This window comes from Stenotrophomonas sp. ZAC14A_NAIMI4_1 (genome assembly GCF_003086915.1).
Taxonomy (GTDB): domain Bacteria; phylum Pseudomonadota; class Gammaproteobacteria; order Xanthomonadales; family Xanthomonadaceae; genus Stenotrophomonas.
Genome location: NZ_CP026002.1, coordinates 4052244 through 4108634, shown reverse-complemented (window position 1 = coordinate 4108634; position 56391 = coordinate 4052244). Strand labels below are relative to the sequence as shown.

Below are 56391 nucleotides of genomic sequence, written 5' to 3'. Positions count from 1 at the left end.
AGGCAGTTCCGGGCGCGACGGGCGCGCCAAGCTCAGGGGGAAAGAAAGAAGAGGGGTATCAGCGGCGTGGGGTGAACAGCCGCATCAGCGCCAGCACGGCCACTGCGCCGACCACTGCGCCGAGGAAACCGACCGGCTCGCCGGGCGAATACCAGCCCATGTACTGGCCGAACCAGCCGGCCACCAGTGCGCCGACGATGCCGAGCACGATGGTCAGCAGGCAGCCCATGCGGTTGTTGCCGGGCATGAAGAAACGCCCGAGCAGGCCGACGAAGAAACCGACCAGCAGGATGTACAGCCAGCTGCTGCTGCCGAACAGACCATTCATGTGCATGCGTTCCGCTTGGGGTGGACGCAGCCTAGCAAGGCCAGGCTGCGTCCGTCACGGGTGTGCGATCAGCAGCAGCCGTGGTCGCCGTGGCGGGTGCCGCTGTCGGCTGCCACCGGCGAGCCGCTGGTCTCGCCGCGCAGGCTGGCGGCGTAGTGCTCGCTGATGACCTTGGACACGCAGGCGGTGACCTTCTTGCCCATCGGGATGTGCAGGAACTCGTTCGGGCCGTGCGCGTTGGAGTGCGGGCCGAGTACGCCGGTGATCATGAACTGCGCGCCCGGGAACTTCTCGCCCAGCATGCCCATGAACGGGATCGAGCCGCCTTCACCCATGTACATCGCCGGCTTGCCGAAGAAGGCCTGGCTGGCATCGTCGATGGCCTGGGTCAGCCACGGTGCCATGGCCGGGGCGTTCCAGCCGGTGGAGGCCTTTTCCAGGTCCAGGGTGACCTGGGCGCCGTTCGGCGGATCGCGCAGCAGCGCTTCCTTCAGCAGTTCGCCGCAGGTCTTGCCGTCGGCGGTCGGCGGCAGGCGCAGCGACAGCTTCACCGAGGTCTGCGGGCGCAGCACGTTGCCGGCCGATTCCAGCGGCGGCATGCCGCCCACGCCGGTGACCGAGAGCGCCGGGCGCCAGGTGCGGTTGAGCACCAGCTCGGTCAGGTCCTCGTTCATCGGGCGCAGGCCGTCGACCATCGGGAACTTCTCGAAGATCTCGGTATCGACCACTTCAGCGGCGCGCTTGGCCTGGGCGAGGCGCTCGGCCGGGATCTCCACGTTCATGCCGTCGATCAGGATGCGGCCGGTGTCCTGGTCCTCGATGCGCGACAGGATCTGGCGCAGCAGGCGAAAGCTGGACGGGATGACGCCGGAAGCATCGCCGGAATGCACGCCTTCGTTGAGCACCTTGACGGTGAAGTTGCCGCCGGTCAGGCCGCGCAGCGAGGTGGTGCACCACAGCTGGTCGTAGTTGGCGCAGCCCGAATCCAGGCAGACCACCAGCGACGGCTTGCCGATGCGGTCGGCCAGGTGGTCGACGTAGGCGGGCAGGTCGTAGCTGCCGGATTCTTCACAGGCTTCGATCAGCACCACGCAGCGGGCGTGCGGCAGGCCCTGGGCCTGCAGGGCCAGCACCGCGGCCAGCGAACCGAAGATGGCGTAACCGTCGTCGGCGCCGCCGCGGCCATACAGCTTGTCGCCGCGCAGGACCGGGATCCACGGGCCCAGGTCCTCGTCCCAGCCGGTCATTTCCGGCTGCTTGTCCAGGTGCCCGTAGAGCAGGATGGTGTCGTCGCCGGTCTCGGCGCCGGTGGCCGGAATTTCCAGGAGAATCAGCGGCGTGCGGCCTTCCAGGCGGACCACCTCGACCTTCAGGCCGGGCAGTTCCTGGGCCTTGGCCCAGTTTTCCATCAGGGTGACCGCCTGTTCCATGTAGCCGTTCTGCACCCAGTTGGCGTCGAACATCGGCGACTTGTTGGGGATGCGGATGTAGTCGACCAACTGCGGGACGATCTCGCTGTCCCACTTGTCATTGACGAATTGGCCGAGCTTGGCGCTGTCCATCTGAAACTCCGGTTGCATGGGCGTGTGATGCGGCCATTCTACGCCTGTGCCGGGGGTAGGGTTTTTCCTACAGCACGTCGGGTATTTGGCTGGCTTTTAGAAATTCCGGAAACCGATAGTCTGTGTGCATGTGGTGACGGACACTGTTTCGACCGACGGGATTGCCGGTCGGGACGGCCAGAACCACAAGGAGATACACGTCGTGCCTTGGTCAGTCGTGTTCAGGGTGTTGGTACTGGGGATGTGGATGGTGGGGGCGCAAGCCGCCGAGCCGATCGACATCAACCGGGCCGATGCCCAGGCGCTGCAGCAGGGATTGACGATGGTCGGGGCCGTAAAGGCAGCGGCAATCGTCGAGCACCGGCGCAGACACGGCCCATTTCATCGCGTCGAGGACCTGACGCAGGTGAAGGGGATAGGGACAGCAATCGTCGAACGGAATCGACAGCGGATCACCGTCGGCAACACGATGTTGCCAGCGGATCCGGTACCCGGATCGGTACCGGTGCGCTCCGTACCCAGGCGTTGACAGCAGGATCGTCGGGACCGGCAGGAGGCTGGTTCATCGGACACGGACAGGAAGGACGTGCCCACCGACCGTCGCAGGGATGCGGCACCAATCACCAGGATGGTGGCATCACAGACCTGTGGAAGGGGCTGAGATACAAGCAGGACGAACGCGGCCGCGTGCAGGATGCAACGCCGCCCCCACAGCGCAGGATGCGAGGGGGTGGCAGCAGGCCGACAAGGACGTAACGAGTGCCCGGTACGACACATGGTTGTGTCGCCGGGCATTTCGCTTTCTGGCGCGGGCACGTTCTGGCACGGCGCTGCACTGCCAATGGTGTAGGTTGAAGGTTCCCCACGGATTGGAACCTGCTGGATGCGCCTGCCCCGCCTGCCCCGCCTGCCCCTGATGCTCGCCCTTGCCCTGGCCCTGCCGATGGCGGCCCAGGCCGCCACGCCCGCTACCGCTGAGGTACGTGGCCCGACCGATCTGAAGCCCGGTGAGTACCTGTGGCATCCGGAAGTGTCGCCGGCCGGCCCGATCGTGCTGGTGGTCAGCCTGGATGAGCAGCGCGCCTACGTGTACCGCAACGGCATCGCCATCGGCCTGAGCACGATCAGTTCGGGCAAGGCCGGGCATGAAACACCCACGGGCGTGTTCACGATCCTGCAGAAGGACAAGGACCACAAATCCAATCTCTACAACAGCGCGCCGATGCCCTACATGCAGCGGCTGACCTGGGATGGCATTGCCCTGCATGGCGGCAGCCTGCCCGGGCACCCGGCCTCGCACGGCTGCGTGCGCCTGCCGCAGGCGTTCGCGCAGAAGCTGTTCAGCGAAACCCAGCGCGGCGACACGGTGGTGGTGGCCGACGCCAAGAGTGCGCCGATGACCCTGGCCTACCCGGCGGTGCTGGCACCGGTGAACGCGCGTGGCCAGGCCTTGCCGGAAACCGAAGGCGCCAGCCCGGCCAAGGCCTGGTGGGACGATGCGGTCGCCCCCAGCGGCCAGGTCGGCATCCTGGTCAGCCTGCACGACCAGCGCCTGTACGTGCTGCGCGATGGCGTGATGATCGGCGAATCGCCGCTGCGGGCCGATGCGCTGCCGGCGTTCCAGGGCACCACGTTGTTCGTGATGGGGCAGGGCTTCAGCGATACGCCCAGCCCGCTGGACACGCAGCAGCGCCTGCACCAGTGGACCGCCTACCCGCTGCTGGGCCAGGACCGCGCGCAGGCCACCCCGGACCTGCTGGCCACGCCGTCGTTGCCGATGGCGCTGCCGGCCGATTTCGCCCGCCAGCTGTACCAGGTGCTGGTGCCGGGCACGACCCTGCTGGTCACCTCGCTGCCAGCGGTGCGCCCAAGCGCGGCTGAATCGGGATTGCAGCCGGTCTTGGAATCCGAACCTGCCACGCCCACGTCGAAGAAGTCCTGAGTGAATACCGTGTGCCCATGATTGCTTCACGCACGCGCTGGCAGGCCGCCTGCGGCCTGCTCGCGCTGGTCGCCGCCGGCAGCGCTGTCGCCGCGGCGCCGCCCGCCACCGCCAGCACCGACGACCTGACCGCGCTGCTGGCGCGCACGGCACCCAATGCCGACCGCCACGTATTGAAGCTGGCGGCGACGGCGTTGCGCTGCGCCCTGCAGCGTCCGGAACTGGGCATCAAGGCCGAGCGGCTGGGCGTGATCGATTACTCGCGGCCGTCCACCGAGCAGCGCCTGTGGGTGTTCGACCTGGCGCGGCAACGGCTGCTGTTCGAGGAGTGGGTGGCGCACGGCCGCAACAGTGGCGGCAACCGCACCGAGCACTTCTCCAACCGCGATGGCAGTTTCATGTCCAGCATCGGTGCCTTCACCGCGCAGGAAACCTACATGGGCGGCAATGGCTATTCGCTGCGCCTGGACGGGCTGGAGCCGGGCTTCAACGACAAGGCACGTGACCGTGCCATCGTCATCCACGGTGCGCCCTATGTGAACCCGACGATGGCCCGCCTGCAGGGCCGGCTGGGCCGCAGCCTCGGCTGCCCGGCGGTACGCCTGTCAGTGTCGCGGCCGCTGATCGATTCGCTGCGTGGCGGCACCCTGGTGTTCGCCTACTATCCCGACCCGCAATGGCTGCAGCATTCGCAGCTGCTGTCGCCGCAGTGTGGCGAAGCGGGCGGTGTTGCTGCGCGGTGATGCGCGATCGCGCGCGGCATGATGCAATGCGCGCATGGATATAGATGCTCTGCTGCGCACCCCGAGCCAGGTGATCTCCAGCCTGGACTACCGCCGCGAACGCTGGCGCAACGGCCTGGGCTGGACCCGCGAGATCCTGCGCCTGCCCGCGCAGGGCGATGACTGGGCGCTGCGCCTGTCGGTGGCCGAGATCGAGCAGGACGCCGCGTTCTCAGCGTTCCCCGGCGTGGAGCGCGAGCTGGTGCTGCTGCAGGGCAATGGCGTGCGCCTGCGTTTCGCCGATGGCCGTGTAGCCGAGGTGCTGCCACCGCACGGGCGCGTGCGCTTTGCCGGCGAAGAAGCGCTGGACGGCGTGCTGGTCGATGGCACCACCCACGATTTCAACCTGATGTGGAAGCGCGGGCTGTTGCAGGCCGAGCTGCTGCACCGGCCGCTGGTGGGGTCGATGTTCTTCTTCTGCGAACCGGGCGTGGCCTGGGCGCTGTACCTGCTGGCCGGGAATGCGGAATTCGGCGCGGACAGCGGGCTGCCACCGATGCAGGCCGGCGATACCGCGTGGTTGGGTGCCGGTGAAAGGCAACGGCATGCATTGCAGGGCGGCGGTGAGTTGTTGGCGATACGGGTAACGCGCGCCGGGTAGCGCCGGGCCATGCCCGGCATCGTGGGGCGTCATGGGGCATCATCCACGCATGGCGCGGATCTACTGGGCAACGAGCAGCGCAGTAGATCCACGCCATGCGTGGATAAGGCAACGCCATGCGGTGCAGGGCGGCGGTGAGTTGCTGGCGATACGGGTAACGCGCGCCGGGTAGCGCCGGGCCATGCCCGGCGTCGTGGGGCGTCATCCACGCATGGCGTGGATCTACTGGGCAACGAGCATCGCAGTAGATCCACGCCATGCGTGGATAAGGCAACGCCATGCGGTGCAGGGCGGCGGTGAGTTGTTGGCGATACGGGTAACGCGCGCCGGGTAGCGCCGGGCCATGCGTGGCGTCGTGGATGCGGTTGGGGTCAGAGCCCTTTCCTGCGGAAAGGGATCCGACCCCGATCAGTGGGTCAATACACGTCGCGCCTGTAACGACCGGCCATCAACAGTGCTTCCTTGCCTTCGGCACCGAGCACCTGCTCGATCACCGCATCCACCGCCGGGGCCATGCCCTGCAGGCTGCCGCAGACCAGGATCGTGGCGCCTTCATCCACCCATTGCCGCAGCGTCGCTGCTTCGGCCAGCAGCCGGTCCTGCACGTAGCGGTGGGCGCCGCCATCGCGGCTGAACACTGCATCCAGCCGTGTCAGCGTGTCGTCAGCCAGCATCGCCTGCAGTTCGCCGCCGAAATGGAAATCGTGCGCGGCCGAACGTTCGCCAAACAGCAGCCAGGTGCGGCGCGCACCGCTGCGGGCGCGCTCGTGCAGGTGCGCGCGCAGGCCGGCAATGCCGGTACCGTTGCCGATCAGCAGCAGCGGTACCTCGGCGGCCACGCCATGGAAATTGGCGTTGCGACGCAGGCGCAGCTGCACCGGCTCATGCACCACTGCGTGGTCGCACAGCCAGCCGCTGCCGATGCCGGGCGTGCCGTCGGCACGCAGCTGGCGGCGCAGCAGCAGTTCCAGCGCGCCGTCGGCCATCACCGAGGCAATCGAGTACTCGCGATGCGGCAACGGCTGCAGTGACGCCAGCAACCCGGGCAGGTCGCCCGGTGCGACGAGGCTGGGCAGGTGCGAGCGCACGACGCGATCCAGCAGGGCCGCGCCATCGTCCAGCCGCAGATCCGGATCGAAACCGCGCTCCCGCAGCCACGCGCGCGTGGAAACGGCAGCGTGCTGCGGGCCGATTTCGGCGATGTCACCGGCCTGCCACTGCGCATCGCTGCCGGCCGGTGGCTGCAGGCGCAGCCAGTACACCGGCCCGCCGAGGCTGCCGGGGTTGAGGTGTTCGCGCTGCAGCAGCGGCCACGGCTGGTACTCCGCCGGGCTCCAGTCAGGCAGTTCGCTGGCACCGCCGCCGATCTGTCCCAGCAGCTGCTGCCAGTGGCGCAGCGCGGCCGGATCGGCGTTGTCGACGTCGATCGCATCGAACATCGGGTGCGCGCCGTGTTGGCGCAGCCAGTCGTCGAGCCGGTGGCCGAACGCACAGAAATGGCCGTAGCTGCGGTCACCCAGCGCGAGCACGCCGAACTGCAGGTGGCCCAGCGAGGGTGAGGTGCTCATCACCCGGCGCAGGAAGGGCAGGGCGTGATCGGGGGCATCACCTTCGCCGGTGGTGCTGGCGATGAACAGTGCGCGCTGGCTCTGCGCCAGCAGCGCGGTGTCGACTTCATGCAGCCCACGCACGCGCACCGGCAGGCTGGCGGCGCGCAGGGCCTCGGCGCTGCGTTCGGCCAGTTCGCGGGCGAAGCCGGTCTGGCTGGACCACACCAGCAGCAGCGGTACGACATCACCGCTGGCGGCGTCATCGCGCGGGCGGCCACGCCACCACACTGCGGTGCAGGCCAGCGCATACAGTGCGAAGGCCAGCACGGCGCCCTGCCAGTGGCGCGCGGGCGGGGTGCCCTGCCACCACGTCTCGCCCAGGTGCAGGCGCAGCAGGGCGTAGCCGGCCACGGCCAGCAGCACCATCACGATGAGGTTGCCGAGCACGGCGCGGGTTGGCTGGCGGCTCATGCGGCCTGCTCGTCCAGCAGGCGCTGGAAGGCGCTGCTGAGATGTTCGCGCGGACCGTCGATCGCCCGTTCCAGGTAGCGTGCGGCCAGGCCTTCGCGCTCGGCCAGGGCCAGGCCCTGTTCGCGGCCGAGCACGGTCAGCGCGGTGGCCCACGCATCGGCGTGCATCGCATCGTCGGCCACCACGGTCACTGCGGCGGCCACCTGGCGCACGGGCATGCCGGTGCGCGGGTCCAGGCTGTGGCTGTAGGCCTGGCCATCGGCGTGGTACTGGTGCCAACGGTCGCCCGAGGTGGCCACGGCCTTGCCATCCAGCGCCAGCACGCGCGGCGGCGTATCGCCGTGCGCATCTTCTTCCGGGGCCGACTCCACCAGGACGCGCCACGGCTGCCCATCCGGCTTGCGGCCGTAGCCGGCCAGTTCGCCGCCCACTTCGATCAGTGCCGCGGTGATGCCCTGCGCGCGCAGCCAGGCAGCGACGTGGTCGACACCGAAGCCCTTGGCAATCGCAGAGAGATCGAGTTGCAGGCCGCCAGGTTGCAGCAGGGCGTCAGCGCGCCACTGCAACTGCTGCCAGCCACAGCGCGCACGCGTGCCCTGCAGGGTGGCGGCGTCGGGCACGCGGCGTGGGCCGGCCTGTGCACCGAAGCCCCACAGTGCGACCAGCGGGCCCAGGGTGGGATCGAATGCGCCGCCGCTGGTGGCGGCAATCGCCTGCGCAGCGGCCAGCACATGGCGGGTTTCGGCCGGCAGCGGGCACCACTGGCCGGCGGCGGCACGGTTGTAGCGGGCCAGGTCCGAGCCGGCGTCCCAGGTGCTCATCTGCGCGACCACCTCATCCAGGCGCGCCTGGATGCCGGCGTGCAGCGGGTGCAGGTCGCGCTGGCGTGGCGCCACCAGCGACACACTCCAGGTGGTGCCCATGGTGGTGCCGCCGAGGCGGGCGATGTCGGACAGGGGATCGGTCATGGCGGGGCGTTGCAGGCGCGGTGCCGGGGCAGGCCCGGCACCGCGGTCCACGTTACTGCGGCAGCACTTCCAGGGTGGCGACGTAGCTCAGGCGGCGTTTGGCGGCCTGCTTCACCGAGGTCTTGTTGTCTTCGGTGCCGGTTTCCAGCCAGTACATGCCGGCTTCGGGCCAGGTCACCTTGATCTCGCCCTTGGCGTCGCTGGTCAGCTTCAGCTCGTCCTGCGCGTTGCGGTAGCGGGTGGCGCCACGCACGATCTCGAATTCCAGGCCGGCGGTCGGCTTGCCATCCACCAGCACGCGGAAGGTGGCTTCCTCGCCAGCGAACAGATCGTTCGGATGGCCCACGGCCACCAGCTCGATGCCGCGGTTTGTCGGCTTCAGCGCGGTGGCGTTCGGTGCGCCGTTGGTGACGAAGGTTTCCACGCGGCCCACCGACTGGCTCACTTCCAGCTTCTTCGCATCCTTGGGCAGTTCGCCGAAGGTCGCGGCGGTGCCACGCCAGCGCTTGCGCTCGCCGTTCTGTTCGTAGGTGGCGAACAGGCCGTCATTGACCGAGGCGATGCGGTAGGTACCCTGCTGCTTCAGCTCGATGTCGAACACGCTGCGGTACTTGCCGGTGGCGGCGTTCTGCGGCTGCACGCTGCTGCCGTCCGGCGCGGTGATCACCAGCGATTCCAGGCGCAGCGGCACGTGGTTGAAATAGAACAGGTCGTTGGAGACCGCACCGTCGACGGTGATCCACGGCGCGTTGCCGGCGATGACGGTCTGCGAGGGGAGCAGCCAGGCCTTGTGGGCCAGGGCGGAGAACGGAAGGGCAGCGGCCAGGGCGGCGGCTAGGACGAGCGTGCGCTTCATGCGGAAAACTCCAGGGACGTTGGGTGGGTGGGGTCAGAGCCCTTCCTGCGGAAGGGATCCGACCCCGGGGTCGGATCCCTTTCCAACGGAAAGGGCTCTGACCCCGAGGTCATGCAGTTACGGCTTGACGGCGAGGGTGACCTGGCCCAGCTCGGTGGCGCCCTGCGCCTTGCCGTTCTGCGCGGCGGTGGCCGGCCAGGTGAAGGGGATCTTCAGCAGTTCGCGGCCGCCGACTTCGCGCACCGCTTCCACCACCAGGGTGTAGCTGCCCGGAGCCAGCTGCTTCAGGGCCGGCTGCTGGTCGTTGAACGACAGTGCGTGCTTGCCCGCCGGACGGGTCGGACCGGTCACGCCATCCACCGGCACCTGCAGCGTGCGGCCGCTCTTGCGCCACCACTGGCGCAGGTCGGGCAACCACTTGGTGCCATGGCCTTCACTGTTGCTGGTCTGCTGGTACCAGACCGACAGGTTGGCGGCCACCTTCTGGTCGGCGCCTTCCAGCCACACGGCCACATACGGGCGGTGGTATTCGGCGACGTTGAGCTTGGGCACTTCGACGTTGATGTCGAGGGTGGCGGCATAGGCCGGCGAGGTGGCCAGCAGGCCGCTGAGGGCGATGGTGAGGGTGACGCGCATGGGGCGGCTCCGGAGGGAACGGATGGAAGTCAGTGGATCAGCAGCAGAGCGATCAGCAGCGGGATCATCAGGCCCAGGCCGACCAGCGGCCAGGTCATGCGCCGCTGCCGCGCATGCAGGTGCAGCAGGAACAGGCCGGTGATGCAGAACACCAGGCAGGCCACCGCGAACAGGTCCAGGAACCAGCCCCACGCCGGGCCCGCGTTGCGGCCCTTGTGCAGATCGTTGAGGTAGGACACCGCGCCGCGCGAGGTCGATTCGTATTCCACCGCACCGCTTTCGCGGTCGATGCTCAGCCAGGCGTCGCCACCGGGGCGCGGCAGCGACAGGTAGATTTCTTCCGGCGACCATTCGGCGGCGCGCCCGCCGATGCCGATGTCCAGCTGCGCATCCAGCCATTGCCGGGCCGGCAGCGGAATGGGAGCGTTGCCGTCTTCGCGGTCACCCAGCGCGCCAAGAAGCTCAGCCGGCAGTTCCAGCTTCTGGTTCTGCACCTGCGGTTTGGCTTCGATCTTCGCCGCGTGGTTCAGGGTCAGGCCGGTGGCCGCGAACAGCAGCATGCCGATCAGGCACACCGCCGAGCTGATCCAGTGCCACTGGTGCAGCGTACGCAGCCAGAAGCCACGGCTCTGTTGCTGCTGCACGGTGGAGGACACGGGACGGCTCACGGTGTTGTTCGGGGCGGGTGAAGACTACCCATTACAGCATTAATGAGAATGGCTCGCAATTAGGTGTCGTTGTGTATCCCGTGCGGGAAGAACCCGGGCAATGCCGGCCAGCGGCCGGCACTACCGGTGTGCAGTAGATCCACGCCATGCGTGAATGCCACAGCAGCGCAATGCCGGCCAGCGGCCGGCACTACCGGTGCAGTAGATCCACGCCATGCGTGGATGCCACAGCAGCGCAATGCCGGCCAGCGGCCGGCACTACCCGGGGCGCGATCAGAACTTCGCGTTCAACGAGATCCAGTAACTACGGCGCTGGTCCTTGGTTGCATAGTCATCCACGCAGTTGAATTCGCTCTGGCTGATCAGCAGGCACGACTGCGAGACGAAGTCCTTGTCCAGCAGGTTGTTGACGCGTGCATTGACGGTCAGCCACGGCGTGGCATCCCAGCTGCCGCCCAGGTGGAAGATCGTGTAGTCCTGGTAGTAGCGGTTGTGGCTGGCGCCGCTGGCATCGAGGATGGTGTCGCGGTAGCGGTCATAGCGGCCTTCGCCGATCAGCGACAGGCTGATGGCATCGTTGAGCTGCCAGTTGAGGCTGGCGTTGGCCATGTGCTTGGCCGGGGTGGTGCCGGCGATCGGCAGGCCCTTCTGCGCGCCGCTGGTCTGCTCGCTCTTGGTCCAGGTGTAGTTGCCGCGCAGCTGCAGGTTCTGCAGCAGGTCGACGTGCGCGGCCATTTCCACGCCACGCGTTTCAGCCTTGTCGATGTTCACGCTCTGGGTGAAGGTGCTGTAGCCCAGTTCCGCCCAGCCCGGTCCGATGTCCACGCAGTAGCCGCTGCCGGCCGGCGCCACTTCGCAGTTCGGGAAAGTGCCGCCGCTGGCGATCTTGTCATCGAACTTGTTGATGAAGCCGGTGACGTTCATGCCCCAGCGCTGGCCTTCGTAGTACGCGGCCAGCTCGTAGTTGGTGCTGGTTTCCGGCTTCAGGTTGGGCGAGCCCACCAGCGGCAGCACGCCCTGGCCGCCGAAGCCGCTGATGCCGGGGAACAGCTGGTCCGGACGCGGGGTCTTGTAGCCGGTGCTGACGCCGCCCTTGAGGGTCCAGGCGTCGCTGGCATTCCACACCAGGTAGCCGCGCGGGCTGACGTGGCTGCCGAACACGTTGTGGTCGTCGTAGCGCAGGCCGAAGGTCGCGGTCAGGGTGTCGGTCAGCGACCAGTTGTCCTCGGCGAACAGCGCCCACATGCGGTGCTTCTGCTTGGTGTTGCTGCGGTAGCCGGCGCCGTCCATGCCGAACACGCCGTCGATCATGTCGGTGTCGTTGTACTGGCCGCCGACGGTCAGCTTGTGCGCGCCGAAGTCGAGGTCGAGCATCGTGTCCAGCACGTAGCCTTCCAGTTCCATGGTGCGCAGCGGGCGCGGCAGGAACGCCTGCAGGCGCGCCATCTCCTCGGCGTTGAGCGCACCCAGCGCGTTGCTGCGGCCGGCGGCGCAGTTGCTGGCGGCGCCGGTGCGCTGGCAGACGTCGTTCCACAGGGTCTGCAGGTTGGCGCGCTCGTCCAGGGTGAGCGGCAGCGAGCGGCCGAGGTTGTTGCTCTTGCTGTGGGTCAGCGAGGTCTGCCAGGTGCCGAAGCTGTAGCGGCCCTGGTGGGTCAGCGACAGCTGGTCGCGCTCGTAGCGCTGGTAGGCGGTGTAGCCCACGCGCGGCTGCACCACGCGGCGGGTGATCGTGCCGCTGCCGTTCGGGTTGGGGATGACCGCGTTGCCGACGCGCCACAGGCTGGCCAGGCTGTCCAGGGTGCCGGTCTGGCCTTCACTGTTGTCGTACTTCTGCCGCGAGACGTCGTAGTCCAGCCACAGCTCGTGGTCGTCGTTGATGCGGAAATCCAGGCGCAGGCCGGTGTTCCAGTTGGTGTTGGCCACCGACTTGCCGCCGCCACCGAAGCCGATGCTGCGCTCCCACGGCGTGCCATCGGGCAGGGTCAGCGCATCCCATTCGGGGTTGGACGCCTTGGCGTCGTAGTAGCTGCCGCGCACGGCCATGCTGATGCGGTCCTTCAGCAGCGGGCCGCTGAGGTAGACATCGGTGGTGCGCGCATCGCCGAACTGGTCGTCCTGCTGCACGGTGAAGCCCTGGCTGAGCGAGCCGTGCCAGCTGTCCTGGTTGCGGCGGGTGATGATGTTGATGACGCCGCCCATGGCATCCGAGCCGTACAGGGTGGACATCGGGCCGCGCACCACTTCGATGCGCTCGATCGCCTCCAGCGGCGGCAGGTACGAGAACTGGCCGCCGCCGAAGTTGTTCGGGTACAGCTGGCCGACATTGCTCTGGCGGCGGCCGTCGATCAGCACCAGGGTGTATTCGGAGGGCAGACCACGCATGGAAATGGTGGCGCGGCCGTTCTTGTCGGTGGCTTCCAGACCCACGTCGATGCCTTCGACGTCGCGCAGCGCATCGACCAGGCTGGTGTACGGGCGCTTGCTCAGCTCCTCGCGGCTGACCACGCTGATGCTGGCCGGCGCATCGACCACCTTCTGTTCGAAGCCGGAGGCGGTGACCACCACCTTGTCCAGGGTCTGCGGGGCGGCGGCTTCGCCGTGGGCGAAGGCGGGGCTGGCGAAGGCGGCCAGCACGGCGGTGGTCAGCAGGTGGCGGGACAGGGACGAACGGACACGATGGCGCTGGGCCATGGCAGTAACCTCGAAGGATGCAGGGTGGTGCGATGCCAGCGCGGAACGCGTGGCATGCACGGGGAGCCCCGGTCAGGGGCAGCAGGGATGCAGCAGGGGATGAAGCAGGCAGTGGCGCGCAGGCGCGACCGCAGGCGCGGTCACGAAGGGCCGGAGATCAGGCCAGCGGCGGCGCCTGGCCGCGTTGCTGGCGGCGCCCGGGCGCATCGGCCCACGGCGTGTCCGGCGTGGCCAGGGGCCAGTGCGGACGGGCCCCGGCGTGGACCGGGGCGAGGGGAATCAGATCCAGTTCACTGCGCAGCCATTGGCTGGCCAGCAGCAGCGGCGGCGGTGCCTTGTCGGCGGCCTTGGTCGGCGTGCAGACGCAACGGCGCAGCTTGGCCGGCGCGTCTTCTTCCACCGGCACTTCACCACCGCGGCCTTCGAGGGGCTGCTGCCACGCCTGCGCGGCAGCCTCCGCCTGGCCGTGCGGCAGCAGCGGCAGGGTGCCCAGCAGCAACGCCAGCATCGCGACCCACGCCAACAGGCTGGCCAGTGTAGGGCGATGACCGCGCATGGCGGTACCGAACTGCACGAGGCGAAGCGGGCGAGGGCGGAACGGGCGACGCAAGGCAGGCAACCCCTGGGCGTACGCCGGACCATCCGGCGTCAACGGGGCGTGATTGTAATGAGAGCTGTTAGCGGTTGCAAATGAGAATGATTGCCAAAGTGTCGCAGGGCCGCTGCGCCGGCCTCAGACTTCGCTCCAGCGCCGCAGCAGGTTGTGGTACACGCCGGTCAGCTGCAGCACCGCAGTAGCGTCGCCGCCGGTCTGCCGCAGGCGTTCGATGGAGGTGTCCATCTCCCACAGCAGGCGCCGCTGCACATCGTCGCGGACCATGCTCTGTACCCAGAAGAACGAGGCCACGCGCGCACCGCGCGTTACCGGGTTGACCTGGTGCAGGCTGCTGGACGGGTACACGATCAGGTCGCCGGCGGGCAGCTTCACTTCGTGCTCGCCGTAGGTATCGCTGATCACCAGCTCGCCGCCGTCGTACTCCTCCGGCGCGGACAGGAACAGGGTGCAGGAGATGTCCGAGCGCAGCTGTTCGCCGTGGGCCAGGTTCATCACCGCGCCATCGACGTGGAAGCCGTAGGTGCCGCCGCCGCTGTAGCGGTTGAAGCGGGGTGGCAGGATCTTCAGCGGGAGCGTGGCCGCAAAGAACAGCGGGTTGCGCCGCAGCGCGGCCAGCACGCCCTGGCCGAGCTCGGCCTTCAATGGCGAGGCATCGGGCAGTTGCTCGTTGTGCTTCACCAGCGCGCCCTGGGCGCCGACGGTCTCGCGACCGTCGGCCCAATCGGCCGCATCCAGCCGCTGGCGCATCTGTGCCACCTCTTCCGGGGCAAGCACGTTGGGTATATGCAGCAGCATGGCGGTTCCTCGTCGATACGCGGGGGAGTCAGGCTCCCCCGCGCAGGTGCATCAGAAACGGACGTCCGCGCTGAGCAGGAAGGTGCGCGGGGCGCCCGGGGTGTAACGGTAGCCGCTCTTGTTGATGCTGGCCACGTACTGCTTGTCGAACAGGTTGTAGCCGTTCAAGCGCAGCGACACGTTCTCGTTGATCGCCCAGGACACCACTGCGTCATAGACCACATACGACTTGGTGAACGCCGGCGTGCCGACGGCACCGTCGGTACCGCGGTGCATGCCGGCGGCATAGCGGACGCCGCCGCCCACGGTAATGCCATGCGGCAGCACGTAGCTGGTCCAGCCGGTGAACGTATCGTCCGGGGTATAGACCAGGTTGTTGGTGCCATCGGCGGCCACCTTGGCACCATCCTTCACATCGGTGTTCAAGTGGCTGTAGCCTGCGCTGATCGACCAGTTCTCGGACACGCGGCCCACGGCAGACAGCTCAACACCCTTCACCCGCTTGCTGCCGGTCTGCGTCGGGTTGCCAGCGTCGTCCAACACGGTGGTGTTGATTTCGTTTTCCACATCGGTCTGGAACAGCGCCAGGTTCACCGCCAGCGCATCTTCCATGAAGGCCCACTTGCTGCCCACCTCGAAGGTCTTGGCCTTCTGCGGATCCAGCTTCGGGTTGTCGGCGCTGCTGGCCGAGCTGCTCAGCTGGAAGTTGGCGCCGCCCGGAGGCTGCTGCGAAATGGCGTAGTTGGCGTAGACGCTGACCGTGTCACCGACCTTGTACAGGGCACCCAGCTTCCAGTTCAGCAGCGTATCGGAGGCTTCCAGCGTGGGATTGCGCAGCACGGTGCCGGTGGGGTTGCTGCCACACACCGGGCCGCCACGGCCGCCACACACCGAGGCGCTGGCGTACTCGGTCCTGTAATGATCGGCACGCACGCCTGCGGTCAGCAGGAAGCTCTCGCCAAACGACAACGTATCGAACACGTAGGCCGAGGACGTGGTGGTCTTGCCGTGCGCGTCGGCACCGTTGTGTGCCCAGGCCAGGCCAGCCACGTTCCAGTCGGGGTTGTACAGGTTCGCTGCAGGCCAGCTGCTGCCACCGGTGGCGGCCTGGCCGTAGCTGTCCAGTTCTTCCCGGGTGAACTCCAGTCCGGCACTGAGGGCGTGGCCCACCGCGCCGGTGTTGAAGTCGGCGCGCAGGTTCAGCTGGTCGGTCAGGATGGTGTTGCGCTGGTCCTTGAAGGTCGGCAGGCTGCGCGCGATCGCGTAGGTCGAAAGATCCGCTGCGTTGGTATAGGTGATGTTGCCGGTCGGCCGGCCGTTGGCGCCGCGCACGCCGGTGCCCATGAAGGCGGTGAGCAGGTAGTCCTGTTCGGTGCGGCCCCAGCGGGCGGTGTTGGTCAGGCGCACGTTGTCGTTGAAGTCGTGCTCGAAGCGGAACGTGGCCATCTTCGCGGTGACGTCGTCGTGGTCGGCGCGGGTACCGTAGAAGTTTTCCGGGTCCACCGGATGGCCGGCCAGTGCTTCCAGCGTCGGTTGCGGCGTCCAGCCGGGCAGGCCCAGGGTCGGCACGCCGCCATCGGGCACGTTGTCCTGCTTCACATAGAGCAGGTTGAGGTAATAGCGGGTTGCGGTGCCCAGGCCGAAGGCCAGCGACGGCGCGATGCCCCAGCGCTTGTTCTGCACGTGGTCGCGGCCAGGCTGGTCGCTGTCCTGCCACATGCCATTGATGCGCAGCGCGCTGGTTGCGCCCAGCGACTGGTTCCAGTCGGCGGTGGCGCGGCGCTGCTGGTCGCTGCCTACGGACACGCTGGCCGAGGTCGCATCCTGCAGGTTGGCCTGCTTGCTGACCAGGTTGATCGCGCCGGTCGGCGCCGAGCGGCCGTTGTCGGTGCCGGCCGGGCCCTTGGTCACTTCCACCTGCTCGATGTTGAAGACATCGCGCGAGATCGAACCCAGATCACGCACGCCGTCCACGAACAGGCTGTTGGAGGTGTCGAAGCCGCGCATGAACAGCGCATCGCCGGTGGTGGTGTTGCCGTTCTCGCCGGCATAGAAGGTGCCCACGCCCGGGCTGTTGCGCAGCGCTTCGGTGAGGGTGGTGGCGCCCTGCTGGTTGAACAGGTCGCTGGTGATGACCTGGATCGTCTGCGGCGTGTCCTGCAGGCGCTGGGTGAACTTCGGCGAGGCGACCTTGTCGGCTTTGTAGCCGCGGGTGGCGTGGACGTCGATCTTGTCCAGCGTGCGGGCATTGTCGGTGGCGTCTGCCATGGCCACGGCGGGCAGCGCGGCCAGGCCGAGGCCGGCGGCCAGGCTGGCGGTGGCCAGGGGCAGTGAACGAAGCGGGGAGGCGTGCTTGCGGCTCTTGATCGAGGTCATGGGATGGGCTTTGCCAGGGGCAGGAAGGCCCCGTCGACGCGGCGGTCGGCAGGGCGGTTGGCGCGGGGGGAATCCGGTACGGAAACGCGGGGGCTGCGCCGGTGCCGGCGCAGCGGCTCAGCTCAGCAGGGCTGGAGGTGCGTGCGAGGGCGGCTGACGACGGCCCGCCAGGCGTACCGCTGCTGCGGCGCGCACAGGCAGGCGCAGGGTCTGCGGGCCCGACAGCGGGACGAGAAGGCACAGGCGGTTCAGCAGGGGCGGGCTGTCGCCGTGGCTGCCTTCTGGGCCGGATTCGATGCGCGGGGCCAAGGGCTCGGGTGGTGGCAATTCGCCGGCACGCCCACTGGCGTGTTCATCCAGCGCCGCTGCAGAGGGGGACAGGGTTGCGTCCCCGGATACACGGCGGCCTTCCTGCAGCGCCGACCACCCCAGCCACAGCGCCAGCAGCGCGGCCACGAGCAGCGGCCACCCCTGACGGGCGAGCAGGCACAACGCGGCGATGGGTGCAGGCGAAGCCAAGGTGCGGTCCGTTACAAACCGTTACCAATCAGGCGCGCAGGATAACATCAACGATAATGATTCGCATCTGCGCATTTGGCAGCGGCGGTTGGGCGGTGCGCAGGGGTGCTGGGAGGGTGCTCAGGGGGCGCGGGTGGCCAATCTGTAGTAGATCCACCCCATGGATGGATAACGGACGGCGTGGGCGGGGGGCGGGCGCTCGGGCGCGCCCCCGCTCGGATCACTCGCGGTCGTCGCGGGTCCAGATGGCGTCGTGTTCGCGCTTCACCGGGAACTTGGGCGCCGGCGAATAGGCCGGGGCACACAGGGCGCGGCCATCACGCACATCGAAGCGCGCGCCGTGCAGCACGCACTCGATGCTGCCTTCGGCGGTGTTGAACTCGCCCGAGGACAGCTCGAATTCCTCGTGCGTGCACTGGTCTTCCAGCGCATACAGCTCGCCATCGAGGTTGAACACCACGATGGGCGTGCCGGTCACTTCATCGAACACGCTCTTCATTTCACCCGGCAGCAGCTCGGCGCCGGCGCAGACGAAGGTCCAGGCCTCGCTCATGCCGATGCCCCGGCCAGCGGCTTTTCCAGGATTTCAAAGCGCAGGTCGTCGCGCTTGGGGATGCCGAAGCGCTCGTCGCCATAAGGGAACGGCTTCTTGATGCCGGTGCGCTGGTAGCCGCGGCGCTCGTAGAAGGCGATCAGTTCGTCGCGCACGTCGATCACCGTCATCTGCATGACCGGCACGTTCCACTCGCGCGCGGCATGGGCTTCGGCCGCGTCCATCAGCTGCTTGCCGACGCCACCGCCCTGCTGGGCCGGGTCGACCGAGAACATGCCGAAGTATCCCTTGCCGTCGACATCGGCAACGTGGGCGCAGGCGACGAGGCGGCCCTCGCGCTCAGCCAGCAGGATGGTCGAGCGCGGGCGGTCCAGGTCGCCCTGGATGCCCTCGGCATCGATGCGGGCGCCGTCCAGAAGGTCGGCCTCGGTGGTCCAGCCGGCGCGGCTGGCGTCGCCGCGGTAGGCCGAGGTGACCAGGGTGATCAGGGCAGGGATGTCGGCCGGCGTGGCGGCACGAAAAGTCAGGGTGCTCATGCCGCCATTCTAGGTGGGGCAGGGGCGCCCGCAAAATGGCGCGGGGTCAGATCCCTTTCGCAGCGCGAAAGGGCTCTGACCCCTGGGTACCGGCTATGCTCACCGTTCATCGCTTTCCCGCAGGAGGCAGGAATGAACAGGCAAAGCGGAGGCGGTGTGGCTGCGAAGGTCGTGACGCTCGGTCTGGTCGTGGCGCTCACCACCCTTCTGGCGCGCATGGATGCCTCCGTTGCGGGCAGGGACGCTGCGTTCAACAGCTTTGCCTGCCCGAGGTTCAACCCGACGCGTGCACTGCCTGTCGCGCTGGAGGAACTGCGCGCGCACCCGGTCCGCTACCAGGGCCGCTTGGTGAAGGTGCGTGGCGCGTATGTCGATGGCTGGGAAATGTCGGCGCTGCAACCTGGGCCGCCGGTACGTGACCCGTGGGCGGCGGACGGCATCTGGGTAGTGGGCATTGCGCCGATGACGCTGCCGACGGAGCAGTCCGTTGAAATGACCGGAATCGTGTCGGCGGCACGACCCGATGCGATGTTCGGCAAGGGGCATCTCGGCAAGTGGCCGGTCGAGCTGTGCGTGTCGTCGGTGCGGCGGTTGCATGCGTGACCGGGCGGATGGGGTCAGAGCCCTTTCGCGTGCGAAAGGGATCTGACCCCATCTACCTACCCAGCGCCAGGCAATAGCCCGACTGCGGCGCACGCGACGCCAGCAGATGCTAGGGGTCAGATCCCTTTGCGCAGCAAAGGGCTCTGACCCCCTTCGCTTCCGGAGACGCCAATGCCTCGCCCGCGTCGTATCGATGCACCTGGCTACCCGCAACACGTCGTCCAGCGTGGAAACAACCGGCAAGCAGTTTTCTTCAGTAGCGCTGATCCTGCGCTGTACCTGGGACTGCTTCGCGACTGTGCGATCGAACATCACTGCCGGATTCACGCCTATGTCCTGATGGGCAACCACGTGCATCTACTGGTGACGCCGGATGCGCCCGCCGGGTTGTCACGGATGATGCAGGCGGTGAACCGTGCGTACGTTCGACGGGTGAACGTACGGCAGCAGCGCACGGGAACCCTGTGGGAAGGGCGCTTCCATTCCACGTTGGTGGATACGGATCGCTATCTGCTGGCCTGCCAGCGCTACATCGAGCTGAACCCGGTGCGGGCGGGGATGGTTGCGCATCCCGGGGACTATCGTTGGTCGAGCTATCGCGCGAATGCGAACGGCAGGGCGAATGCATTGCTCGTGCCGCACTCGGCGTTTGAGCTGATTGCCACTGATGTGAATGAGCGGCGCAGGCGCTATGCCGAGTTCATCGAGCAGGGTATTCCTGCGCAGGATCTCGCTTCTATACGGAAGGCGGTGCAGTCGCAACGACGGATGGGCGGGACACTGCTGGGGTCAGAGCCCTTTCGCGGTGCGAAAGGGATCTGACCCCGGATATCTGACCCCGGTCTGTGGGCTCAGCCCAGCAGCTTGCGTACCTTGGTCAGCGCAGCCATGAAGCGCTCGATCTCGGCGTGCGTGTTGTAGAACGCCAGCGAGGCACGGCAGGTGGCGGCAACCCCGTAATACTGCAGCAGCGGGTGCGCGCAGTGCTGGCCTGAACGTACGGCCACGCCTTCCAGGTCCAGCAGGGTGGCCAGGTCGTGCGCGTGCGCGCCGTCGATCAGGAAGGACACCACAGCGGCCTTTTCCGGTGCTTCGCCGAGGATGCGCAGGCCATCGACCTTGCGCAGCTCTTCGGTGAAGTGCGCCAGCAGCTCGGCCTCACGCGCTTCCACGTGCTCCAGGCCCAGGCCCTGCAGGTAATCCACGGCCACGCCCAGGCCGATGAAGCCGGCGATGTTCGGGGTGCCGGCTTCGAACTTGTGCGGGGCGTCGTTGAACACGGTGCCGTCGAAGCTGACTTCCTTGATCATCTCGCCACCGCCGAGGAACGGCGGCATGGCGTCGAGGTGCTCGCGGCGTGCCCACAGCACGCCGGTGCCGGTCGGGCCGCACATCTTGTGGCCGGTGAGGGCGTAGAAGTCGCAGCCGATCGCAGCCACGTCGACCTTGCGGTGCGGCACGGCCTGCGAACCATCGACCACGGTGATGATGCCGCGCTTGCGCGCTTCACGGCAGATCTCGCGCACCGGGTTGACCGTGCCAAGCACGTTGGAGACGTGGGCCACGGCCAGCAGCTTGACCTCGGGGGTCATCGCGCGGCGCAGTGCATCCAGGTCCAGCGCGCCATCGGGGGTGATCTCGGCCACGCGGATCGTTGCACCGGTGCGCTGGGCGACCAGCTGCCACGGCACGATGTTGGCATGGTGTTCCATGCGCGAGACCAGGATGACATCACCGGCTTTCAGCCGCGGCAGCGCCCACGAGTACGCCACCAGGTTGATGGCGAAGGTGGTGCCGCTGCACAGCACCAGTTCGCTGCTGCGCACGTTGAGGAAGCGGGCCAGCTTGTTGCGCGCGCCCTCGTAGGCGTCGGTGGCCTCGGTGCCCAGCGCGTGCACGGCACGGCTGACGTTGGCGTTGTAGCGGCGGTAGAACTCGTCCACCGCGCCGATCACCTGCACCGGCTTCTGGCCGGTGTTGGCGTTGTCGAAATACACCAGCGGCTTGCCGTGCACTTCGCGCATCAGCAGCGGGAAGTCGAGGCGGACGCGGTCCCAGTCGGGCGTGCCGGCGGGGGATTCGATCGGGCGCGGCGTGGACAGGTTCATGCCACGCCTGCCTCGGCCAGGGCCTTGTCCAGGCGGCGCGCCAGCTGTTCGCGCAGCGCTTCGGGCAGCACCTTCAGCGGTTCGTGGCAGAACGCGGCGCTCAGCAGCGCCTGTGCCTGCGGCTGCGGCAGGCCGCGCGAGCGCAGGTAGAACAGCGCATTGGCATCGAGCTGGCCGACGGTGGCACCGTGGGCGGCCTTCACTTCGTCGGCGTCGATCACCAGCACCGGCTGGGTGTCGATCTCGGCGTCGGCCGACAGCAGCAGGTTCTTGTTGGACAGGTTCGCGTCGGTGCCGTCGGCGCCTTCGCGGATCTGGATGCCGCCATGGAACACCACGCGGCTGCGGTTGGCGGCCACGCCGCGCCACAGCAGCTCGCTGCTGGTGTCACGGGCGATGTGATCGATGCCCAGGCGGGTATCGACATGGCGGCGGCCATTGCCGAGCAGCACGCCATTGGCGGTCAGCTGGGCGTTGTCGCCTTCCAGGCGCACGTTCAGTTCGTGGCGGCTGAGCGCGGCGCCCAGTTCCAGGTCCACGCGGTGGTACTGGGCATCACGCGCCAGCACTGCATCGGTACGCAGGAAGCTGGTCTGGCGCGCGCTGCCGGCCTGCACGCGGGCATGCTTGAGCACGGCGTCGCGGGCCACGTGGGCATGCAGCACGGTATTGTCCAGGTGCGCCGAATCGCCCACGCTGAAACGGTGCTCGACCACGCCAAGGCTGGCGCCGGCACGCAGTTCGATCAGGTGGCGGTGGTGCCAGGCCAGGTCGGTATCGCCGGCCACGCTGGCGAACACCAGCTGCAGCGGCACCTCGACCTGCACGCCTTCGTCCACGCGCAGCACCACGCCTTCATCGGCCAGCGCAGCATTGAGGCGGGCGAACACGTCGTCGCTGCGCTCGTAGCGGCGGCCGAGGAAACGCGCGGCATCCTCACCGGCGGCCAGCGCCGAGGACAGCGGCTCCAGCTGCACGCCAGCCGGCAGGCCGTGGGTGTCGCTGAGCGCGTCGCTGAGGCGGCCGTTGACGAACACCAGGCGCGGTGCCGGGACGTCTTCCAGCACGGCCACGTCCAGCGCCGGCGGCGACAGCGGCGCGGCGGCGAAAGCGCGGCGCTCCAGCTGGCGCAGCGAGGTGTACTTCCAGGCTTCGCTGCGGGCAGCCGGCAGGCCATCGCGCAGCACCGTGTCGAGCACTTCGCGGCGCGCATCGCTGCCGCAGAAGGCCTGGGCCATCGAGTCGAGCAGGGCGCTCATCAGACCGCCGCCTCGCGCACCACGCGATCCTTGAGGAAATCGTAGCCGTGCGCTTCCAGTTCCAGGGCCAGTTCCGGGCCACCGGTCTTGACGATGCGGCCATCGGCCAGCACGTGCACCACGTCCGGCTTGATGTAGTCCAGCAGGCGCTGGTAATGGGTGATGACCAGGAACGAACGGTCAGCCGCGCGCAGCGCGTTGACGCCGTCGGCCACGCTCTTCAGCGCGTCGATGTCCAGGCCCGAATCGGTCTCGTCGAGGATCGCCAGCTTCGGCTCGAGCACGGCCAGCTGGAAGATCTCGTTGCGCTTCTTCTCGCCACCGGAGAAGCCTTCGTTGACGCCACGGTGCAGCAGTTCGTCCTTCAAATGCAGCACGGCCAGCTTCTGCCGCACCAGCTTGAGGAACTGCATGGAATCCAGTTCGTCCTGGCCACGTGCCTTGCGCTGGGCATTGAGCGCGGCGCGCAGGAAGTAGGTGTTGTTCACGCCCGGGATTTCCACCGGGTACTGGAAGGCCAGGAACAGGCCGGCGGCGGCGCGCGCTTCCGGATCCTGGTCGAGCAGGTCGCTGCCTTCGAACTGCACGCTGCCTTCGGTCACTTCATAGCCGTCACGGCCGGCCAGGACATTGCCCAGGGTGGACTTGCCGGCGCCGTTGGGGCCCATGATGGCGTGCACCTGGCCAGGCTTCACTTCCAGGGACAGGCCCTTGAGGATTTCCTTGTCGCCGATGCGGGCGTGGAGGTTGTCGATCTTCAGCATGATACGAATCCAGTAGAGCCACGCCATGCGTGGCTGAATAATCAGAACGAGGGCAGCAGGCGGGTCAGCCGACCGAACCTTCCAGCGAGACTTCCAGCAGCTTCTTGGCTTCCACTGCGAATTCCATCGGCAGTTCGCGGAACACCTGCTTGCAGAAGCCGTCGACGATCATCGACACCGCGTCTTCCTGGCTGATGCCACGGGCGCGGCAGTAGAACAGCTGGTCGTCGGAGATCTTGGAGGTGGTGGCCTCGTGCTCGACGGTCGCGCCCGGGTTCTTCACCTCGATGTAGGGGAAGGTGTGGGCACCGCACTGCTTGCCGATCAGCAGCGAATCGCACTGGGTGTAGTTGCGCGCGCCATCGGCGTTGCGGTCGACCTTCACCAGGCCGCGGTAGGTGTTCTGGCCGCGGCCGGCGCTGATGCCCTTGCTGACGATCTTGCTCTTGGTGCGCTTGCCGACGTGGATCATCTTGGTGCCGGTGTCGGCCTGCTGGCGGTGGTGGGTCAGCGCGACCGAGTGGAACTCGCCCACCGAATCGTCGCCCAGCAGCACGCAGGAGGGGTACTTCCAGGTGATGGCCGAACCGGTCTCGACCTGGGTCCAGGTGACCTTGCTGCGCGCACCACGGCATTCGGCACGCTTGGTGACGAAGTTGTAGATGCCGCCGACGCCGTTCTCGTCGCCCGGGTACCAGTTCTGCACGGTGGAGTACTTGATCTCGGCATCTTCCAGCGCGACCAGCTCGACCACCGCGGCGTGCAGCTGGTTCTCATCGCGCATCGGCGCGGTGCAGCCTTCCAGATAGGACACGTAGGCCTTGTCCTCGCACACGATGAGGGTGCGCTCGAACTGGCCGGTATGGCCGGCGTTGATGCGGAAGTAGGTGCTCAGTTCCATCGGGCAGCGCACGCCCTTGGGAATGAACACGAAGCTGCCATCGGAGAACACCGCCGAGTTGAGCGCGGCGAAGTAGTTGTCGCCCACCGGCACCACGGTACCCAGGTACTGGCGCACCAGCTCCGGGTGTTCCTTGATGGCCTCGGACATCGAACAGAAGATGATGCCCTTCTCGGCCAGCTCCTTGCGGAAGGTGGTACCGACGGACACCGAGTCGAACACCGCGTCCACCGCCACGCCGGCCAGCTTGGCGCGCTCGTGCAGCGGCACGCCCAGCTTGTCGTAGGTATCGAGCAGTTCCTTGGGCACGTCATCCAGCGAGGCGTACTTCGGGCCCTTCGGCGCGGAGTAGTAGCTGAGCGCCTGCAGGTCGATCGGGGCGATCTGCAGCTTGGCCCAGTTCGGCATCGGCATGGTCAGGAAGTGGCGGTAGGCGTCCAGGCGCCACTGCGTCATCCACTCCGGCTCTTCCTTCTTGGCCGACAGGGCGCGGATGGTGTCCTCGTCCAGGCCCGGCGGCAGGGAGTCCGATTCGATCTCCGTGATGAAGCCGGCCGAATACTTGCGGCCGAGCTGCTCATGGATCTCGCGGTTGGGGGTGTCGTCGTGGGCGACGGTTTCGATGGTTTCGGTGGCCATGGGGGGCTGCCTACGGATCAGGAGACGACGTCGACAGCGATGGTGCGGCGCTGTTCGTCATCGACAAGGGGAAGGGGGGGCAGGATCTGGGCGAGGGTGACATCGCGCAGGGCCTCGGAGACCACATCGTTGATCAGCCGCCAGCTGCTGCGCGCGCCGCACTTGGGCGCCATGCCGCACTGGTGGTGGTCGTGGCTGCATTCGGTCAGGGCCAGCGGCCCTTCCATCGCTTCGACCACCTCGAACAGCGAGATCTCGATGGACGGGCGGGTCAGCCGGTAGCCCCCGCGGACGCCGCGCAGGCCCTCGACCAGGCCGGCCTGGGCCAGCGGCTTGAGCACCTTGCTGACGGTGGGCGGTTCCAGACCGGTGAATTCGGCCAGCTCGGTCGCGCTCAGCACTTCACCCGGGCGGGCGGCAAGCACGGTCAGCACGACGGTGGCGTAATCGGTAAGTTTGGTGACGCGCAACATGGGGGATGCGAGTGGTTCTTAAAGCGGACTGAAATTGTACGCTTTTCTTCGCCGGCATCCAACCCGGGCATTCAGCCAGCGCTGGGGGCGGTCCTGGGCGGGCCGGGAACAACACACCGGGCGCCACCGGCGCGTAATGCTGCGGCATGCAGGTTATTTTCGCAATCACCCGGAATGGGTGAGAATCGGGGTTCCTTTCGCTGCAGACCTCCCTTGCCGATGCCCAAGAAGATCCAAGCCCGCAAGTCCGCCATCCATGGCAACGGCGTGTTCGCCGTGGCCCCGATCAAGCAGGGCGAGCGCGTGATCCAGTACAAGGGCCTGCTGCGCAGCCACGGTGATGTCGATGCCGATGACAGCGGCGACGTCGAAAGCGGCCATACCTTCCTGTTCACCCTCAACGACGACTGGGTGATCGACGCCAACTACAAGGGCAACGACGCACGCTGGATCAACCACAGCTGCGACCCGAACTGCGAAGCGGTGATCGAGGAAGACGAGGACGGCGACAGCCGCGGCGACAAGGTCTTCATCGAGGCCCTGCGCGATATCAAGGCCGGCGAGGAGCTGACCTACAACTACGGCATCACCCTGGCCGAGCGCCACACGGCAAAGCTGAAGAAGATCTGGGAGTGCCGCTGCGGCTCGCCCAAGTGCACCGGCACGATGCTGCAGCCCAAGCGCTGACCGGAATTTGTAGAGTCGAGCCATGCTCGACTGCTTTGGCTGTCGGCCGCGGCCGGGTGGAGTCGAGCATGGCTCGACTCTACAAAGGGGGCGTCTGCACCTGCCGTGCACGGCTGGGTCACCGCGGTCCAATGGCCATTGGCCGACCCTGTGTGCTCCCTTTCCCGGAGCACACACCATGGCACAGCGTATCGCCGGCAAGCAGGTCGCCATCCTCGCCACCCACGGCTTCGAGCAGTCCGAACTGATCGAGCCCAAGCGCCTGCTGGAAGCGGAGGGCGCCATCGTCACCGTGGTGTCGCCGGCAAAAGAGGCCAGCATCAAGGGCTGGAAGGACAAGGACTGGGGTGGCGTGGTGGCGGTGGATCTGCCGCTGTCCGACGCCGATGCCGGTCGCTTCGATGCGCTGGTCCTGCCCGGCGGGGTCATCAACCCGGACACGCTGCGCACCGATGAGGCCGCGCTGGGCTTCATCCGCAGCGTGGCGGGGGCGGGCAAGCCAGTGGCGGCCATCTGCCATGGCCCGTGGCTGCTGATCAACAGCGGGCTGGCCAAGGGCCGCGAGGTGACTTCGTGGCCCTCGCTGCAGCAGGACCTGGCCAATGCCGGTGCGCGCTGGCGCGACGCCGAGGTGGTCGTGGACGGCAACCTCATCACCAGCCGCAAGCCGGACGACATCCCGGCCTTCAGCGAGGCGGTGGTGAAGGCACTGGCCGCATGATGCGTTGCTGGTAGTGCCGGCCGCCGGCCGGCAGATGCGGTAACCGGGCTGCCGGCCAGCGGCCGGCACTACCCTTATTTGCCGAGAAGGCCGGCCGGCACCAGGTTGCCCAGGTTCTGGTTGAAGGTGACCACCAGCTTGCCGTTCTTCACCTGCGCCGACTGCACCTGCAGCGCGCCCAGCAGGCCGGCCACGGCCGGATCCAGCTTGTAGATCGGTTCGCGGCGGGCGTAATCGCTCAGCGCGGCATTCAGCAGCGCACGGGTACGCGAATCAAGGCGGCCGCCCTGGCTGGCGGGGCTGAAGTCATCCACCGTCGGGTCCTGCAGGTGGAAGCCCTGGGTCTGCGCGTCATAGCGCAGGCCGCTGCTGAGCTTGACCTTGCCCAGGTTGGTCGGGGTGCCACCGGCGGTGGCCAGTGCCAGGTCCATGCCCAGGTCGAGGCGTTCGCCGGCCGGCAGGCTCAGCTGGGGGTGGCTCATGGTCAGCGCGATCAGGCCGCCCAGCGCATCCTGGGTGCGCGGGAAGCTGCCATCCAGATACTGCTGCACGTCGCTGGCGCCAACCGCCAGTTCACGCCCGGAAATCGAGGGGGCCGCCTGCGCACCGATCGCGGCGGCGATCAGCACGGTGGACGCGGCAAGGCGGGTCATCAGGGAACGCAGGCGCATGGCGGTGGCCGGGGGGATGAATGAGGGCTACAGAGTAGCTTTGCACGCTGAATCGTGCGTGCATGCCGCTGCAACGGTTCAGTCCAGCGTTGGCTGCAGATGCGCCGACTGGATCTGCCAGCCCTGGCCATCGGTGCGCGGCTGCACGCGGTACCAGCCGTGGTAGCGGAACAGGCCCTCGCCGGTCGTGGCGCGGATGCGTACCGGCACTTCCAGCAGGCGTGGCGGCTGCTGTTCGTCCCGTGGCACGGGCGGGTCGCTGTCCAGGCGCAGGTTGCGCACGTCCGGCAGCAGGCGCAGCGCAGCATCATCGGCACGGCGTGCATCGGGCGGGGCGATGGCCCACGCCGCTTCGATACCAGCCTTGTTGTGGTTGAGCAGGTCCAGCACGTAGCGGTTGAGCAGTCGCGCCGGCGTTTCGCCACCCGGCGCGACGGCCCCATACAGCGGATCGATGCCGAGCGCCGCCACGGCGGGCGCTTCGCCTGTCGAAGCGGGGCGGCCCGGGCCTGCCGTCGCCGCATCGGCGGAAGGGGCTACGGCGGCGGCATCAGGCGGGGTCGGGCTGGAACAGCCCAGCATGGACAACGACGCGATCAACAACAGGGCACTGCGCATGTCTGCCTCCTCCCCGAGGCGACCTGGAGAACGGCAGTGTATCGGCAGCGCCGGGCTCAGCGCGATGCGGGCAGCTGTTCCAGCGCGTCCAGGGCCGGCAGCACCTGTGCGGCGATCGCCGCCAGCGCATGGCCGTCGGTGTCGGCGTGGCGTTGCACGATGTCGCGCAGCAGCTGGGTCGCGACCACCAGGGTGGCGCGCTCGTCACCGCTCAGCCCGGCCGTGCGCGGCGCGGTTTCCAGAAGGCGCATCAGGTCGCGGCTGGCGCGGTGTTCCAGTTCGATGGTGCAGCGCCCGGTGCACTGGTGCCCGTCCTTTTCGATCGGGGTCACCGAGATCCGGTAGCGGGTGGAGGGGCTGGCCATGAGGGTGTGCTCGCCTGGGTGTGGAGGGATGTGCCCACCATAGGCAAGGCGGCGACCGGCGGCGACGGCCGGGGCTGCACGCAGTGTTCCACCCGGTCCGTTCCCGACAGTGAAAAACGAGGTCCCGGCCAATGCTGGTGCGGCTGTCGGCAGGAACGCTGCGGGGCGGAAACGCTGTGTTGCGGTTTGCATGGGATTGGCGCCGCCCCAAACAAAAACGGGACGGCCTGCGCCGTCCCGTCGGAAGATGCCGTTGGGCGCGCGCTTAGAGCGCGGCGTCCTTCAGCTTCTTCAGCGGGCGCACCTTCAGCTTGGTGGTGGCCGGCTTGGCAGCGAACCACTGCTCTTCCTTGGTGAACGGGTTGATGCCCTTGCGCTTCGGCTTGGCCGGCACGCTGACGGTCGAGATCTTCAGCAGGCCCGGCAGGGTGAAGGAGCCAGCGCCCTTCTTGTGCACCGAGGAAGCAACGGCGGTTTCAAGCGAGGCCAGCACCGCGCGCACGTCCTTGGCAACAACGCCGGACGCTTCCACGATGTGTGCAACCAGGCCCGACTTGGTCAGCACTTCCTTGATCGGCTTCGGAGCGGCCGGCTTGGCGGCAGCCTTCGTCGCGACTTTCTTCACTGCCTTTTTCGGGGCAGCCTTCTTAGCGGTCTTTGCCATGGTTTCCTGTTCCGTGAACGGTTGGTTGTGTGGTCGGCGCCGAACCCCGTCGGCAAGCGCAATGTAGGGCAACTCTCGAGCGCCGCCAATAGCCCGGAGCGCTGAAAGTGCATGTTTTTTCATATCCAGGCCGATTCAGTACATGTCCGGAAGCGGGCAAACAGGCGGTGCGCTGCAGTGCGCAATAGGGGGTGCCGCTGCTGCGGAATGCGCGAAACCGCTGAAAACAAGGGAAAAATTCATTTCTCGCTGGCGAGGAAGTGTCCACCGGGCTGGCCCGGGACTGCGGCGTGCCCTGCGGCGGGGCGACGCAGGGCTAACGCGAGCCGTGCGAGGGTAGCCGTTCATCACCGCCACGCAGGAGCAGCACATGGGAATCTCGCGACACGCCACCGCGCACTGGGAAGGGGACCTCAAGTCGGGCAAGGGCCAGTTGAGCACGCCGCAGAGCGGGCTGCTGGACAAGACCCGCTACGGCTTCAACAGCCGCTTCGGCGATGAGAAAGGCACCAACCCGGAGGAGCTGATCGCCGCCGCGCACGCCGGCTGCTTCACCATGGCGCTGTCGGCCAAGCTGGGTGATGCCGGGTTTACACCGACCTCGCTGGATACCGAAGCCAAGGTCGACCTGTCGATGGAAGGTGGCCCGCAGCTGTCGCAGATCCGGCTGAAGGTGAAGGCGGTGGTGCCGGGCATCGATGCCGCGCAGTTCCGCGCGATCGCCGACGACGCCAAGCAGAACTGCCCGGTGTCCAAGGCGCTGAGCGCGGTGCCGATCAGCCTGGAAGCCGAGCTGGGCTGAGAAATCGCGGGCCGGGATAGTCACGGTAGTGCCGGCCGCTGGCCGGCAACCGCATGATGTCGAGGTCCAGGTAACAGCCGGCCAGCGGCCGGCTCTACCACTCCCAGCGCAATCACCAATCAATCGTTCCGGCAATCACCGTCTGCACCTGGCCACCGGACCACACCTCGCCGGCCTCGTCCACGCGCAGCGTCAGCCGCGCATCGTGGCCAACCTCGCGGCCCTGGCTGACTTCATACGCATCGCGGCCGCGCGGCAGCACGCCGCGCAGGTCCAGCCAGGCCGCCAGCACGGCATTGGCCGCCCCGGAGGCGGCATCTTCGAAGCGCCGCCCGTTGCCGACAAACGCGCGCACGGCCAGGTCGAAACCTTCGCTGCCATCGCTGAAGGCGTACGCGAACACGCCCATGCTGTCGGTGGATTCGGCCAGCGTGGCGATGGCGTCCCAGTCCGGCTGCAGCGCACGCAGCGCGGCCTCGCTGGCCACCTGCACCACCCACCAGCTGCGGCCGCCCTGCATGCGTGCCGGCGGCAGTTCGCCCAGCGGCCAGCCCTTCAGCGCTGGCTGCAGGCGCGGATCCCCGGCCTGTGCGGTTTCGGCCAGCTGCGCGCGCGGAGTACGGATGGCGATGCGCTGCTGCGCGCCTTCGCCGCTGACCTGCAGGGGCAGCAACCCGGCGATGCCGTCCTGCACCAGGACGCCCTCGACCGGCGCAGCCAGGCCGGCCTGCAGCACTGCATGGGCGGTGCCGACGCTGGGGTGGCCGGCAAACGGAACCTCCTTCTGCGGGCTGAACATGCGCAGCCGGTAGCTGCTGCCGGCGGCCTGCGGGGCGAACACGAAGGTGGTTTCCGGCAGCCGGGTCCAGCGAGCGATGGCCTGCATGGCCGCGTCGTCCAGGCCCTCGGCATCCAGCACCACGGCCAGCGGATTACCGGCGCCGGCGCGCGGCGAGAATACATCGAGCTGCAGGAAACGGCGGGTGGTCATAGGGGGTAAAACTCCAGGAAATGCGGAAATGGTAGCGCGGGGCCATGCCCCGCGAGCGCGCAGCGCGGCGGGGTGACGCCGCCGGGCGTGGCCCGGCGCTACCAGTGGATGCTGCCGTCGATCACCGGCTGTACCTGGCCGCCGATCCACACCGTGCCTTCGGCATCGACGCGGACATGGACGCGGCCGTCGCGGCCGACTTCGCGGCCCTGGCTGGCCACGTACGCGCCACCGCCGCCGGGCAGGGCGCCACGCGCGCGCAGCCAGGCACCGATCAGTGCGTTGGCGCTGCCGGTCACCGGGTCCTCGGGCACGTTCACCGCATCGCCGGGGCAGAACGCGCGCACCACGCGGCTGTGCCCAGCGCCGGCTTCATCGGCGAACACCGCCACCCCGGTCGCGCCGGTGGCATTGGTCCAGTCGCGCAGGGCGGCCATGTCCGGGGCCAGGCTGCGCACGGCGGCGGCATCGCGCAGCGGCAGCAGCCACCAGCGCGGGCCGTTGTCCCACAGTTCGGGCGCGTGGCCGCTGGCGGCCAGGGCCTGCAGCGGTTCCGGCACCTGCCCGGGCGCGGTCGGCAGGTGGCGTGCCGGCGGGCTGGCCAGTTCGATGCTGGGCGCATCCGCCGGGCCACTCACCCGCACCGGCAGCAGGCCGGCAGCGCATTGCTGGACCAGGGCGCCGCCGTCGCGCGGCGTGGCCAGGCCGCAGGTGACCGCGGCCCAGGCCGAGCCGACGCTGGGATGGCCGGCAAATGGCAGCTCGCTGCCGGGGGTGAAGATGCGGATGTGGTAGTCGGCGCCGGCAGCGCTGGGACGCAGGAAGAACACCGTCTCGGACAGGTTCAGCCAGGCCGCCAGTGCCTGCATGCGCCCGGCGGACAGCCCGTCGGCGCCCAGCACCACGCCCAGCGGGTTGCCGCTGCCGGGCTGGTGGGCGAAGACATCAAGCTGCAGGTAGCGGAAGGCGGCCATCGGCGGGTCCATTGGGCTTAGAATCGAAGGTTCCGCCCCCTCGGGCGGCTCCCCCACATTACACATAGCCTATCCATGTCAGCTTCCCCCCTTGTCGATCGTTGGATCGTACTGAAGTTCGGCGGCACCTCGGTGTCGCGTCGCCACCGCTGGGACACGATCGGGAAGCTGGCGAAAAAACGTGCGGAAGAGACCGGCTCGCGCGTGCTGGTGGTGGTCTCGGCGCTGTCCGGGGTCACCAACGAACTGACCGCGATTGCCGATGGCGCGCCGGACAGCCGCGATCGCGTGGCCGCCCTGGTCGAACGCCATGAGGGCTTCCTGGCCGAGCTCGGCCTGGGCCGCGAGGTGCTGGGCGAACGCCTGGCCGCCCTGCAGGGGCTGCTGGATGACCCGCGCGCCGCCACCCGCCCGCTGGAATGGCAGGCTGAAGTGCTGGGCCAGGGCGAACTGCTGTCCTCGACCCTGGGCGCGGCCTACCTGCACGCCTCGGGCCTGGACATGGGCTGGATGGACGCCCGCCAGTGGCTGGACGCGATGCCGCCGCAGCCGAACCAGAGCGACTGGTCGCAGCGCCTGTCGGTGAACTGCCAGTGGCGTGCCGACGCGGACTGGATGCAGCGCTTCCGCGCGCAGCCGACCCGCCTGCTGATCACCCAGGGCTTCATTTCCCGCCACGCCGACGGCGGCACCGCCATCCTCGGCCGCGGCGGTTCGGATACCTCGGCGGCGTACTTCGGTGCGCTGCTGGGCGCCAGCCGCGTGGAAATCTGGACCGACGTGCCGGGCATGTTCAGCGCCAACCCCAAGGACGTGCCGGACGCGCGCCTGCTGACCCGCCTGGACTATTACGAAGCGCAGGAAATCGCCACCACCGGCGCCAAGGTGCTGCACCCGCGCTCGATCAAGCCGTGCCGCGATGCCGGCGTGCCGATGGCCATCCTCGATACCGAGCGCCCGGAACTGCCGGGCACCAGCATCGATGGCAGCGCCGCACCGGTACCGGGCGTGAAGGCGATCAGCCGCCGCAACGGCATCGTGCTGGTGTCGATGGAAGGCATCGGCATGTGGCAGCAGGTCGGCTTCCTGGCCGATGTGTTCGGCCTGTTCAAGAAGCATGGTCTGTCGGTGGACCTGATCGGTTCGGCCGAGACCAACGTCACCGTGTCGCTGGACCCGTCCGAGAACCTGGTCAACACCGATGTGCTGGCCGCGCTGTCGGCCGACCTGTCGCAGATCTGCAAGGTGAAGGTGATCGTGCCGTGCGCGGCCATCACCCTGGTCGGCCGTGGCATGCGTTCGCTGCTGCACAAGCTGTCGGACGTGTGGGCCACGTTCGGCCGCGAGCGCGTGCACATGATCTCGCAGTCGTCCAACGACCTGAACCTGACCTTCGTCATCGATGAAGCCGATGCCGATGGCCTGCTGCCGATCCTGCATGCCGAGCTGATCGACAGCGGCGCGATGCCGGTGGAAGAGACCGAAGTGTTCGGCCCGCGCTGGCGCGAGATCGCCGGCACCGTGCGCCCGCGCGGCACGCCGTGGTGGCGTGGCCAGCGTGCGCACCTGCTGCAGCTGGCCGACGCCGGTACGCCGCGCTACGTCTACCACCTGCCGACCGTACGAGCCCGCGCCCGCGCGCTGGCCGCGATCAAGCCGATCGACCAGCGCTACTACGCGATCAAGGCCAACAGCCACCCGGCCATCCTTGAGCTGCTGGAAGCCGAAGGCTTCGGCCTGGAATGCGTCTCGCACGGCGAGCTGAAGCACGTGTTCCAGCACCTGCCCGAGCTGTCGCCCAAGCGCGTGCTGTTCACCCCCAGCTTCTGCCCGCGTGAAGAGTACGAAGCCGGTTTCGCGCTCGGTGTCACCGTCACCGTGGACAACCTGGAAGCGCTGCAGCGCTGGCCGGACCTGTTCCGCAACCGCGAAATCTGGCTGCGCGTCGACCTGGGCCGTGGCGAAGGCCACCACGCCAAGGTCCGCACCGGCGGCAAGGATTCCAAGTTCGGCCTGCCGATGGCGCGCGTGGATGAGTTCGTGCGCACCGCCACCGACCTGGGCACCCGCGTGGTCGGCCTGCACGCGCACCTGGGCAGCGGCGTGGAAACTGCGCAGCACTGGCGCCTGATGTGCGATGAGCTGGCCGGATTCGCCCGCCGCATCGGCAGCGTGCAGACCATCGACATCGGTGGCGGCCTGCCGATTCCCTACAGCGACGAAGACGAGCCGTTCGACCTGGATGCCTGGGCCGAGGGCCTGGCCGAAGTGAAGGCGCTGCACCCGGCGTTCCGCCTGGCGATCGAGCCGGGCCGCTACCTGGTGGCTGAATCGGGCGTGCTGCTGACCCATGCCACCCAGGTGGTGGAAAAGGACGGCGTGCGCCGCGTCGGCCTGGATGCCGGCATGAACACCCTGATGCGCCCGGCGCTGTATGACGCCTGGCATGACATCGAGAACCTCAGCCGCCAGGGCGGCTATGCCGAGGCCGCGTTCGACGTGGTCGGCCCGATCTGCGAATCCAGCGATGTGTTCGGCAAGCGCCGCAAGCTGCCGGTGTCCACTGCGCCGGACGACGTGATGCTGATCGCCGACGCCGGTGCCTACGGCTATGTGATGTCCAACACCTACAACCAGCGGGCGATGCCGCGCGAAGACGTGATCGAGTGATCACCACCCGCGCCCTGCACCCGCCCACCGACACGCCCCGCGCCCGCGCGCGGGGCGTGCCTGACCGTGCTTGAACTGGATCCACCATGACTGCTTTCGACAAACACCAGGTTTCCCGCTTCCGCTTCGTCCGCTGCGAATTCGCCGCGGATACCGGCGTGGCCAAGCTGGTCTACGCCTTCGATGACGGCCCGGAGATGGTGGAAACCATTACCGTGCCCGGCGCTCCCTTCGTGCTGGACGAGGCGCGTGCCGCTGCGGTGCAGCGCGCACTGCAGCTGCTGCACCTGATTGCCGGGGTCAGCTACTACAAGGCGGGCGTGCCGGAGACGGTCAGCATCGACAGCTATGCCATCGACGCCGATACCGCGGCGCTGGTGGAGACGGTCTACCTCAACGGCCTGGGCGAATTCGCCTACCGCAACGGCCTGAACCTGCGCGGGCGCTTCCGCCTGCCGGTACAGGGCGACGCGGTGCAGGCACCGGTGCTGGGCCTGCAGCCGCATGCGCTGGTGGCCATCGGCGGCGGCAAGGATTCGCTGGTGAGCATCGAAGCGCTGCGCCGTGCCGGCGTGGACGAGACGGTGACCTGGATCGGTGGTTCGCAGCTGATCCGCGCCTGCGCCGAGCGCACCGGCCTGCCGACCCTCAACCTGGGCCGCGCGCTGGCGCCGGAACTGTTCGAGCTCAACCGCCAGGGCGCGTGGAACGGCCATATCCCGGTCACCGCGGTGAACTCGGCGATCATGGTGCTGGCCGCGCTGCTGCAGGGCGTGGACCAGGTGGTGTTCTCCAACGAGCGTTCGGCCAGCTACGGCAGCCAGATTCCGGGCACCGGCGAAGTGAACCACCAGTGGTCCAAGGGCTGGGCATTCGAGCAGGCGTTCGGCAACCACGTGCAGAAGCAGGTGGCCGCCGATCTGCAGTACTACTCGCTGCTGCGCCCGATGTCCGAGCTGGCGGTGGCCCGCCAGTTCGCCAAGAGCGATTTCTACGACGCGCATTTCTCCAGCTGCAACCGCAATTTCCACATCCTGGGCGAGCGCCCGGTGAACCGCTGGTGCGGTGTCTGCCCGAAGTGCCATTTCGTGTTCCTGGCGCTGGCCCCGTTCATGCCCAAGACCCGCCTGGTGCGCATCTTCGGCCGCAACCTGCTGGACGATGCCGCGCAGGCCGGTGGTTTCGATGCACTGCTGGAGTTCCAGGACCACAAGCCGTTCGAATGCGTGGGCGAAGGCCGTGAATCGCGTGCGGCGATGGCCACGCTGGCGCAGCGCCCGGAATGGAAGGAAGACGTGCTGGTGAAGCGCTTCTGCAACGAGATCCAGCCGCAGCTGGATGCCGCTGAACTGGAACTGGCACCGCTGCTGCAGCTGCAGGGCGAGCACCGCATTCCGGCTGCGCTGTGGGAACGTGTGCGTGAAGATTTCGCAGCTTGAAGGCAAGCGCGTTGCGCTGTGGGGCTGGGGGCGTGAGGGCCGCGCGGCGTTCGCCGTGCTGCGCGCGCGCCTGCCTGCGCTGGCCCTGAGCCTGTTCTGCCCGGCCGCCGAGGCCGAGGCAGCACGTGCGGAAACGCAGGGGCTGCTGGACGTGCGTGGCGAGCCCACTGCCGAGGCGTTGGCCGCCTTCGATGTGGTGATCAAGTCGCCCGGCATCAGTCCTTACCAGCCGATCGCACTGGCGGCGGCGGGGCAGGGCACGGCCTTCATCGGCGGCACCGCGCTGTGGTTTGGCGAACATGCGGCCGACGATGGCATCGTGCACGACACCGTGTGCGTGACCGGCACCAAGGGCAAGAGCACCACCACCGCACTGGTGGCGCACCTGCTGCGCGCGGCCGGCCACCGCACCGGCCTGGTTGGCAATATCGGCCTGCCGCTGCTGGAGGTGCTGGACCCGCAGCCGGCGCCCGCGTTCTGGGCGGTGGAACTGTCCAGCTACCAGACCGGTGAAGTGGCGCGCAGTGGCGCCCGCCCGCAGGTGGCGGTGGTGCTCAACCTGTTCCCGGAACACCTGGACTGGCACGGCAGCGAACAGCGCTACATCGAAGACAAGCTGCGGCTGGTGACCGAGGCCGCGCCGCGGATTGCCGTGCTCAATGCCGCCGATCCGCATCTGGCCGCGCTCTCGTTGCCGGACAGCGACGTGGTCTGGTTCAACCAGCCGCAGGGCTGGCATATGCGCGGTGACATCGTGCATCGCGGCGAACAGGCCGTGTTCGATACCCGCAACACGCCGCTGCCGGGCCGCCACAACCGCGGCAACCTGTGCGCGGTGCTGGCCGCGCTGGAAGCGCTGGGCCTGGATGCGGTGGCGCTGGCACCGGCGGTGCAGGACTTCCGACCGCTGCCCAACCGCCTGCAGCGCATCGGCGTGGCCGATGGCCTGACCTACGTCAACGATTCGATCAGCACCACGCCGCACGCCAGCCTGGCCGCGCTGGAGTGCTTTGCCGGCCAGCGCATCGCGCTGCTGGTGGGCGGGCACGACCGTGGCCTGGACTGGACCGATTTCATGCAGCACATGGCGCACGACGTGCCGCCGGTTGAGATCGTGACCATGGGCAGCAACGGTCCGCGCATCCACGCAATGCTGCAGCCGCTGGCGGATGCCGGCCGTTTCGGCCTGCACGCGGCGGGCGATCTGCCCGAGGCGATGGCGCTGGCACGCGCGGCGCTGGATGCGCAGGGTGGGGTGGTGCTGTTGTCGCCGGGCGCGCCGAGCTTTGGTGCCTACCGCGATTACGTGGCGCGCGGCCGCCACTTCGCCGAACTGGCCGGGTTCGATCCGGACAGCATCAGCGCGATTCCGGGCCTGGGCATCGCCTGATCCACCGGCCCGGGGTCGGATCCCTTTCCGCAGGAAAGGGCTCTGACCCCAGCGAGTTGACCCCAGCGAGTTGCAGGGGGCGAGTTACCATCGGCGCATTCCCGGACGGATTCGAGAAGCCTGCATGTGCACCTTCATCACCCTGTTCCTGCCCACCTCGTTTGCGCACGTTGAAGCCGCCGCGATCATGAAGCGCAGCGGCCGGAGCTTGTTCGCCCAGGCATCGCCCAGCCTGCAGGCGGCGGTCGGGCCCGGCTGGCAGCCGTGGCTGAGCGCCGCGCACTGCGATTGCGGCACGGCCCTGGCGTCGGCACGCACGGAGCCGGAATGGAAGGGCGATGCCGGGCGCTGGCGGAAGAAAGGCTGGAGCGAGGCGAAGATCGCCCGCGCCCTGGCCGAGCAGTTGGCGCATTTCGAGCAGGAGCGGCAGGCACGCCAGAGCGAAGGCCTGGGTGATGCCGGCCAGTGGCTGCAGCGCATCGACGCGTTGCTGCAGGCCGGTGCCGCGCGCATCGGCCTGCTGGTGCGTGACTACGACGGTGCGGTGAGTGCCCAGCAGCCGAACCCGCCGGAACATCATTGGTCGCGGGATCAGCTGGCCGCCGCGGATCTGCCGGCGCTCGCGCCGGGCACGTTGCATTGGATCGAGCGCGGGTAAGAGCGCCATCCACGCATGGCGTGGATCTACTCCTGATCGATGAACGCGTAATCGCCGTCAATGAGCTGCTGCAGGTAGGCATCGAAGCTCGGCGCGATGACCGCATAGCTGTCCGGATCGTGCAGGTAGCGCACCACCTGGCCGACGGTGCCGCCTGGTGCCGGGTCGAAATCCAGGTAGAGCATCGAGGTGCCGCCGTTGTTCATGCAGTGCGAGAAACACAGGCGACGGTTCATCGGCAGGTCGCCATCGATGCCATCGCCCAGGATCTCCGGCTCGTCATCCAGCCACTCCTCGTAGATGGAGCGGATGCTGTCGTCCCACTGCTGCTGGTCTTCGAAGATCTGCGCGACCGAGCGCAGGTAGTACGGGTAGCCGCCGTCCTCGACGTCCGAACCCAGCACGTAGACCACGACTTCGCCCCCGGGATACTCGCGGAAGTGCGTGCCATCCACCCGCGACAGCAGGGCCAGCAGGCTGTCGGGCACCTGCGGCCACTGCGTGCGCAGGCGCTGCAGGTCTTCGGCGCTGGCGCCCTGGACATGTGCCCATTGCGCAGCGTCCTCGGCAGGCAGGCGCGGGACAAGGCCGGAAAGAAAGCGATCAACAAGGTTCATGTAAAAGAGGGGACGGAGCGGACCAGGTCGTATCCAACCACACCTGCGTCACGTCGCCAATGCAGAATGCGACGCGGGAGGGTGTTCTGCGACGTGATCCCCTCCATTCCCTTTTCAGTGGAGCAGTCACATGAACCGATGGCGTTGTGGCGTGGCGATGGTGCTGGGGCTGGCGGCGATGCCGGCCTGGGCGGCGATGAAGACCCAGCCGGTGGAATGGAAGCACCAGGGCACGACCTTCAGTGGCGTGCTGGTCTATGACGACGGCGACAATGACAAGCGCCCGGGCCTGGTGATGGTGCCCAACTGGAAGGGCGTGAACGAATCGGCCATCGAGAAGGCCAAGCAGCTGGCCGGCGATGACTACGTGGTGCTGGTGGCCGATGTGTACGGCAAGGGCGTGCGGCCGAAGACCGATGCCGAGGCCGGCCCGGTGGCGACCAAGCTGCGCAATGACCGGCCGCTGCTGCGGGCGCGCGCGCTGGAGGCGGTGAACGTGCTCAAGGCCCAGGCCGGCAAGGCGCCGCTGGATGCCAGCCGGATCGGTGCGGTGGGCTTCTGCTTCGGCGGCACCACGGTGCTGGAACTGGCCCGTGCCGGTGCGCCGCTGGCGGGCGTGGTCAGCCTGCACGGCGGGCTGGGCTCGCCGCTGCCGGCACAGGCCGGTGGCAGCCATCCCTCGGTGCTGGTACTCAACGGCGCCGACGACAAGAGCGTGACCGCCGAAGACATCGGCAGCTTCCAGAAGGAAATGGACGCGGCCAAGGTCGACTGGGAGTTCACCAACTACAGCGGCGCAGTGCACTGCTTCGCCGAGCGTGACGCCAACAATCCGCCCGGCTGCCAGTACAACGAACGGGCGGCCAAGCGCGCATGGAAGGCGCTGGATGAGTTCTTCGAGGAGCGGTTCGAGAAACGTTGAAAAGGTGTGCCGACCAACGGTCGGCACCCACAGGAAGAGGTAGGTGCCGACCGTTGGTCGGCACACACAGGAAGAGGTAGGTGCCGACCGTTGGTCGGCACACCTTCACCCATCAATGCGAGCGCTGCACCGCGTAACGGGCCAGGCCGCGCAGGGCCGCCACGGCATCGTTGTCGCCCAGGCCGTCAAGCGCACGCTCGGCGGCTTCGGCGTATTCCTCGGCACGGCGGCGGCTGTAGTCCAGGCCGCCGGTGGCGCGGATGGCGGCCAGCACTTCCGGCATGGCCGAGGCGTCGCCGTCCTGCACGATGCTGCGCAGGCGCTCGCGGGTGGCGTCGTCCGAATGGGCCATGGCGTGGATCAGCGGCAGGGTCGCCTTGCCTTCGGCCAGGTCGTCGCCCAGGTTCTTGCCCAGTTCCTCGGCGTTGGCCGAGTAATCCAGCACGTCGTCGGCAATCTGGAAGGCGTAGCCCAGGTGCATGCCGTAGTCGTACAGGGCCTGCTGGGTGGCTTCGTCCACGCCGCTGGCCAGCGCGCCCAGGCGGGTGCCCGCAGCGAACAGCACCGCGGTCTTGCGCTCGATCACGCGCAGGTAGGCGGCTTCGTCGGTGTCCGGGTTGTGCACGTGCAGCAGCTGCAGCACTTCGCCTTCGGCGATGCGGTTGGTGGTATCGGCCAGGATCTGCATGACCGGCATGCGGTCCAGTTCCACCATCAGCTGGAAGCTGCGTGAATACAGGAAGTCACCCACCAGCACGCTCGGCGCGTTGCCCCACAGGGCATTGGCGGTGCTGCGGCCGCGCCGCAGGCTCGATTCGTCCACCACGTCGTCGTGCAGCAGGGTGGAGGTGTGGATGAATTCGATGATCGCCGCCAGCTGGTGGTGCTCGGGGCCGGCCGTGCCGACAGCATGCCCGGCCAGCATCACCAGCATCGGCCGCAGGCGCTTGCCGCCGGCGGAAATGATGTGGTCGGCGATCTGGTTGATCAGTACGACGTCCGAGGACAGCCGGTGCCGGATCAGGGCATCGACGGCGGCCATGTCGGCCGCAGCAAGCGACTGGATCTGGGGCAGGCCCAGGGCGGGACGGGTGTCTTCGGTGATGGTCATGCGATCAGGCTTTCAGGCTCACCGCCAATTATAGGGGCTGGCCGTGAAATCGGGCGGAAACCGGCCCATCCGGCCTTTTCGCAGGGCGTTGGCCGGCCCGGCGGCGTGAATACGTATGCAGGCAGCGCCATGCCCGGGAAGCCGCCGCTAAGCTTGCCGGAGTTGGTTTTCGGCCCGCTTCCGGTGGGTCCCGCATGCCCGGAGGGGGGCTGTCGATGTCGCACAATCCATGGTGGCGCGGAGCCGTCATCTACCAGATCTACCCGCGCAGCTACCTCGACGCCAGCGGCGACGGGGTGGGCGACCTGCCGGGCATCATCGAGCGGCTGGACCACATCGCGGCGCTGGGCGCCGATGCGATCTGGATCTCGCCGTTCTTCAAATCGCCGATGGCCGATTTCGGCTATGACATCGCCGACTACCGCGATGTCGACCCGCTGTTTGGCAGCCTGGAGGACTTCGACCGCCTGCTGGCCAAGGCGCATGGCCTGGGCCTGAAGGTGATGATCGACCAGGTGCTCAGCCACACCTCGCTCGAGCATGCCTGGTTCCGCGAGAGCCGCCAGGACCGGACCAACCCCAAGGCCGACTGGTACGTGTGGGCCGACCCGCGCGAGGACGGCACCCCGCCCAACAACTGGCTGTCGCTGTTCGGTGGCGGCGCCTGGCAGTGGGAGCCGCGCCGCGAGCAGTACTACCTGCACAACTTCCTGGTCGACCAGCCGGACCTGAACTTCCACAACCCGGACGTGCAGCAGGCCACCCTGGACAACGTGCGGTTCTGGCTCGACCGCGGCGTGGACGGCTTCCGCCTGGACGCCATCAACTTCTGCTTCCACGACGCGCAGCTGCGCGACAACCCGCCCAAGCCGGCGGACAAGCGCGTGGGCCGCGGCTTCAGCCCGGACAATCCGTACGCGTACCAGTACCACTATTACAACAACACCCAGCCGGAGAACCTGCCGTTCCTGGAGCAGCTGCGCGCGCTGCTGGACGAGTACCCGGGCGCGGTGAGCCTGGGTGAGATCTCCTCGGAGGACTCGCTGGCCACCACCGCCGAGTACACCCAGGACGGCCGCCTGCACATGGGCTACAGCTTCGAGCTGCTGGTGAACGACTACAGCGCGGCCTACATCCGCGACACGGTCTCCCGCCTGGAAGCGGTGATGACCGAAGGCTGGCCGTGCTGGGCGGTGTCCAACCATGACGTCGAACGGGCGGTGAGCCGCTGGGGCGGCCGTCCGTCCGACCCGCGCCTGGCCCGCATGCTGGTGGCGATGCTGTGCTCGCTGCGCGGTTCGGTCTGCCTGTACCAGGGGGAAGAGCTGGGCCTGGCCGAGGCGGAAGTCGCCTTCGAGGACCTGCAGGACCCCTACGGCATCACCTTCTGGCCGAACTTCAAAGGCCGTGATGGCTGCCGCACGCCGATGCCGTGGACCGACGCCCCGCTGGCCGGCTTCACCACCGGCAAGCCCTGGCTGCCGATCCCGGCCGAGCACCGGGCGGCGGCGGTGGCGGTGCAGGAGGCCGACCCGGGTTCGGTCCTGGCGGCCTTCCGCGGCTTCCTCGCCTGGCGGCGGACCCAGCCGGCCCTGCAGCACGGGGACATCCGTTTCCTGGACAGTGCCGAGCCAGTGCTGCTGTTCGAGCGTATGCTTGCAGATGAAACCCTCCTGCTGGCCTTCAACCTGTCGGCCGAGGCGGTGAGCCATCCGCTGCCGCCGGGCAACTGGCAGCAGGTGGCGGTGCCGGGCCCGGATGCGGGCACGGTGCAGGGCAATGAACTCCAGCTGCCGCCGCGTGCGGTGTATTGCGCACGACGCAGCTGACCGATTTCTCCGGTGGCGGTACTTGCGGGGACGGGGCCGAAGCGCCCCGTCCCTTTTTTGTGGGTCGCTGTTGGCCGTCACTTTCCAACTATTGGAATGGAAACGGCCGGGGTGGGCGTGGACACTGGTGGCCCCCTTCCATGGTGGACCTCCGATGCGTTTCCTTGCTTCCCTGATGCGAGCGTTGTTGCTGGCAGTGGCCCTGTCGGCTGCCCACCCCCTCTCCGCCACGCCCATCATGATCGTGGGCCCCGCGTTGGAGGATGCCTTCGAGGGCTCTGACGTGGTGCCTGGCCTGAAGCAGTTGCTCGGAGGGGAGTACGCGGCGTTCCGGCGCAACTTCGACGAGTCGGCGGTGTCGGTGCCGCTCAAGAATGGTGGCTTGATGGTGGTCGGGTGGCGGCTGGGCTTTCCTGATTCCTACGGAGCTGTCGTTGTCCTGCATCCAGACGGAAGCCTGGACGCGGCTTACTACAATGCGGGCCAGCGTGCCCCGCGTTACTTCTCGAACGCGGACCAGCCCCACCACTTGGCGCTGCGGGCCTGGTCGAGGCAATACGTTGGCGATGCGCCGCAGGTCTTTCCGGACGGTTGGGATTCGCCAGTTGCTGTGGATCTTCCCAGCGAAGAAGACCAGGCGGCCATGCGGGCCGTTGCCGCTGCGATCTGGTCGCCAACCCTGGCGCAGGGCTGGAACATGAACACCGAGGTGGGCCGCGTCCTTGGTGAGACAACCAAGTACATCATGGACTGCTCTGCTGCCTTCAGCCTCGTGCCGAAGCCGGTGGGTTGGGTGCCCGGCTGGGCGTATGTCGCAACGACGTCAGTCCAGATCGTCGCCTATGTTACGGGGGCCTCGGCGCATCGGGTCTATCGAACCTGTGTCATCGGCACCGCCAGCCGCCAGCGGCCTTTCATCGAGCTGGCGTCTGCCGAGATCTGAGAGATGGGTGCTGCTTCCATGTGGGAACTGCTGGGGCAGATCATTACCGTGGCCCTGAACCATGTTGGCCATACCCTTGGCCGATACAGCGGGCGCGTCCTGCTGCTGATGTTGCTGGTCATCGCGATCAGCTGCGCTGTCCTGATCTCATGATGTTCTGCCGGGTGCATCCACGCATGGCGTGGATCTACTGGTCTGGTAGATCCACGCCATGCGTGGATGAATTCAGTAGATCCACGCCATGCGTGGATGCATTCAGTAGTTCCACGCCATGCGTGGATGCGATACCTGGCGCGGTGTCCACGCGCAAAAAGAAAACCCGCTGCCTGCGCAGCGGGTTTCCGGTCCTGCTCCCCTTGTGTGTCGCCGGGCATGGCCCGGCGCTACCGGTGGGTTGCCGGCCAGCGGCCGGCACTACCGATCGTGGTCAGAACTTGTAGTTCACGCCCAGCACGTAGGTGCGGCCCCACTCGATGTATTCCAGCGGGCGGTCCGTGGTGCCGGCGTAGGTGCGGTACGGCTCGTTGGTCAGGTTGCTTCCCTGCAGCAGCAGGGTCAGGCCACGCATGGCGCTGCTGTCGCTGAAGGTGTAGCTGATCTGCGCATCGGTCACGTTCTCGCCCACCACGTAACGCAGCGTGCGGTTGCCGTTGAAGTTGCCGATCTCACCGATGAAGTCCGAACGACGGCGCTGGCTCACGCGCGCTTCGAAGCCGTTGCGCTCGAAGTAGGCGGTGAAGTTGTACACGCGCTCGGACAGGCCGGGCAGGCTGATCGGATCCGAACCAACGCTGGAGGCGCTTTCCGGGTCGAGGATCTTGATGTCGCTCTTGTTGAAGGTGGCACTGGCCTGCACGCCGAAGCCGCGCAGGCTGTCGGTCAGCATGTCCAGCGGGAACGATGCAGTCAGTTCCAGGCCCTTCAGCGTGCCGCCCTTGCCGTTTTCCGGGGTGGAGAACGTGCCGGTGGTCAGCACCGGTGCGGTCATGCCCGGCGGCGGCACGTAGCTGCCCAGCAGGTCGGTGAAGTCGTAGTCGTCCACCGACTGGGTGTAGACGTAGCTCTTCAGGTCCTTGTAGAAGATCGCGGCGGCCACGTAGGCCTTTTCACCGAAGTACTTCTCGTAGGACAGGTCCAGCGCGGTGGCACGCCACGGATCCAGCAGCGGGTTGCCGCCGCTGCCGCCGGGCTTGCCGGTGGCGGTATCCACGCCGAACTCCAGGCCGGCACGCATCTGGTCCACGCGCGGGCGCGCGACCTGCTTGGCCGCGGCGAAGCGCAGCGTCTGCTGGTGCGGGAACATGAAGGCCAGGTTCAAGCTCGGCAGCCAGTCGTTGTAGGTCTTGCCGTTGGAATACGGCTGGATGTTGCTGCCGGCCGGCTGCGAGCTGTCCCAGTAGCGCGAATCCGAGCTCTGGTCGGTGTGCTGCATCTGCACGCCGATGTTGCCGCGCACACCCACCTCACCGATGTCGGTGTTGATGTTCAGGCGCGCCCAGGCGGTGGTGATCTTTTCCTGCACCACCCACGACTTCGGGATCAGGTAGTCGAGGTTGTCGACCGGGTTGAAGGTCATGTAGCGGCCCACGGCCGCCGGCACGTTCCATGCCGGGATGTAGCCGATGCCGGCAAAGCCCAGGTTGACCGGCGAGTACTGCAGGTCCGAGGCGATGTTGGCATCGCCCTGCGCACCCAGCAGGATGTTGCCTTCGGACTGGGTCTTGGTCTTGCGGCGGTCGGCGTAGTTCACGCCGACGTCCACGTCCGGTGCCCACGAGGCGATGGCCTCGGGCAGGGCGATGGTCGCGGCCAGCTTGGCGCCCTTCAGGCGGTCTTCCACCTGCGGCACCTTGCCGTAGCCGGAGCCGTAGATGGTGTTGGTCAGGAACAGCGCATTGGGATCGGAGTAATCCAGGCCCGGGCTGATCTGCGAGAAGCCGTTCGGGCGGATCTGCAGGCCGATGGTGTCCAGCTGCGGCATCGGGGTCAGCTGCAGGTTGTTTTCCAGGTTCAGCTCATCGCGCGTGGCCTTGGAGTAGTTCACATCGGCGACGAGCTTGACGCTGCCGAAGGTGAACTCGTTGTTCCAGCCGAACGCATCGATCTTGTCCTTGCGCTTGTTGTACATGCCGCGCACCAGCGGGTACACGCCGCTGGCGGTGCCACCGGTGAAGGTGCCATCGGCATTGACCTGCGGGTTGCTGATCAGCAGGCCCGGGGTATAGCCACCATTGAAGTTGCTCAGGTTGAGCTCGAACTGGTTGGCGGTGTCGATCTGCTCGGCTTCGGTGTGGAACGCATCGAAGGTGCTGGTCCAGGCGTTGTTCGGCCGGAACTGGATGGTCGCCATCACGCCGTCGCGCTTGTTGTTGCCGGTACGGCGCAGCGCCTTGATGCCATCGGAGAAGTACGTGCCTGCGGCCACGCCCGGGCGGTTGCCGTTGGTGGTCTGCTCGGTGGTCCACGGCTCGTACAGGCCGACCTGGTTTTCCTGGATCGGGTTGTCGCTGTGCGCGTAGCCGATCGAGATGCCCAGGGTCTTGTCGAAGAACTGGTCGATGTAGCTGGCGCTGAAGCGGTTGCCGAATTCATCGACATTGGCGGCTTCGCCGAGCGAGCTCTTCTGCAGGCGGCCGCTGACGGCGATCACGCGGTCGGGGAAGCTGAGCGGGCGCACGGTCTGCATGTCGATGGTGCCCGACAGGCCCTGGCCGACCAGGGCGGCGTCCGGGGTCTTGTAGACGGTCACGCCGTTCACCAGTTCCGAGGGGTACTGGTCGAACTCGACGCTGCGGTTGTCGCCGGTGCTGACCACTTCACGCCCGTTGAGCAGGGTGGTGGCGAAGTCGGGCGACAGGCCGCGCACGCTGATGACCTGGGCACGGCCGGCCACGCGCTGGGCGGCCAGGCCGGGCAGGCGGCCCAGCGATTCGGCGATGCTGACGTCGGGCAGCTTGCCGATGTCTTCGGCCGAGATCGCTTCGACCACCGAGGTGGCGTCCTGCTTGATCGCAATGGCGTTTTCGATGCCGCGGCGGATGCCGGTGACCTGTACGGTGTCCAGGTTGGTGGCGGACGTACCGGTGGCGGTTTCGGTGGACTGCGTGGATTGCGCCGATGCCAGCGACGGCACCAGTGCAACGGCCAGCGCCAGACTCAGCGCGGTGCGCGTGTGGTTCAACATTTTCCCCTCCCAGGCAATGTTGTAGAGCATCTTGTGGTCGTCCCGGCGGTGCCGTGGACGTGCGACGCGGTGGCCGCTGTCGTCGCCGCTATGGTAGGCAGCGGCTTCTCCGCGGGAATCACCCTGCATACGTATTCAATGGCTTTCGCAGCGTTGTAATCGATTCCAGTGCCCGTATCCCGATAGTGCCGGCCGCTGGCCGGCAACCACGCGATGCGGATGGATGCCGGCCAGCGGCCGGCACTACCGTTCCATTCAGAGCGGGGTGAACCGGATCGCTTGGCCACCGCCCGGTGCCAGTACCAGGGTCAGGGCATCGGCGCTGGTCACCTCGCGGGCCTCGCGCTTGAACGCGAACGGATTGCTGCGGAAATCCGCACCGTCGCCGTCGCGGTAGATCTCGGCGCGGTAGCGCACGCCCGGTTCCAGGAAGCCCAGCGATACCGGCAGCACGCGGCCGTGTTCATCGGTGATGCTGCCCAGGAACCAGTCACGGCTGTTGCGGTCGCGGCGCACGATCGTCACGTAGTCGCCCACTTCGCCATCCAGCACGCGGCTCTGCTCCCAGTCCACCGCGACGTCCTCGATGAAGCGGAACGCCTCGCGGTGCTGCAGGTAGTGCTCGGGCAGGTCGGCGGCCATCTGGATCGGGCTGTACAGCACCACGTACAGCGCCAGCTGGCGGGCCAGCGTGCTGGGAATGGCCTGGCCGTGGCGGCCCTTCAGGCTGAGGATGCCAGGGGTGTAGTCGAACGGGCCGGCCAGCATGCGGGTGAACACCAGGTTGACCTCGTGCTCGGGCGGGTTCGGCGGCTGGCCCCAGGCGTTGTACTCCATTCCGCGCGCGCCTTCGCGCGAGATCCAGTTGGGGTAGGTGCGGCGCAGGCCGGTGTCCTTGATCGGCTCGTGCGGGTTCACCGACAGGTGCCGGCGCGCGGCTTCCTGCACCACCTTCAGGTGGTGGCGGGCCATGAACTGGCCGTCATGCCACTCGCGCCAGAGCGGGCCGCCGGCCGGATTGCGGCGGTCGACCTGACCGTCATCGCAGACGTAGCCGGTCTTGAACTGGTCCACGCCCAGCCGCGCATACAGGTCCAGCGCGGCGCCCAGCTGGTCTTCGTAGTGCTCGATGGCGCAGCCGGTTTCGTGGTGGCCGATCAGGTGCACGCCCTTCTTCAGGCCGTACGCGGACAGCGCCTCGATGTCGAAGTCCGGCGTGGCGCGGGTGAAATCGAAGTCGTAACCGTTGCCGACCCACATGCCGTCCCAGCCGGGGTTCCAGCCTTCCACCAACACGCCGCGGAAGCCGTGCGCGGCGGCGAAGTCGATCACCTTCTTCGTCTTCGCGGTGGTGGCGGCGTGCTTCGGGCCGGTCGCCCAGCTTTCGTTGTCCAGGTGCATCGACCACCAGACGCCCAGGTACTTGGCCGGTTTCACCCAGCTCACATCGCCCAGTGCATTGGGTTCGTTGAGGTTGAGGATCAGGTCCGATTCGACCAGGCCACCGGCGCGGTCGGCGATCTGCAGCGTGCGCCACGGCGTGGCGAACGGCAGGGCACGGCGCACCTTCCAGCCTTCGGCCGAGGGCGAAAGCTGCGCGCGCAGGCGCTGGCCCTCGGTGCGGCGCAGCCACATGCCGGCGTAGTCCACCAGCGCGGCCTCGTGGATGGCCACGTGCAGGCCATCGTGGCTGCGCAGGGTCATCGGCGTGTGCACCAGCGGCACTTCGCGCAGCGGCGTGCGCTGGTACAGGTACTCGTAGTGGATCGGCTCGCCGGCCGGAATCCACCAGGCGGTTGAATCGGGGGCGATGGCGAACTCGGTCAGCTCGTCATCGATGATCGCCTCGCGCAGGTTTGGCTGCTCGGGGAACACATAACGGAAGCCAAGGCCGTCGTCGTACACGCGGAACACCACGTCCAGGCGGCGCTTGCTGCCGGTGGTTTCGGCCAGCTGCACGGTCAGTTCGTTGAAGTGGTTGCGGGTGACCCGGCGCTCGCCCCAGGGCTGTTCCCAGGTGTCATCGACGCTGCGCTGCTGCTGGCCGAGCAGGGCGAAATCGCGGTCCAGGCGGCCATCGCGCAGTTCAAAGCCCAGCTTCGAATCGGCCACCACGGGCTCGCCGAAGCGCTCGACGCGGTAGCGCGCGGTGCCACCGTCCAGCACCAGGCTGACCTTGAGCACCTTGCCCGGCGATTCCACGCTGGCCACCTGTGGCGCGGCCTGGGCCAGGGCAGCCAGGCCCAGCAGGGCCAGGCCGAACACGTGCGCGAACATCGCGCGGACTGCAGCAGATGAAGCCGGCATTTCCCCTCCCAAGGCGCCGTTGGCAGATCCGGACCATAAGCCAGCGTGGGCGCCGCTCTTCACGCAACTGCGATGAATACGTATGCAACTGGCCGCAGGCTGCGGCGCCGCGTCTACCATGGGGCCAAGGCACCTTGAGGGAGGCGCCGCGCCCGCGCACCGTCCAAGGTGGCGCGGACCCACAACGGTGCAGAGAGGGAGGGAGGTCGACGGGCGCAAGCCGGTCTGCCGCTTCGATGCTGAAGATCATTTGCCTGACGGCTGCCCTTGGGGCAGCGCTGGGAACGACCGCGCACGCGGCCGACCTGGAATTCAACGGCCGCCATGCGCGTGCCGAAGCCGCTGCCAAGGGCAGCTTTGTCCTGCATGCGCCCAAGGGCGAGGTGCAGATCGCCGCCGCGCCCATGCGCAGCCAGACTGGCAGCGTGATGTTCGATGCGCTGTTCGCGCTGGCGCAGCAGGAAATGGACCAGGACCGCGTGGACGCGATCCGCGATCCGTCCTTCGACGAAGGCCGACCGGTGCCCTGCGACTGCTTCCAGACCGGTGCGCGCTGGCCTTACGTATGGACCCGCGATCTCAGCTTCGCCGCCGATCTGGCACTGGCCAAGCTGGACCCGCAGCGCACACGGCAGTCGCTGCAGTTCAAGCTGTCGGCCGCGCGCGATGGCCACACCCCTGGCCTGTTCGTCGCCCAGGACACCGGTTCCGGTGGCAGCTGGCCGATCAGCAGCGACCGCGTGGTGTGGTTCCTCGCCGCGCGCCACCTGCTGGATGATCCGGCGTTCGCCGACCAGGTGTGGCAGGCGCTGCAGGGCACGCTGGCACAGGACCGGGCGATGGTGTTCGACGCGCAGATGGGCCTGTACCGCGGCGAGACGTCTTTCCTGGACTGGCGCGAGCAGACCTACCCGGACTGGACGCGCGAGAACGTGCGCTTCATCGGTGATTCCTACGCGCTGTCCACCAACGTGCTGCACTACCAGGCGCTGCGCCTGGGCCAGCAGATGGCCGCGCAGCTGGGCGACGAGCGCAGCGAACAGTACAAGGCCTGGGCCGACGCGCTGGCGCTGCAGATCGATGCACGCTTCTGGCGCGAGGACATGGGCCAGTACATGAGCTACATAGGCGAAGCCGCGCACCCGGTGCCGTACGCCAAGGTCGATCTGCTGGGCCTGTCGCTGGGCATCCTCGCCGACGTGCTGCCCGCCGGGCGCGCGCAGCGTGCGCTGGCCGCCTACCCGATGGGGCCGGCCGGCAGCCCGGTGGTGTGGCCGCAGGAAGCGCAGCAGCCGATCTACCACAACCGCGCCATCTGGCCGTTCGTCAGCGCCTACTCGCTGCGTGCCGCGCGCAAGCTCGATGATGCCCCGCGCATCGCCGCCGAAATCCGTTCGCTGATGCAGGGCGCGGCACTGGCCGGTTCCAACATGGAGAACTACGAGCTGGTCACCCAGGCCGTGCACGTGGACGAAGGCGCGCTCAGTGGCCCGGTGGTGAACTCCGAGCGCCAGCTGTGGTCGGTGGCCGGTTACCTGGCCATGGTCAGCGAAGGCGTGTTCGGCCTGCAGGACGATGGCAGCGTGCAGCCCAAGCTGCCGGCCAGCCTGGTGCCGGACCTGTTCGGAAAGCAGCGCCGCATCAGCCTGGAGGCGAACGGCAAGCGCTATGTGCTGGAGCGGCCGAAACAGCTGGGCGACGGCCTGCTGGTGGCCGGCAAGGTGAAGACGCGGGGTGCGACCACCACCGTACAGCTGGTGCCGGCCGCTGCCGCGCCGCGTGATGCGGTGGCCAGCGCCGACGCCAATGCGCGTGCACCGGCCACGCCGGCCGCACCGCAGGCCAGGCGCAGTGGCAAGGGCTGGACCGTGGCCGTGGCCGCCGACCAGGTGCTGTGGCAGGACGGCAATGCACTGCAGCCGGCCAAGGGCGTGGCCCGCGTGGGCGACGATGGGCTGCAGCATTGCCTCAGCCTGACCCGCCGCGACGGTGCGCTGGAATCGCTGCACAGCCCGATGCTGTGCGTGGGCCCGCAGCAGGTGCTGCGCGGTGACCGCCAGTGGCGCTTCAGCAATGCCAAGGCCGGCCATGTGCGCCTGCGCCTGCAGTACAACAACCCGAACGGACCGATCAACACCGGCGTGACCGCGGCGGTGAAGCAGTTGAACCTGCAGTGCGCAGGCCAGCCGGCGCAGCGGCAGACCGTCACCCTGCCGCACAGCGTTGCCGCGCAGGAATCGACCGCGGCCAGCTTCGCCGTGCCGAAGGGCCGCTGCACGGTCACCCTGGAAGAAGGCTTCAACATGAGCGCGCTGGAGCACTTCGCGCACTACACCGGCGGCAAGGGCGGGCGCGAAGGCGTGCTCAACCAGGCCCAGGTGCAGGCGCTGAAGGTGGCGCCGGTCGCTGCGGTCGAGGGTGCACGATGAGTCGTCCCGCCAAGCCGCAGCTGTCGTTCTGGCAGATCTGGAACATGTGTTTCGGCTTCCTCGGCATCCAGTTCGGGTTTGCCCTGCAGAACGCCAACGCCAGCCGCATCTTCGAAACGCTGGGGGCATCGCAGGACGCGGTGCCGGGGCTGTGGATCGCCGCACCGCTGACCGGCCTGCTGGTGCAGCCGGTGGTGGGCTATCTGTCCGACCGTACCTGGACGCGCTGGGGGCGACGCCGCCCGTTCTTCATGATCGGCGCGGTGCTGACCACGCTGGCCCTGCTGGTGATGCCGAACTCGCCCACGCTGTGGATCGCGGCCGGCACGCTGTGGGTGCTGGATGCCTCCATCAACGTGTCGATGGAACCGTTCCGCGCGTTCGTCGGCGACCAGCTGGCGCCGCGCCAGCGGCCGACCGGCTATGCGATGCAGAGCTTCTTCATCGGCGTCGGCGCCATCGTCGCCAGCTTCCTGCCCTTCATCCTCACTCACTTCGGCGTCAGCAACACGGCCGTGCCGGGTGAAGTGCCCGACTCGGTGCGCTACGCGTTCTACTTCGGCGCGGTGGTGCTTCTGGCGGCAATCAGCTGGACGGTGTTCAGCACGCGCGAGTATTCGCCCACCGAGCTTGCGTCCTTCGACGATGCCGAGCCGCCCACGCACCACGCCGGTGCCGCCGTCAGCGGGCCCGCACCGTGGGGCCAGGTGGCGCTGTGGCTGGGCCTGGGCGTGCTGCTGGCAGCGCTGATCGCCTGGCGCCAGGGCGACAAGATGCTGTACGTGCTGGCCGGCCTGTGTGCGGGTTACGGCCTGCTGCTGGCGCTGGCCCGCCTGTTGCCCGGCCCGCACATGCTGGCGGCCATTGTCGGCGACCTGCGGGCGATGCCGGTGACCATGCGGCGCCTGGCCTGGGTGCAGTTCTTCTCGTGGTTCGCACTGTTTGCGATGTGGATCTTCACCACCGCCGCCGTGGCCGGCACCCACTTCGGTTCCACCGATCCGCAGTCGGCGGCCTACAACGAAGGCGCCAACTGGGTGGGCGTGCTGTTTGGTGCCTACAACGGCTTCGCTGCACTGGCCGCGCTGCTGATCCCGCCGATGGTGCGCGCGCTCGGCCTGCGCTGGAGCCACCTGGTCAACCTGTGGCTGGGCGGGGCAGGGCTGATCTCGATGATGTTCATCGATGATCCCCGCTGGCTGCTGCTGTCGATGGTCGGCGTGGGCTTTGCCTGGGCCTCGATCCTGTCCCTGCCGTATGCCCTGCTGTCGGACAGCGTTCCGGCGGCAAAGATGGGCGTGTACATGGGCATCTTCAATTTCTTCATCGTGATCCCGCAGCTGGTGGCGGCCAGTGCGCTCGGCTTTGCCCTGCGCGCGTGGCTGGGTGACCAGCCGATCCACGTACTGGTGCTGGGCGGCTGCAGCCTGCTCGTGGCCGGTGTGTGCGTGCTGCGGGTTCCGTCCCGTCCGGAGGTGGTGTGATGCGTGGTGTGCTGGCTGTTGCTGTTTCCCTTGCCCTGTTCGCCGGCCCGGCCGTGGCTGCGCCGCGCCCGGACTATGTGGGCACCACCGAGCCGTTCGCCAGCGATGCGGTGTACTTCGTGGTCACCGACCGTTTCGTCAACGGCGATCCGTCCAACGACCACCGCGACCAGGGCGGCAAGCACCGCACGTTCGACATCCCGGTGCCGTGCCCGGACAAGGTCGACGGCAACATCGGCTACCTCGGCGGTGATTTCCGCGGCGTGCTGGACAACGCGCAGTACATCCGCAACCTCGGTTTCGGTGCGGTGTGGATCACGCCCATCGTCGACAACCCGGACGAGGCCTTCACCGGCAGCAAGCCGATCAGCTGCACCAGTACGCTGACCGACCGCGGCAAGACCGGTTACCACGGCTACTGGGGCATCAATTTCTACAAGCTCGACGAACACCTGCCCAGCAGGGACCTGGATTTTGCCGGCCTCAACAAGGGCCTGCACGATGCCGGCCTGAAAGTGGTGCTGGACATCGTCGGCAACCACGGTTCGCCTGCCTGGACCATGCCCAAGCGGCAGCCGCAGTTCGGCCAGATCTTCGACAAGGACGGCACGCTGATTGCCGACCACCAGAACCTGCCGCCGCAGAAGCTGGACCCGAAGCACAAGCCGCTGCACGCGTTCTACAACAACATCGGTCCGGTCGACGGCAAGGACGGCTCCATCTTCGACGGCAACCTGGCCGAGCTGTCCGACTTCAACCAGGACAACCCGGCGGTGATGGATTACCTGGTGGGTGCTTACCTGCAGTGGACCGCACAGGGCGTGGATGCGCTGCGCATCGACACCATCGGCTGGCTGCCGCACCCGTGGTGGCATGAGTTCGTCAACCGCATCCGCGCCGAGCACCCGGGCATGTTCATGTTCGGCGAAGCCTTCGACTACAACGCGGCCAGCATCGCCGAGCACACCTGGCCGGCCAATGCGAACGTGAGCGTGCTCGATTTCCCGCTGCGTGGCGCGCTGGAGCAGACCTTTGGCACCACCGGCAAGGGGTTTGAAACGCTGGCCGAGCCGCTGCACCTGACCGGTGGCCCGTACGCCAACCCGTACGAGCTGATGAGCTTCTACGACAACCACGACATGCCGCGCCTGCAGGCGAGCGACACCGGCTTCATCGATGCGCACAACTGGCTGTTCACCGCGCGCGGCATCCCGGTGGTCTATTACGGATCGGAGACCGGCTTCATGCGTGGCCGCGCCGAACACGCCGGCAACCGCGCGTACTTCGGCCAGCAGCGCGTGGACGATGCACCGCAGAGCCCGATCTTCGCGCCGCTGCAGCGCATCGCCAAACTGCGCGAAGCCACCCCGGCCCTGCAGCGCGGCCTGCAGGTGAACGAACGCCTGCAGGGCGACGAGGCGGTGTTCTTCCGCGTACTGCAGCACGGTGGCGTGGCGCAGACCGCGCTGGTGCTGCTGAACAAGGGTGATACAGTGCGCAGCATCGAGGTGGCGCGGTACCTGCAGGCGGGTACCTGGCGTGATGCGCTGGGCGGCACCGAACTGAAGGTGAAGCGCTCGCTGAAGGTGGAGGTGCCGGCGCACGGCGTGAAGGTGTACGTGCTGGATGCACCGGTGCAGCAGCCGGCCCTGCAGGCCGAGCTGGACAAGGCGGTGGCTGACCAGCAGGCGCGGGACCAGCGGTTGAAGCGGTAGTGCCGGCCGCTGGCCGGCAGCTCCAGATCATTGGCAGATGCAACTGCCGGCCAGCGGCCGGCACTTCGGCAAGGATGGGCTGAATGATGCGACGTTTACTGATACCGCTCTGTGCTGGCGCGGCCACCGGTGGCCTGATCGCCGCCGTGACCTTTCCGTGGCTGGCGCGTACCGCCGCCATCGCGATGCCGCGCAGCTTCAATGTGTACCTGTGGGACGCGCTGGTGGTGTTCGGCCTCGGCGCCAGCCTGGTGGCGTTCCCGCTGATGCTGCTGGCCCTGCGCCTGGCCAGCGCACGCGGCACGGGTGTGGCTGTAATGCTGGTGGCGGCCCTGCTGGCGCTGGTTGCGGGACTGGCCGCGATGGATGCGCTGCAGGGCGGCGGCAGCGTGCTGATGGCGTGGGCCGCGGGCATGCTGCTGGCTGCACTGGTTCACGGTTTCTGGCGGTCGTCCTCCGCGCTGAACGCCCAGCCCCAGTAGAGCCAGGCCATGCCTGGCTGAATTCCGGTAGCGCCGGGCCATGCCCGGCGGGAGCCCCGTGCAAACAGTCGAGCAAGCTCGACTCTACAATAGGCATCCCCCGAAACCTGCCGTACCGCCATGACCGACCTCGCCCCGCAGACCCCGATCGAAACCCTGCTGAAGGCCGCCATGGACGGGGCCGTGCCGATCCGCGCCTTCATGGAAGCCTTCGTGGCGTCGGAGGTGGTGCTGTTGACCGGCAGCCTGGTCACCCCTGACGGCAGCGGTTTCGACCCGCTGCTGTTCGACAAGCAGGGCACCCTGCACGTGGCTGTGTTCACCGATCCGGCGCGGGTCGGCATCCATTCCCAGCAGGCCCCGCACCAGATCCGCTGGCTGATGCTGGACGTGCTGCGTCGCGTGCCGGGTGGCTACGGCGTGGTGGTCAACCCCGGTACGACGCTCGGCTTCGAGATTTCCGCCAGCGGCGTGGGCGAGATCCTGAAGGACTTCGCGCAGGGGTGAATGTTCTGCAGAAGCGGGCCCTCGTCCGGGTGCTTCGCCGGTGGCGCCGGCTAGCCAAGGTAATAACCGCGGCACGTCGTGCTTTCTGATCGGCGTCAGCGGTGCCGGACGGTGTTGTCCGCGCCTGGCACTTGCCAGGCAAGGGCACCCTGCTAGAGTCCGCAGACCGAAGGATCGCAGGGGGGGCGTCATGAGGGAGTCGCAGGAGAAGCTGCAGCGCATTGTTGATCTGCACACACACGTATTCAACGCGCGTCATCTTCCGCTTGAGAGCATCATCAGGAATGCTCTCGGAAACTGGTCCAGCCTGCTCGCAGTCGGCATTGCCAAGTTGCTCTATGAATTGACCGGAAGTGCTGGAGAGGAGGCGGAGTTCGCCCGGCTCAAAGCAGAGCACGCCAACGCCCTGATTGCCCATGAGAGTGTTGGCGAGCTGGACTACATCGATTCGATCTGCAACATCACAGAGCATCAGGTGCGGCGCGGCGCCACCCAGGAGGGTGTGCTCCACGACGATCTCGTTGCTGCTCTGCGCGAGCTCGATGGGATCGACTACGCTCTGGAAGGCTGGAGCGGTGACCCCGATCCGGATGAGTCCGAGGGGATCGAGCCCCTGGCGCCTGATGCGATGCCGGCCTGGGCACGGCGGGTGGTGAAGCGGGCACTGCGAAGAATGACCGACCTGATCCGGCCCAACGAAAACAGCATCATCGACAACTACGCGGAGTTTTTCTTCACTTTGCTGGCGAGCGAGGATGTGATCCTGAAAAGGCTGCGTGATGCCTACGGCGAAACGCCCGCGCCGATGGAGTTCGTGCACTACATGATGGATATGGAACTTGCATATCCCGGGCGCAGGCCTCCCAGGTACAAGCTTGACGAGCGCAGGGCGAGGATGCAGGAGCTGGCGCTGAAAAACCAGGGCCTGAAAGGATTCTTCGCTTTCGATCCACGACATAAGGACTGCGTTTGTCTGGCGGAAGATGCACTGGAGAAGGGTTTCCTTGGCTTCAA

The 56391-nt window shown here is 67.7% G+C and carries 52 protein-coding genes (1 of these 52 cut by a window edge); 23 read left to right on the top strand and 29 right to left on the bottom strand.

Annotation, left to right across the window (positions count from 1 at the left end):
• Positions 1-58: 58 nt before the first annotated feature.
• Entirely contained in the window at positions 59-328 is a 270-nt protein-coding gene (locus C1926_RS18775) for a GlsB/YeaQ/YmgE family stress response membrane protein (protein ID WP_108760245.1), read from the bottom strand.
• A 68-nt stretch (positions 329-396) separates the two neighbouring features.
• Positions 397-1890: a M20 family metallopeptidase gene (locus C1926_RS18770; protein WP_108760244.1), complete on the bottom strand. Its 1494-nt coding sequence runs from the start codon at positions 1888-1890 to the stop codon at positions 397-399.
• Between the two features lie 130 nt (positions 1891-2020).
• Here C1926_RS18770 and C1926_RS18765 point away from each other — a divergent pair, with 130 nt between their 5' ends.
• From C1926_RS18765 to C1926_RS18750, 4 genes are all read left to right on the top strand, one after another.
• Positions 2021-2419 (top strand): helix-hairpin-helix domain-containing protein, encoded by a 399-nt coding sequence (locus tag C1926_RS18765; RefSeq protein WP_108760243.1) that lies wholly within the window; start codon positions 2021-2023, stop codon positions 2417-2419.
• Between the two features lie 354 nt (positions 2420-2773).
• The gene (locus tag C1926_RS18760; RefSeq protein WP_108760242.1) at positions 2774-3832 is read left to right on the top strand and encodes a L,D-transpeptidase; all 1059 of its coding nucleotides are present in this window, start codon (positions 2774-2776) and stop codon (positions 3830-3832) included.
• 17 nt (positions 3833-3849) lie between these two features.
• Positions 3850-4575 (top strand): murein L,D-transpeptidase catalytic domain family protein, encoded by a 726-nt coding sequence (locus C1926_RS18755; RefSeq protein WP_079220931.1) that lies wholly within the window; start codon positions 3850-3852, stop codon positions 4573-4575.
• A gap of 34 nt (positions 4576-4609) precedes the next feature.
• A complete protein-coding gene (locus C1926_RS18750; RefSeq protein ID WP_108760241.1) occupies positions 4610-5215 on the top strand; it encodes a HutD family protein in 606 nt (201 codons plus the stop codon).
• Positions 5216-5631: 416 nt separating this feature from the next.
• On the opposite strand, the gene C1926_RS18745 is transcribed toward C1926_RS18750, so the two are convergent.
• From C1926_RS18745 to C1926_RS18690, 12 genes are all read right to left on the bottom strand, one after another.
• Positions 5632-7236: a sulfite reductase subunit alpha gene (locus C1926_RS18745; protein ID WP_108760240.1), complete on the bottom strand. Its 1605-nt coding sequence runs from the start codon at positions 7234-7236 to the stop codon at positions 5632-5634.
• Positions 7233-8204 carry an FAD:protein FMN transferase gene (locus tag C1926_RS18740; RefSeq protein WP_108760765.1) on the bottom strand — a complete coding sequence of 324 codons (972 nt, stop codon included), beginning with the start codon at positions 8202-8204 and terminating at the stop codon, positions 7233-7235. Before C1926_RS18740 ends, C1926_RS18745 begins: the two co-directional genes overlap by 4 nt.
• 52 nt (positions 8205-8256) lie before the next feature.
• The gene (locus C1926_RS18735) at positions 8257-9060 is read right to left on the bottom strand and encodes a DUF4198 domain-containing protein (protein WP_108760239.1); all 804 of its coding nucleotides are present in this window, start codon (positions 9058-9060) and stop codon (positions 8257-8259) included.
• Positions 9061-9177: 117 nt separating this feature from the next.
• The gene (locus tag C1926_RS18730; RefSeq protein ID WP_108760238.1) at positions 9178-9696 is read right to left on the bottom strand and encodes a DUF2271 domain-containing protein; all 519 of its coding nucleotides are present in this window, start codon (positions 9694-9696) and stop codon (positions 9178-9180) included.
• Positions 9697-9725: 29 nt separating this feature from the next.
• A complete protein-coding gene (locus tag C1926_RS18725) occupies positions 9726-10364 on the bottom strand; it encodes a PepSY-associated TM helix domain-containing protein (RefSeq protein ID WP_108760237.1) in 639 nt (212 codons plus the stop codon).
• Between the two features lie 273 nt (positions 10365-10637).
• A complete protein-coding gene (locus C1926_RS18720) occupies positions 10638-13055 on the bottom strand; it encodes a TonB-dependent receptor (RefSeq protein ID WP_108760236.1) in 2418 nt (805 codons plus the stop codon).
• 157 nt (positions 13056-13212) lie between these two features.
• Complete coding sequence (locus C1926_RS18715; RefSeq protein ID WP_108760764.1) at positions 13213-13611, bottom strand: hypothetical protein; 399 nt, start codon at positions 13609-13611, stop codon at positions 13213-13215.
• 177 nt (positions 13612-13788) lie between these two features.
• A complete protein-coding gene (locus tag C1926_RS18710; protein WP_108760235.1) occupies positions 13789-14466 on the bottom strand; it encodes a Fe2+-dependent dioxygenase in 678 nt (225 codons plus the stop codon).
• 51 nt (positions 14467-14517) lie between these two features.
• On the bottom strand, positions 14518-16842 hold the full coding sequence (locus tag C1926_RS18705) for a catecholate siderophore receptor Fiu (protein WP_108760234.1): 2325 nt from the start codon (positions 16840-16842) through the stop codon (positions 14518-14520).
• A 117-nt stretch (positions 16843-16959) separates the two neighbouring features.
• The gene (locus tag C1926_RS18700) at positions 16960-17361 is read right to left on the bottom strand and encodes a hypothetical protein (protein WP_108760233.1); all 402 of its coding nucleotides are present in this window, start codon (positions 17359-17361) and stop codon (positions 16960-16962) included.
• A 220-nt stretch (positions 17362-17581) separates the two neighbouring features.
• The gene (locus tag C1926_RS18695; protein WP_108760232.1) at positions 17582-17914 is read right to left on the bottom strand and encodes a non-heme iron oxygenase ferredoxin subunit; all 333 of its coding nucleotides are present in this window, start codon (positions 17912-17914) and stop codon (positions 17582-17584) included.
• Entirely contained in the window at positions 17911-18450 is a 540-nt protein-coding gene (locus C1926_RS18690; protein WP_079220948.1) for a GNAT family N-acetyltransferase, read from the bottom strand. Before C1926_RS18690 ends, C1926_RS18695 begins: the two co-directional genes overlap by 4 nt.
• Positions 18451-18582: 132 nt before the next feature.
• On the opposite strand from C1926_RS18690, the gene C1926_RS18685 reads away from it, so the two are divergent.
• Together C1926_RS18685 and C1926_RS18680 are read left to right on the top strand one after the other, a co-directional pair.
• Positions 18583-19053: a hypothetical protein gene (locus tag C1926_RS18685; protein WP_159095153.1), complete on the top strand. Its 471-nt coding sequence runs from the start codon at positions 18583-18585 to the stop codon at positions 19051-19053.
• Between the two features lie 171 nt (positions 19054-19224).
• Positions 19225-19875, top strand: a complete 651-nt coding sequence (locus C1926_RS18680) for a transposase (RefSeq protein WP_108760230.1) — start codon at positions 19225-19227, stop codon at positions 19873-19875.
• Between the two features lie 29 nt (positions 19876-19904).
• On the opposite strand, the gene C1926_RS18675 is transcribed toward C1926_RS18680, so the two are convergent.
• The 5 genes from C1926_RS18675 to C1926_RS18655 all read right to left on the bottom strand — a co-directional run bounded on the left by C1926_RS18675 (position 19905) and on the right by C1926_RS18655 (position 25197).
• Complete coding sequence (locus tag C1926_RS18675) at positions 19905-21161, bottom strand: cysteine desulfurase (protein ID WP_079220952.1); 1257 nt, start codon at positions 21159-21161, stop codon at positions 19905-19907.
• The gene (sufD, locus tag C1926_RS18670; protein WP_108760229.1) at positions 21158-22420 is read right to left on the bottom strand and encodes a Fe-S cluster assembly protein SufD; all 1263 of its coding nucleotides are present in this window, start codon (positions 22418-22420) and stop codon (positions 21158-21160) included. The genes C1926_RS18675 and sufD overlap by 4 nt, the downstream gene beginning before the upstream one ends.
• The gene (gene sufC / locus C1926_RS18665) at positions 22420-23184 is read right to left on the bottom strand and encodes a Fe-S cluster assembly ATPase SufC (RefSeq protein ID WP_108760228.1); all 765 of its coding nucleotides are present in this window, start codon (positions 23182-23184) and stop codon (positions 22420-22422) included. Before sufC ends, sufD begins: the two co-directional genes overlap by 1 nt.
• Positions 23185-23248: 64 nt before the next feature.
• Complete coding sequence (gene sufB / locus C1926_RS18660; RefSeq protein WP_079220956.1) at positions 23249-24724, bottom strand: Fe-S cluster assembly protein SufB; 1476 nt, start codon at positions 24722-24724, stop codon at positions 23249-23251.
• Positions 24725-24741: 17 nt separating this feature from the next.
• The gene (locus tag C1926_RS18655) at positions 24742-25197 is read right to left on the bottom strand and encodes an SUF system Fe-S cluster assembly regulator (RefSeq protein ID WP_079220957.1); all 456 of its coding nucleotides are present in this window, start codon (positions 25195-25197) and stop codon (positions 24742-24744) included.
• A 219-nt stretch (positions 25198-25416) separates the two neighbouring features.
• Here C1926_RS18655 and C1926_RS18650 point away from each other — a divergent pair, with 219 nt between their 5' ends.
• Both C1926_RS18650 and C1926_RS18645 read left to right on the top strand, forming a co-directional pair.
• Positions 25417-25884, top strand: coding sequence for an SET domain-containing protein-lysine N-methyltransferase (locus C1926_RS18650; RefSeq protein ID WP_012479369.1), 468 nt, complete (start codon positions 25417-25419; stop codon positions 25882-25884).
• A gap of 178 nt (positions 25885-26062) precedes the next feature.
• Positions 26063-26605, top strand: a complete 543-nt coding sequence (locus C1926_RS18645; protein ID WP_108760227.1) for a type 1 glutamine amidotransferase domain-containing protein — start codon at positions 26063-26065, stop codon at positions 26603-26605.
• 74 nt (positions 26606-26679) lie between these two features.
• Here the strand turns inward: C1926_RS18645 and C1926_RS18640 are convergent, their stop codons facing one another.
• The 4 genes from C1926_RS18640 to C1926_RS18625 all read right to left on the bottom strand — a co-directional run bounded on the left by C1926_RS18640 (position 26680) and on the right by C1926_RS18625 (position 28923).
• Positions 26680-27276, bottom strand: a complete 597-nt coding sequence (locus tag C1926_RS18640) for a DUF1439 domain-containing protein (RefSeq protein WP_079220959.1) — start codon at positions 27274-27276, stop codon at positions 26680-26682.
• 78 nt (positions 27277-27354) lie between these two features.
• Positions 27355-27894: a hypothetical protein gene (locus C1926_RS18635; RefSeq protein ID WP_108760226.1), complete on the bottom strand. Its 540-nt coding sequence runs from the start codon at positions 27892-27894 to the stop codon at positions 27355-27357.
• A gap of 56 nt (positions 27895-27950) precedes the next feature.
• Positions 27951-28259 carry a DUF3861 family protein gene (locus C1926_RS18630; protein WP_079220962.1) on the bottom strand — a complete coding sequence of 103 codons (309 nt, stop codon included), beginning with the start codon at positions 28257-28259 and terminating at the stop codon, positions 27951-27953.
• Between the two features lie 265 nt (positions 28260-28524).
• Positions 28525-28923 carry an HU family DNA-binding protein gene (locus tag C1926_RS18625; RefSeq protein ID WP_079220963.1) on the bottom strand — a complete coding sequence of 133 codons (399 nt, stop codon included), beginning with the start codon at positions 28921-28923 and terminating at the stop codon, positions 28525-28527.
• A gap of 370 nt (positions 28924-29293) precedes the next feature.
• Here C1926_RS18625 and C1926_RS18620 point away from each other — a divergent pair, with 370 nt between their 5' ends.
• Entirely contained in the window at positions 29294-29725 is a 432-nt protein-coding gene (locus tag C1926_RS18620) for an OsmC family protein (protein ID WP_079220964.1), read from the top strand.
• 112 nt (positions 29726-29837) lie between these two features.
• On the opposite strand, the gene C1926_RS18615 is transcribed toward C1926_RS18620, so the two are convergent.
• Positions 29838-30716 (bottom strand): PhzF family phenazine biosynthesis protein, encoded by an 879-nt coding sequence (locus C1926_RS18615; RefSeq protein WP_108760225.1) that lies wholly within the window; start codon positions 30714-30716, stop codon positions 29838-29840.
• Between the two features lie 98 nt (positions 30717-30814).
• The gene (locus tag C1926_RS18610) at positions 30815-31690 is read right to left on the bottom strand and encodes a PhzF family phenazine biosynthesis protein (RefSeq protein WP_108760224.1); all 876 of its coding nucleotides are present in this window, start codon (positions 31688-31690) and stop codon (positions 30815-30817) included.
• Between the two features lie 75 nt (positions 31691-31765).
• Between C1926_RS18610 and C1926_RS18605 the strand changes: the two genes are divergently transcribed.
• The 4 genes from C1926_RS18605 to C1926_RS18590 all read left to right on the top strand — a co-directional run bounded on the left by C1926_RS18605 (position 31766) and on the right by C1926_RS18590 (position 37847).
• A complete protein-coding gene (locus C1926_RS18605; RefSeq protein ID WP_108760223.1) occupies positions 31766-34360 on the top strand; it encodes a bifunctional aspartate kinase/diaminopimelate decarboxylase in 2595 nt (864 codons plus the stop codon).
• Between the two features lie 86 nt (positions 34361-34446).
• Positions 34447-35799, top strand: coding sequence for a UDP-N-acetyl-alpha-D-muramoyl-L-alanyl-L-glutamate epimerase (gene murL, locus C1926_RS18600; RefSeq protein ID WP_108760222.1), 1353 nt, complete (start codon positions 34447-34449; stop codon positions 35797-35799).
• Positions 35780-37189 carry a UDP-N-acetylmuramoyl-L-alanine--D-glutamate ligase gene (gene murD / locus C1926_RS18595; protein ID WP_108760221.1) on the top strand — a complete coding sequence of 470 codons (1410 nt, stop codon included), beginning with the start codon at positions 35780-35782 and terminating at the stop codon, positions 37187-37189. Before murL ends, murD begins: the two co-directional genes overlap by 20 nt.
• Before the next feature lie 124 nt (positions 37190-37313).
• The gene (locus C1926_RS18590; RefSeq protein ID WP_108760220.1) at positions 37314-37847 is read left to right on the top strand and encodes a hypothetical protein; all 534 of its coding nucleotides are present in this window, start codon (positions 37314-37316) and stop codon (positions 37845-37847) included.
• 26 nt (positions 37848-37873) lie between these two features.
• Here C1926_RS18590 and C1926_RS18585 read toward each other — a convergent pair whose 3' ends face one another.
• Entirely contained in the window at positions 37874-38464 is a 591-nt protein-coding gene (locus tag C1926_RS18585) for an SMI1/KNR4 family protein (RefSeq protein WP_108760219.1), read from the bottom strand.
• Between the two features lie 130 nt (positions 38465-38594).
• On the opposite strand from C1926_RS18585, the gene C1926_RS18580 reads away from it, so the two are divergent.
• Positions 38595-39386 (top strand): dienelactone hydrolase family protein, encoded by a 792-nt coding sequence (locus C1926_RS18580; RefSeq protein ID WP_108760218.1) that lies wholly within the window; start codon positions 38595-38597, stop codon positions 39384-39386.
• Between the two features lie 112 nt (positions 39387-39498).
• On the opposite strand, the gene C1926_RS18575 is transcribed toward C1926_RS18580, so the two are convergent.
• Complete coding sequence (locus C1926_RS18575; protein ID WP_079220972.1) at positions 39499-40497, bottom strand: polyprenyl synthetase family protein; 999 nt, start codon at positions 40495-40497, stop codon at positions 39499-39501.
• Positions 40498-40712: 215 nt separating this feature from the next.
• On the opposite strand from C1926_RS18575, the gene C1926_RS18570 reads away from it, so the two are divergent.
• From C1926_RS18570 to C1926_RS21940, 3 genes are all read left to right on the top strand, one after another.
• Positions 40713-42326: an alpha-glucosidase family protein gene (locus C1926_RS18570; RefSeq protein ID WP_108760217.1), complete on the top strand. Its 1614-nt coding sequence runs from the start codon at positions 40713-40715 to the stop codon at positions 42324-42326.
• A gap of 154 nt (positions 42327-42480) precedes the next feature.
• Positions 42481-43269: a hypothetical protein gene (locus C1926_RS21885; RefSeq protein WP_254057328.1), complete on the top strand. Its 789-nt coding sequence runs from the start codon at positions 42481-42483 to the stop codon at positions 43267-43269.
• 18 nt (positions 43270-43287) lie between these two features.
• Positions 43288-43422, top strand: a complete 135-nt coding sequence (locus tag C1926_RS21940; RefSeq protein ID WP_301554036.1) for a hypothetical protein — start codon at positions 43288-43290, stop codon at positions 43420-43422.
• 274 nt (positions 43423-43696) lie between these two features.
• Here the strand turns inward: C1926_RS21940 and C1926_RS18560 are convergent, their stop codons facing one another.
• Positions 43697-46453 (bottom strand): TonB-dependent receptor, encoded by a 2757-nt coding sequence (locus C1926_RS18560; RefSeq protein ID WP_174214108.1) that lies wholly within the window; start codon positions 46451-46453, stop codon positions 43697-43699.
• A 255-nt stretch (positions 46454-46708) separates the two neighbouring features.
• On the bottom strand, positions 46709-48730 hold the full coding sequence (locus tag C1926_RS18555; protein ID WP_254057327.1) for a glycoside hydrolase family 97 protein: 2022 nt from the start codon (positions 48728-48730) through the stop codon (positions 46709-46711).
• Positions 48731-48996: 266 nt separating this feature from the next.
• Here C1926_RS18555 and C1926_RS18550 point away from each other — a divergent pair, with 266 nt between their 5' ends.
• The 6 genes from C1926_RS18550 to C1926_RS18525 all read left to right on the top strand — a co-directional run.
• Complete coding sequence (locus tag C1926_RS18550) at positions 48997-51189, top strand: Six-hairpin glycosidase-like protein (RefSeq protein ID WP_108760215.1); 2193 nt, start codon at positions 48997-48999, stop codon at positions 51187-51189.
• Positions 51186-52673, top strand: coding sequence for an MFS transporter (locus tag C1926_RS18545; RefSeq protein ID WP_108760214.1), 1488 nt, complete (start codon positions 51186-51188; stop codon positions 52671-52673). The genes C1926_RS18550 and C1926_RS18545 overlap by 4 nt, the downstream gene beginning before the upstream one ends.
• Positions 52673-54388, top strand: a complete 1716-nt coding sequence (locus C1926_RS18540; protein WP_108760213.1) for an alpha-amylase family glycosyl hydrolase — start codon at positions 52673-52675, stop codon at positions 54386-54388. Before C1926_RS18545 ends, C1926_RS18540 begins: the two co-directional genes overlap by 1 nt.
• Positions 54389-54474: 86 nt before the next feature.
• Positions 54475-54870, top strand: a complete 396-nt coding sequence (locus C1926_RS18535; protein ID WP_216822031.1) for a hypothetical protein — start codon at positions 54475-54477, stop codon at positions 54868-54870.
• Positions 54871-54990: 120 nt separating this feature from the next.
• Positions 54991-55377 carry an SseB family protein gene (locus tag C1926_RS18530; RefSeq protein ID WP_079220982.1) on the top strand — a complete coding sequence of 129 codons (387 nt, stop codon included), beginning with the start codon at positions 54991-54993 and terminating at the stop codon, positions 55375-55377.
• Between the two features lie 190 nt (positions 55378-55567).
• Positions 55568-56391 carry the 5' portion of an amidohydrolase family protein gene (locus C1926_RS18525; RefSeq protein ID WP_108760211.1) on the top strand. 622 nt of this gene lie beyond the right edge of the window, so only the first 824 of its 1446 coding nucleotides appear in the window; its start codon is at positions 55568-55570; its stop codon lies off the right edge, out of view.

Excerpts from the sequence above, each read along its gene's own strand:
- C1926_RS18775 (WP_108760245.1), bottom strand. The coding sequence starts at position 328 with ATGAATGGTCTGTTCGGCAGCAGCAGCTGGCTGTACATCCTGCTGGTC.
- C1926_RS18770 (WP_108760244.1), bottom strand. The coding sequence starts at position 1,890 with ATGGACAGCGCCAAGCTCGGCCAATTCGTCAATGACAAGTGGGACAGC.
- C1926_RS18760 (WP_108760242.1), top strand. The coding sequence starts at position 2,774 with ATGCGCCTGCCCCGCCTGCCCCGCCTGCCCCTGATGCTCGCCCTTGCC.
- C1926_RS18755 (WP_079220931.1), top strand. The coding sequence starts at position 3,850 with ATGATTGCTTCACGCACGCGCTGGCAGGCCGCCTGCGGCCTGCTCGCG.
- C1926_RS18750 (WP_108760241.1), top strand. The coding sequence starts at position 4,610 with ATGGATATAGATGCTCTGCTGCGCACCCCGAGCCAGGTGATCTCCAGC.
- C1926_RS18745 (WP_108760240.1), bottom strand. The coding sequence starts at position 7,236 with ATGAGCCGCCAGCCAACCCGCGCCGTGCTCGGCAACCTCATCGTGATG.
- C1926_RS18740 (WP_108760765.1), bottom strand. The coding sequence starts at position 8,204 with ATGACCGATCCCCTGTCCGACATCGCCCGCCTCGGCGGCACCACCATG.
- C1926_RS18735 (WP_108760239.1), bottom strand. The coding sequence starts at position 9,060 with ATGAAGCGCACGCTCGTCCTAGCCGCCGCCCTGGCCGCTGCCCTTCCG.
- C1926_RS18730 (WP_108760238.1), bottom strand. The coding sequence starts at position 9,696 with ATGCGCGTCACCCTCACCATCGCCCTCAGCGGCCTGCTGGCCACCTCG.
- C1926_RS18720 (WP_108760236.1), bottom strand. The coding sequence starts at position 13,055 with ATGGCCCAGCGCCATCGTGTCCGTTCGTCCCTGTCCCGCCACCTGCTG.
- C1926_RS18715 (WP_108760764.1), bottom strand. The coding sequence starts at position 13,611 with ATGCGCGGTCATCGCCCTACACTGGCCAGCCTGTTGGCGTGGGTCGCG.
- C1926_RS18710 (WP_108760235.1), bottom strand. The coding sequence starts at position 14,466 with ATGCTGCTGCATATACCCAACGTGCTTGCCCCGGAAGAGGTGGCACAG.
- C1926_RS18705 (WP_108760234.1), bottom strand. The coding sequence starts at position 16,842 with ATGACCTCGATCAAGAGCCGCAAGCACGCCTCCCCGCTTCGTTCACTG.
- C1926_RS18695 (WP_108760232.1), bottom strand. The coding sequence starts at position 17,914 with ATGAGCGAGGCCTGGACCTTCGTCTGCGCCGGCGCCGAGCTGCTGCCG.
- C1926_RS18690 (WP_079220948.1), bottom strand. The coding sequence starts at position 18,450 with ATGAGCACCCTGACTTTTCGTGCCGCCACGCCGGCCGACATCCCTGCC.
- C1926_RS18685 (WP_159095153.1), top strand. The coding sequence starts at position 18,583 with ATGAACAGGCAAAGCGGAGGCGGTGTGGCTGCGAAGGTCGTGACGCTC.
- C1926_RS18680 (WP_108760230.1), top strand. The coding sequence starts at position 19,225 with ATGCCTCGCCCGCGTCGTATCGATGCACCTGGCTACCCGCAACACGTC.
- C1926_RS18675 (WP_079220952.1), bottom strand. The coding sequence starts at position 21,161 with ATGAACCTGTCCACGCCGCGCCCGATCGAATCCCCCGCCGGCACGCCC.
- sufD (WP_108760229.1), bottom strand. The coding sequence starts at position 22,420 with ATGAGCGCCCTGCTCGACTCGATGGCCCAGGCCTTCTGCGGCAGCGAT.
- sufC (WP_108760228.1), bottom strand. The coding sequence starts at position 23,184 with ATGCTGAAGATCGACAACCTCCACGCCCGCATCGGCGACAAGGAAATC.
- sufB (WP_079220956.1), bottom strand. The coding sequence starts at position 24,724 with ATGGCCACCGAAACCATCGAAACCGTCGCCCACGACGACACCCCCAAC.
- C1926_RS18655 (WP_079220957.1), bottom strand. The coding sequence starts at position 25,197 with ATGTTGCGCGTCACCAAACTTACCGATTACGCCACCGTCGTGCTGACC.
- C1926_RS18650 (WP_012479369.1), top strand. The coding sequence starts at position 25,417 with ATGCCCAAGAAGATCCAAGCCCGCAAGTCCGCCATCCATGGCAACGGC.
- C1926_RS18645 (WP_108760227.1), top strand. The coding sequence starts at position 26,063 with ATGGCACAGCGTATCGCCGGCAAGCAGGTCGCCATCCTCGCCACCCAC.
- C1926_RS18640 (WP_079220959.1), bottom strand. The coding sequence starts at position 27,276 with ATGCGCCTGCGTTCCCTGATGACCCGCCTTGCCGCGTCCACCGTGCTG.
- C1926_RS18635 (WP_108760226.1), bottom strand. The coding sequence starts at position 27,894 with ATGCGCAGTGCCCTGTTGTTGATCGCGTCGTTGTCCATGCTGGGCTGT.
- C1926_RS18630 (WP_079220962.1), bottom strand. The coding sequence starts at position 28,259 with ATGGCCAGCCCCTCCACCCGCTACCGGATCTCGGTGACCCCGATCGAA.
- C1926_RS18625 (WP_079220963.1), bottom strand. The coding sequence starts at position 28,923 with ATGGCAAAGACCGCTAAGAAGGCTGCCCCGAAAAAGGCAGTGAAGAAA.
- C1926_RS18620 (WP_079220964.1), top strand. The coding sequence starts at position 29,294 with ATGGGAATCTCGCGACACGCCACCGCGCACTGGGAAGGGGACCTCAAG.
- C1926_RS18615 (WP_108760225.1), bottom strand. The coding sequence starts at position 30,716 with ATGACCACCCGCCGTTTCCTGCAGCTCGATGTATTCTCGCCGCGCGCC.
- C1926_RS18610 (WP_108760224.1), bottom strand. The coding sequence starts at position 31,690 with ATGGCCGCCTTCCGCTACCTGCAGCTTGATGTCTTCGCCCACCAGCCC.
- C1926_RS18605 (WP_108760223.1), top strand. The coding sequence starts at position 31,766 with ATGTCAGCTTCCCCCCTTGTCGATCGTTGGATCGTACTGAAGTTCGGC.
- murL (WP_108760222.1), top strand. The coding sequence starts at position 34,447 with ATGACTGCTTTCGACAAACACCAGGTTTCCCGCTTCCGCTTCGTCCGC.
- C1926_RS18590 (WP_108760220.1), top strand. The coding sequence starts at position 37,314 with ATGTGCACCTTCATCACCCTGTTCCTGCCCACCTCGTTTGCGCACGTT.
- C1926_RS18585 (WP_108760219.1), bottom strand. The coding sequence starts at position 38,464 with ATGAACCTTGTTGATCGCTTTCTTTCCGGCCTTGTCCCGCGCCTGCCT.
- C1926_RS18580 (WP_108760218.1), top strand. The coding sequence starts at position 38,595 with ATGAACCGATGGCGTTGTGGCGTGGCGATGGTGCTGGGGCTGGCGGCG.
- C1926_RS18575 (WP_079220972.1), bottom strand. The coding sequence starts at position 40,497 with ATGACCATCACCGAAGACACCCGTCCCGCCCTGGGCCTGCCCCAGATC.
- C1926_RS18570 (WP_108760217.1), top strand. The coding sequence starts at position 40,713 with ATGTCGCACAATCCATGGTGGCGCGGAGCCGTCATCTACCAGATCTAC.
- C1926_RS21885 (WP_254057328.1), top strand. The coding sequence starts at position 42,481 with ATGCGTTTCCTTGCTTCCCTGATGCGAGCGTTGTTGCTGGCAGTGGCC.
- C1926_RS21940 (WP_301554036.1), top strand. The coding sequence starts at position 43,288 with ATGTGGGAACTGCTGGGGCAGATCATTACCGTGGCCCTGAACCATGTT.
- C1926_RS18560 (WP_174214108.1), bottom strand. The coding sequence starts at position 46,453 with ATGTTGAACCACACGCGCACCGCGCTGAGTCTGGCGCTGGCCGTTGCA.
- C1926_RS18555 (WP_254057327.1), bottom strand. The coding sequence starts at position 48,730 with ATGTTCGCGCACGTGTTCGGCCTGGCCCTGCTGGGCCTGGCTGCCCTG.
- C1926_RS18550 (WP_108760215.1), top strand. The coding sequence starts at position 48,997 with ATGCTGAAGATCATTTGCCTGACGGCTGCCCTTGGGGCAGCGCTGGGA.
- C1926_RS18545 (WP_108760214.1), top strand. The coding sequence starts at position 51,186 with ATGAGTCGTCCCGCCAAGCCGCAGCTGTCGTTCTGGCAGATCTGGAAC.
- C1926_RS18540 (WP_108760213.1), top strand. The coding sequence starts at position 52,673 with ATGCGTGGTGTGCTGGCTGTTGCTGTTTCCCTTGCCCTGTTCGCCGGC.
- C1926_RS18535 (WP_216822031.1), top strand. The coding sequence starts at position 54,475 with ATGCGACGTTTACTGATACCGCTCTGTGCTGGCGCGGCCACCGGTGGC.
- C1926_RS18530 (WP_079220982.1), top strand. The coding sequence starts at position 54,991 with ATGACCGACCTCGCCCCGCAGACCCCGATCGAAACCCTGCTGAAGGCC.